Here is a 55,514-nt window from a genome sequence, read left to right on the forward strand (position 1 = left end):
GCCTCCACGGTTGTCGGGTGGATGTCGTGCATGAGCACGATGTCGCCCGGTTTGGCCGCGACGCTGCGCTGCGCGATCACCTTGGGGTTGCGGTTGAGCCAGTCGAGGGTGTCGACTGCCCACAGGATCTGCGCGAGCCCGCTCTGCTTGGTCTCGTGGTCCACCGCCTGGCTCGTCGCGCCGTACGGCGGGCGCATGAGCCGCATCGTCACGCCGGTCGCCTTCCGCACGGCCTCCTGCGTACGGTCGAGCTCCCGGCGCAGGGCGTCGGACGACAATCCGGGCAGTGAGGCGTGGTCCCAGGAGTGGTTGCCGATCTCGTGGCCCTCGGCGGCCATCCGCCGCACGAGGTCCCGCGTCTTATCGGTGATCATCTGCCCGAGCAGGAAGAACGTGGCCCGGGCGTGGTGGGCCGCGAGCAGGTCGAGGACGTGCCCGGTCTGTTCGCCCGGCCCGTCGTCGAACGTCAGCGCCACGCACTTGTGCCGCTTGCAGTCGACGTGCCGGGGCGGCGGCACCGCGGGCAGGCGCGGCCCCGGTGCTCCCCGTTGTGTCCCCGCGAGCCGGAAGCGCAGCAGATCGGGGTCGAGATGCCGCTGTGTGCCGAAGCGCGGATGCGGTGCCGCGGCCCCGTGCCGTTCCCCCGAGACCGGCACGGTCCTGACCTGCCCACACCCGCCGAGCAACAGCAACGACAGCAGCACGGATCCGATCCGCATACGACCCCCCGGAGCAGGCGGGGGGCCACGAACGCTACGGATAGCCTCCGGCCGCTCCCCCCCGCAGAACCTTTTCCAGCTCCTCCCACCAGGGCGGCACATCCGCCTTGAGCTCGGCATATCTGCGAGCCACCCGGATGGCGCATCCTGCTGGGTCCGTACCCAGGTGCCGGCACTTCACGGCACCCTCGCGCCAACGGTAAAAGCCCTCACGGAAGGTCACGACCAGGCCTATCCAGACGGAGAGAGTAGCCTCGTCGCCGATCTCGTAGGCGTCGGCCACCCCGAGCGCGGCGAGTTCCGCGCGAAGTTTTTCCACCGCGACTCGCGACTCACTCACCGGCCACCGCCCCCTGCACAGCAGACACGCACAAAAAGGGATGTACCCAACCTTGGAGCGGCGCTTGCGGATTCATTCTGTAATCATCGGCTACTAAGCGTCACCACGCAGCCCTTACTCGTCAGTCATGTACGGGTTCTCCGAGATCAGGAGGGCTCACGGGCGTCCTCGGCGACCCCGGCCCCGTCCGGAGGTGCTGCGCCGTCCGGAGGTACGGGTGGCTCGGTGACCACCATCACGAACCGCAGCGGTTCGCCGTGCTCGTTGGCGTAGCGGTGCGGCCGGTCGGCGCTGAACACGACGGCGTCGCCGGGGCCCATGACGTGGCTCCTGCCGTACACGGTCAGCGTGAGCCGTCCCTCAAGCACGGTGAGCATCTCGCGGGTGCCGGCGGGGTGCGCGTCGCCGTCGTGATGCTCGCCCGGCTCCAGCCGCCAGTCCCACAGCTCCAGGATCGCGGGCGCGTCCGTCCCCACGAGCAGGCGCGCCGATCCTCCCCCGGGATGCCGGAAGGTCACCACCTCCGACTCGTGCACGACCCGGACGACCGGGGTGTCGGCGACCTCCACCAGCCGCGCGAGGGTCACGCCCAGCGCGTCGGCGATCCGGGTGAGCGTGTTGACGCTCGGGTTGGTGCGGCCCTGCTCGATCTGGATGAGCATGCCGCGGCTCACGTTCGACCTGGCCGCGAGCTCGTCGAGGGTCAGCCCCCGATGGGCCCGCTGGCCGCGTACGTTCGCGGCGATGGCCGCGGTGATGGTCGCAGGATCAGCCATGAGTACAGCCTAGTGATCTGCTACTACAATCCATTGCACTATCAAGGCAAACTCTTGGGGGATCTGTGACGGCGGTGGCCCTCGCGACGGCATGCGCGGTGATCTTCGGCACGGCAGACTTCTTCGGAGGGCTCGCCACCAGGCGGTCGAAGGTGCTGGCCGTCGTCGTGCTCTCCCAGCTCGGCGGCCTGCTGCTGGTCGCCGCCCTCCTGCCGGCGCTGCCGGGCCACCCGAGCACGGCCGCGCTGGCCTGGGGAATGGCCTCCGGAGTCGCCGGTGCCTTCGGCATCGTGCTGTTCTACCGCGGCCTGGCCACCGGCATGATGTCCGTGATCGCCCCGACCACGGCCACGACCGCGATGGCGGTCCCCGTGGTGTTCGGGCTTCTCACCGGCGACCGGCCCTCCCCTCTGGCGCTCGTGGGCGTCGTGCTCGGACTGTTCGCCGTCCTGCTGGTCAGCCGCGAGCCGGACAACGGCGGGGCCCGCGGCCCGAAGGCCGGGCCGATCCTCGCCGCCCTGGTGTCGGGGGCGGGTTTCGGCGGGTTCTTCGTGCTGCTCAAGCTGGCCCCGGCCGACTCCGGCACGTGGCCGCTGCTCGGCGCGAGGATCGCGTCGATCGCGCTGGTCGCGCTGCTGGCCCTCGTGACGCGCAGGAGCCTGCGCCCGGTGCCCGGCAGTCTCACGGTGACGATCGCGGCCGGGGTGCTCGACATGGCCGCCAACGTGCTCTATCTCTTCGCGGCGCAGCGGGGGATGCTCACCCTGGTGGCCGTTCTGGTGTCGCTCTATCCGGCGAGCACGCTGCTGCTCGCGCGGTACGTCCTCGGCGAGCGGCTGAGTGCCGTACAGATCACCGGGGTCGGGTTCGCGCTCGGCGCGATCGCGCTGATCGCCGCCGCCTGAACCCCCGCCGCCTTGGCCCCCCGCCTTAACCGCCGTCTGAACCCTGGGGGCCGATGACGCGGGCGAGGGACCATGTTCCCGCGCCCGGTCAGGGGCCCGTCAGGTGCCTCAGGCAGGGGTCAGGCCGCGCACGCCTGCTCGGGGACGCGTACGACGCCCTCCTCGCGGGCGTAGTCCTCCAGCATCCCCCGGAGCTGGCGGCGGCCCCGGTGCAGCCTGGACATGACGGTGCCGATCGGGGTGCCCATCCGGTCGGCGATCTCCTTGTATGCGAAGCCCTCGACGTCGGCCAGATAGACGGCCACCCGGAAGTCCTCCGGAAGGGCCCGCAGGGCGTTCATCACGACGTTGTCCGGAATCTGGTCGAGCGCCTCGCTCTCGGCCGAGCGCAGCCCGGTCGACATGTGCGACTCGGCCGCGGCGAGCTGCCAGTCCTCGATCTCCTCGGCGGCCGACAGCTTGGGCGAGCGCTGCTTCTTCCGGTAGTCGTTGATGAAGTTGTTGGTGAGGATGCGGTGCAGCCAGGCCTTGAGGTTCGTGCCCTCACGGAACTGGTGATATGACGTGTACGCCTTCGCGACGGTCTCCTGGACCAGGTCCTCGGCGTCGGCGGGGTTGCGCGTCAGACGCATGGCGGACGCGTAGAGCTGGCTCGTGACCGGCACGACCTCACGCTCGAACCATGCCTGCCGCTGCTCGTCGGTCGAGATCATCTCTTCCCCCTACGGAACTTCTCCCCCGTTACCCGTCCGGCCGGAACACATGCGAGGTCACTCGTTCATCGTTGTGCCAAGGAACATCGTGCCGCTTGGGGCCTAAGCACGGTGTTAATGTCGTTCCGCCTGATCAGCGTCATCGCTGTGGAGACCAGGCCCGCGCGGCCAGGTCACGCGCAAGCCGAACAAGTCTCATTAGCGTAACATCGCAGCTTCAATCCAGAGTAAAATGTGGCAGATCTCACTGGCCACCCCGGGATGCGGACCAGTGGAGCCCGATAGGCGTCTTTGGTGTTCATGCCACGCGACATGTCAGAGTTGCGGGCATGAACCACCTGGATCGGCACGATCCGGTCACGAGGGCATGGGTGGCCGACGCCATCCAGGCCGTCGAGGCCGACGCCAACCGAAGCTGCGACACGCATTTGCATGTGTTCCCGCTCCCCTCGCACTGGGGTGTCGACCTCTATCTGAAAGACGAGTCGGTGCACCCCACCGGTTCACTGAAGCATCGTCTCGCCCGATCCCTTTTCCTGTACGGCCTGGCGAACGGCTGGATCGGGCCCACCACCACGATCATCGAGGCGTCGAGCGGGTCCACGGCCGTGAGCGAGGCGTACTTCGCCCGGCTGCTCGGCCTGCCGTTCATCGCGGTGATCCCGGCGAGCACCTCGCCGGAGAAGCGGGAGATCATCGAGTTCTACGGCGGCAAGTGCCACCTGGTGGACGACCCGAGAGCGATCTACGACGAGTCGCACCGGCTCGCCGCCGAGACCGGCGGGCACTACATGGACCAGTTCACCTACGCCGAACGGGCGACGGACTGGCGGGGCAACAACAACATCGCCGAGAGCATCTTCCAGCAGATGGAGCTCGAACGGCACCCGGAGCCCGCGTGGATCGTGGTCGGCGCGGGCACCGGCGGCACCTCCGCCACGATCGGCCGCTACATCCGCTACCGCCGCCACCAGACGCGGCTGTGCGTGGCCGACCCGGAGGGCTCGGCGTTCTATCCGTCCTGGGTCTCGGGTGAGGAGCACGGCGGCGCCGGTTCGCGCATCGAGGGCATCGGCCGGCCGCGGGTCGAGCCGTCGTTCCTGCCGACGGTCATCGACCGGATGACCCAGGTGCCGGACGCCCTGTCGATCGCGGCCATGCACTGGGTCAGGGAGGTCACCCGCAGGGAGGTCGGCGGCTCGACCGGCACCAACATCGCGGCGGCGGTGCAGATCATCAGGGAGATGCGGGAACGGGGCGAGCGCGGCAGCGTGGTCACGCTGATCTGCGACGGCGCCGAGCGTTACCGCGACACGTACGGCGACCCGCACTGGCTGTCGGAGCGGGGCATCGACATCACCCCCCACATCGAAGAACTACGCGCCTTCCTGCGGAGCTGACCGAGCCGACATGAGTGCGGGCCGGGGGATCCCCGGCCCGCGCTTCTCCTCGTGTGTCAGTCGCCGCCTCGCGTGCGTCGGTCGCCGCCTCCGTGTCAGTCGCCGAGCAGGGCGTCGACGAAGACCTCGGGGTCGAACGGCGCGAGGTCGTCCGGCCCCTCGCCGAGGCCCACCAGCTTCACCGGCACGCCCAGCTCACGCTGGACCGAGATCACGATGCCGCCCTTGGCCGTGCCGTCCAGCTTGGTCAGCGCGATGCCGGTGACGTTGACCACCTCGGCGAAGACCTGCGCCTGGCGCATGCCGTTCTGCCCGGTGGTCGCGTCGAGGACGAGGAGCACCTCGTCCACCGCCGCCTTCTTCTCGATGACCCGCTTGACCTTGCCCAGCTCGTCCATGAGGCCGGTCTTGGTGTGCAGCCGTCCCGCCGTGTCGATGATGACGGTGTCCGCCTTGTCCTCGATGCCCTTGGCCACGGCGTCGAACGCCACGGACGCCGGGTCGCCGCCCTCCGGGCCGCGCACCACGCCCGCGCCGACGCGGTCGCCCCACGTCTGGAGCTGGTCGGTGGCCGCCGCGCGGAAGGTGTCGGCGGCGCCGAGCACGACCTTCCTGCCGTCGCCGACCAGGACCCGGGCGAGCTTGCCCGAGGTCGTGGTCTTGCCGGTGCCGTTGACCCCGACGACGAGGACGACGGCCGGCCGCTCGCCGTGCGGCTGGGTGTGCAGGGTGCGGTCGAGGTCCGGCGCGATCTGCGTGAGCAGTTCCTCCCGCAGCAGCTTGCGCACCTCCTCGGGGGTGCGCGTGCCGAGCACCTTCACCTTCGTCCGCAGTTCCTCCACCATCGCGCGGGTGGGGGCCACGCCGACGTCGGCGGTGATCAGAGTCTCCTCGATCTCGTCCCAGACCTCGTCGTCGAGCCGGTCACGCGACAGCAGTTCGAGCAGGCCCCGGCCGAGGACGTTCTGGGAACGGGCGAGCCTGCCGCGCAGCCGCACCATCCGGCCGGCCGACGGCGGCGGGACCTCGATCTCGGGAGCCTTGATCAGCTCTTCGATCGGGGGCGCGGGCGGCGGCAGCGTGGTCGTCGTGCCGCCGTCCTCTTCGCCCAGCCCCGTCTTCGCGGGCTCCTCCGCGACGGGAGCCTTCGGCTCGGGCGGGGCCGGCGGCGCGGGCGGCAGGTCCTTCGCCTTCGGCCGGAACAGCAGCCACAGGCCACCCACCGCCAATATGGCGACGATGGCCACGATCACGATGATGCCGAGGTAACCGTCCACACCATGCAGTTTCCCAGATCGCCCGCATTACTCCGGACAGGGCGACTCGATCGGGCGATATAGAGGGGCGCGCCGTCGCGCCACGGACCGGCCGCGAGCGAGGCAGCCCTCCCCGGCGCGCCTCCGGCACGACCGCACTCCCCGCGCGCGCCTCCAGCACGACCGCACTCCCCGCGCGCGCCTCCAGCACGACCGCACTCCCCGCGCGCGCCTCCAGCACGACCAGAGCGGATGCGAGCGGCGGGGGTGGTGAAGTGCTAGACCTTCTCGCGGAGGCGCTGGCTGACGACCTGGGTGACGCCGTCGCCACGCATCGACACGCCGTACAGCGCGTCGGCGATCTCCATCGTGCGCTTCTGGTGCGTGATCACGATGAGCTGTGAGGTCTGTCTCAGTTCCTCGAACAGCGTGAGCAGCCGCTGCGTGTTGGTGTCGTCGAGGGCCGCCTCGACCTCGTCCATGACGTAGAACGGCGACGGGCGGGCCTTGAAGATCGAGATGAGGAACGCGACCGCGGTCAGCGACCGCTCGCCGCCGGACAGCAGCGACAGGCGCTTGACCTTCTTGCCGGGCGGCCGGGCCTCGACCTCGACCCCGGTCGTCAGCATGTCCTCCGGGTCGGTCAGCAGCAGGCGGCCCTCGCCACCGGGGAAGACCCGCTGGAAGATCCCCTGGAACTCGCGGGCCACGTCCTCGTACGCCGCCGCGAAGACCTGCTCGACCCGGTCGTCGACCTCCTTGACCACGAGCAGCAGGTCGCGCCGGGTCTTCTTGAGGTCTTCGAGCTGGGAGGTGAGGAAGGCGTGCCGCTCCTCAAGGGCGGCGAACTCCTCCAGCGCCAGCGGGTTGACCTTGCCGAGCTGGGTCATCTGCCGTTCGGCCGTCCTGGCCCGCTTCTCCTGCTCCTCCCTGACGTACGGCACGGGCGGGTCGCCCGGCACCGGCACGCTCGGCCCGTACTCCGCGATCAGCGGTTCGAGCTCGATGCCGTACTCCTCCAGGGCACGTTGCTCCATCTGCTCCAGGCGCAGCCGCCGCTCGGTCCTGGCCATCTCGCTGCCGTGGACCCGGTTGACCAGGGCGTCCAGCTCGGAGCTGAGCTCCCGCACACGCAGGCGCACCTGCTTGAGCTCGGCGTCGATCTGCCCGCGGGCCCGCTCGGCCTCGTCGCGCTCCTCTGCGGCCCGCGCGAGCGAGCCCTCCAGGGCGTTCAGGGCGGCACGCGCACCTTCGGCCACGGCCGCGGCGATCTCCGCCTGCCTGCGGCGACGTTCGCGGTCGGCCGCGGCCCTGGCCCGGTCCTGCCGCTCGCGCTGCGCCGCGCGCAGCAGCGCGTCGGCCCGGCCCGCGATGCCCCGCACCCGCTCCTCGGCCGTACGGACGGTCAGCCGGGCCTCCATCTCGGCCTGCCGGGTGACGCCGCAGGCGGCGGCCAGCTCGTCTCGGGTGTCGGTGGTCGGCTCCGCCTCCAGCTCGGCGGCGTACTCCGCCTCGGCGAGCTGCTCCTCCAGCTCCACGACCGCGGCCTGGGCCTGCTCGCGCGCCTCCTGGGCGTCCACCACCGACCGGCTCAGCCGGGCCGCCTCGTCCTGGGCGGCCTTGACGGCGGCCTCCAGCCGGGCGAGCTGCTTGGCCGCCGCCGCGGCCCGCTGGTCGGCCTCCCGCTGCCTGCCGCGCAGGCGGTCGAGCCCGGCCTGCGCCGCGTTCAGCCCGTTCTGTGCCGCGTTGACGCCGCTCTGGGCGGCGCTCACGCCGTTCTGCGCCTCCGCGACCCGCGCCTGCGCCGCCTCCAGCGCGAGCTGGCACTCCCGCTCGGCGGCCACGGCCTCGGCCAGCGCCTCCGCGTGCCGTTCGGCCTCGGCCCCGGCGGTGGCGAGATCGGCGGCGGCCTCGTCGAGCGCCGTACGCATCTGCAGCAGCGAGGAGCCGCCGCCCGAGCCGCCGTGCGCGGCGTTGACGCCGAGCAGGTCGCCGGACATCGTGACGGCCCGCAGCTCCGGATGGGCGTCCACGACCTTGCGCGCGGTGAGCAGGTCGGGCACCACGACCACGTCGGACAGCAGCGCCTCCACGGCGGGGCGCAGCTCGTCGGGCACGGTCACCAGGTCGGCGGCCCACTCGGCGCCCGCGACCGGTGTCTCCGGCCGCGCGCTCTGGTCGCCGTCACTCTGACGGTCGCCCGCGATCAGCAGGGCGGCGCGTCCGGCACCGGCCTCACGAAGGTGTTCCACGGCCGCGACGGCGGCGGTGAGCGAGGCCACGGCGACGCCGTCCACGGCCAGCACGGCCGCGATGGCGGCCTCAGCCCCCGGGCGTACGGCGAGCAGCGTGGCGATCGGGCCGAGCAGGCCGGGCAGCCCGGCGCCGAGCAGCGCGGCGGCCCCGTCCGCGCCCCCGGCCAGGCTCATCTCCAGGGCCTCGCACCGCGCCTGGAGAGCGGCGACCGCACGCTGCGACTCGGCGTCGGCGGCCCTGGCCGTGCTCACCGCGGCCTTGGCGGCGGCCAGCGCGTCCCTGGGCGCGGCCAGGTCGGCCCGCACCCGCTCCACGACGGCCTCGGCCTCCTCGGCCACGGCCCTGGCCTCCTCCACCGCGGCGCGAGCGAGATCGACGCTCTCCTGCGCGGCCTCCAGCTCGGCCGCGAGCCCGGGGTCGGCCGGCGCCTCGTCGACCGCCTGCGCGTCGAGCTCGTCCTGGGCCTGCTCCGCGCGCCGGGTGGCGTCCTCGACGGCCTTGGTGAGCCTGCCGATCTCGTCTCCGGCGGCCCTGGCCCGGCTTCTGGCCGACTCGACCTGGCCGCGGAGGCGGGCGAGGGCCTCCCGGCGGTCGGCCGCGGCACGGGAGGCGGCGGTCAGGCGCCGCTCCTCGGCGGCCAGCGCCTCCTCGGCCTCGGCGCGGGCCTCGACGGCGGCGTCGAGCCGCTCACGCGCCTCGTCCAGCTCCTCCGCCAGCACCCGTTCCTGCTCGCGCACCTCGGCGGCCTCGCGTTCCAGGTCCTCCGGGTCGCGCCCGCGCCGCTCGATGGAGGCGGCGTCCGCGGCGTGCCGCCGTCGTTCGGCCGCGAGGCTCTCCACGCCGCGCAGCCGCTCCCTCAGGCCGGAAAGACGGTAGTAGGTCTCCTGGGCGGCCTTGAGGCGGGGCTGGGCCTCGTTCTCGGCCGCCTCCAGCTCGGCCTCCCGCCGCTGGCCCTCGGCCAGCTCGGCCTCCACGTGGGCGCGCCGCGCCTGTACGGCCGCCTCGTCGGCCTCCTCACGCTGCAGCGTGTCGCGGAGGGTGATCACGTCGTCGGCGAGCAGGCGCAGCCGGGCGTCGCGCAGGTCGGCCTGGATGACTGCCGCCTTGCGGGCGATCTCGGCCTGCCGGCCCAGCGGTTTGAGCTGGCGGCGCAGCTCGGCCACGAGGTCCTGGACGCGGGTCAGGTTGGCCTGCATCGCGTCGAGCTTGCGGAGGGCCTTCTCCTTGCGCTTGCGGTGCTTGAGTACGCCCGCGGCCTCCTCGATGAACGCCCGGCGCTCCTCCGGCCCCGCGTGCAGCACCTGGTCGAGCTGGCCCTGGCCGACGATCACGTGCATCTCCCGGCCGATGCCGGAGTCGGACAGCAGTTCCTGGATGTCGAGCAGGCGGCAGGTGTCGCCGTTGATGGCGTACTCGCTCTGGCCGGAACGGAACATCAGCCGGCTGATCGTCACCTCGGTGTAGTCGATCGGGAGCGCGCCGTCGCTGTTGTCGATCGTGAGGGTGACCTCGGCGCGGCCGAGCGGCGGGCGGCTCGAGGTGCCCGCGAAGATGACGTCCTCCATCTTGCCGCCGCGCAGCGACTTGGCGCTGTGCTCGCCCATCACCCACGCGAGGGCGTCCACGACGTTGGACTTGCCGGAGCCGTTGGGGCCCACCACGGCGGTGATGCCCGGCTCGAAGCGGAGGGTGGTGGCCGAGGCGAAGGACTTGAAGCCGCGTAAGGTGAGCGTCTTCAGATACACGTCCGCCCCCCTCGGTGCCGCCTGGCGTTTGGGGGGAAGACTACAGCGCCCGGCGGCCGGGGATGTGGTGATAGGCGCCCGTGGCCGATTGGGAAATGAATTCGGGTAAGGCAAGACGGGCGGTTCGCCCATCCCGCCCGTGGCCCGTTACTTATGATCAGTCAACCGTTTTTATGATCAGTTAACCGTCGAATCAAATTGCCGGGGAACGACGGCGCAAATGGCAAGGGACGCCTTTGCGGGGCGTCCCTACAATCCTTTCCCGTTCCCGCCGGGCCTCAGGTGAGAGCCGGCTCGCGATCCTGCAGCCGGACCAGGGCCTCGTCACGAGTTTGCGCCGCGAGCGCGTCGTTCTGGGCCTGGAGCCGGGTGAGTTCTGCCTCGAGGTCGCGGATGCGCTGCTGGAGACGGCGCATTTCCGAGATCATCCGAGGATCAGGACCGCCGACGTGGCCGAGTAGAGCCTTCGCCATAGTAAAGGGTCCTCCACGCTGAGTGACCAGACTGGTTCGCGCACTTCATGCCGCGGGAGGGGTGCGCGTGGTTCCTCTCAAGAGTCGCACCGGCGATGGAGGCGGTCAAGTTGAACGCTCCGCACAGACGCACCGGTGGGCACTCTCGCTAGATAAATATACCGGATTTAGGAGGTTTGAGGGAAGCCCTACCTCTCGACAAACCCGGCGATACCTCTCTTCGCATCGCTCCAGCGCTCGACCACCCCCTCGACGTGGCCGGGCGTGTCTCCGGTGCGTAACAACGACAGGAGTTTCTCGCATGACTCCCTCGGGCCCTCGGCGACGACCTCGACCCTCCCGTCGGCCAGGTTCGAGGCCCACCCGACGAGCCCGAGCTCCAGTGCGCGGGCGCGGGTCCACCAGCGGAACCCCACACCCTGCACCCGTCCACGGACCCATGCCGTCAACCGAACCACGCCTACAAGTATCCAGATCGACTCCGGCCGACGCAGCGGGGGGTGGTCTAAGGGCGGGCGCTCCTCGGGCGGGGCTGGCACTTCGGGCAGCTGTAGGAGGACCTGTTCATGAACGCCTCCCGCCTGATGGGCGTTCCGCAGCGGCGGCACGGCTCGTCCCGCCTGCCGTACACCGCGAGCGAGCGGTCGAAGTAGCCGCTCTCGCCGTTCACGTTGACGTAGAGGCTGTCGAAGGAGGTGCCGCCCTGCCCCAGCGCCTCGGTCATGACCTCGCGGACCGCCGCGAGCAGTTCGGCGATCTTCGGCCGGGTCAGCGTCTCCGTCGGCCGCGCCCAGTGCAGGCGCGCGCGCCACAGCGCCTCGTCCGCGTAGATGTTGCCGACCCCGCTGATCAGCGACTGGTCGAGCAGCGCCCGCTTGATCCCCGTACGGCGCAGCCGCAGCCGTACGGCGAACTCGGCGTCGTCGAAGGCGTCCTCGAGCGGGTCGGCGGCGATGTGCGCGATCGGCTCCGGCACCGGCCGGCCGAGACCGGAGGTCATGGGCGCCACCAGCAGGTGCCCGAAAGTGCGCTGGTCGACGAAGCGTAACTCCAGGCCGCCGTCGGCGAAGCCCATGCGCACGCGCAGGTGCTTCTCTATCGGCGACAGCGGGTCCACGACGAGAAGCTGACCGCTCATGCCGAGATGGGCGATCAGCGCCTCGCCGGGCTCCTCCTCGCCGGTGGCGTCGTCGCGCAGGGGCAGCCACAGGTATTTGCCGCGCCGCTCGGCCGACGCCAGCGTGCGGCCCTTGAGCTGGGCGGGCAGATCGCCGACGTTGCGCCGGACCGCCCGGGGGTGCAGGACCTCGGCCGCGGCCACCGTCCGGCCCGCGACCCAGCTCTCCAGGCCCCTGCGGACGACCTCGACCTCGGGCAGTTCGGGCATGCGCCGTCTCCCGTGCTCAGGCGTGTACGGGACCGGCGCCCTCGCGGGCGTCGCGCACCGCGCGGATCGCGGTCCAGGCCGCCTCGGCCGCCTGCTGCTCGGCCTCCTTCTTGCTGCGGCCCGAGCCCTTGCCGTACTCCTTGCCGCCCACGCGCACGACCGCGGAGAACGACTTGGCGTGGTCGGGCCCGCTCTCGTCCACGTGATACTCCGGCACGCCGAGCATCTCGGCGGCGGTGAGCTCCTGCAGGGACGTCTTCCAGTCGAGCCCGGCGCCGAGCGACGCCGACCGCGTGATGAGCGGGTCGAACAGCAGGTGGACGACGCGGAACGCCTCGTCGAGGCCCTTGTCGACGTAGACCGTGCCGATCAGGGCCTCCAGCGTGTCGGCCAGGATCGACGACTTGTCGCGGCCGCCGGTGCCCTCCTCGCCACGGCCGAGCCGCAGGTATTTGCCGAGGTCGAGCGTCCTGGCGACGTCGGCTAGCGCGCGCATGTTGACCACGGCGGCGCGCAGCTTGGCGAGCTGGCCCTCCGGCAGGTCCGGGTGGTTGCGGAACAGCGTGTCCGTCACCACGAGACCCAGCACCGAGTCGCCCAGGAACTCCAGGCGCTCGTTCGTCGGCAGTCCGCCGTTCTCGTACGCGTACGAGCGGTGCGTCAGCGCCCGCTCGAGGATGCCGGTGCTGAGCCGGACATCCAGGATCTGGAACAGCTCGTCTCTCGCGACCTCGACGGGCACGGGCTTTACAGACGGCGCGGCCATGAAATCCTCCCAACTCCTAGGTGCAGGCAGGGCCGTGCACGGGAGGCAGGCGGGCCGGCCGAAGGCCCGAAGGCGTGGTGGACGCCGGTCCGCCGGGAGCCGATGGCCCCGGCGTCCACCACGGCCGCGGGCGTACATGTCGGTGCGTACCGTCCAACCGCCACCGCACGTTCCTATGGAGCACGGTAACTCTTTGAAGCACGGTAACGCCGACCGGCTCGCTTTGACGATCCGGCCGGCGTCCCGACGTCCCTTACCGCACGCGCGATCAGGCCGACGGCTCGACGACCTGACGACGGTTGTAGGTGCCGCAGCTCGGGCACGCCACGTGCGGGCGCTTGGGCGAGCGGCACTGCGGGCAGCTCACGAGTGCGACCGCCGCCGCCTTCCACTGGGACCTGCGGGCGCGGGTGTTGCTCCGCGACATCTTCCGCTTGGGGACGGCCACGTCAACCCTCCTGATCGTCTTCCTGTTCCACAACCAAACCCTGCAGCGCCGCCCAGCGGGCGTCGATCGCTTCGTGCCGGTGGTCAGGGCCGGCCTCCGCCAGCCTGATCCCGCACTCCGCACAGAGACCGGGGCAGTCATCACCGCACACCGGGCTCAGCGGCAGTGCGAGCACCACCGCGTCACGGAATACCGGCTCGAGATCGAGCAGTTCGCCGTCGAGGAGCAGATCGTCCTCTCCGGCGTCCTCCGCCGAGTAGAAGTAGAGCTCCTGGAAGTCGACCTCGATCTCCGAGGTCAACGGGTCCAGGCAGCGCGAGCACTCCCCCGTCAGGGGAGCCTGCGCCGTGCCCGTCACGAGCACGCCCTCCATCACCGCCTCGAGCCGGATGTCCAGCTCGACGTCGGCGTCCTTGGGAACGCCGATCATTCCGACGGCGAGATCCACCGGTGCCGGGAGAACCGGGCTGAGTGTGCGCATCGATCCCGGTCGGCGCCCCAGGTCATGGGTGGAGATCACCCAGGGGGCTCGGGGATCGAGGCTGTGCAGACTCATCCTGCTCTCGTTAGGCATGGCGAATCACCGCCGTCGTGCAAGGCTGAAAGGCAAGAATACCAGCCCCGGTTCAGCCTCTGAGCCGCTCCACCAGCAGCTGGTGGACGAGGTCGGGGACCAGGCCGGACACGTCCCCTCCGTACCGGGCGATCTCCTTGAGCCTGCTCGACGACAGGAAGGAGTATTCCGGGTTGGTGGACATGAACAGCGTCTCGACGCCCGACATCCGATAGTTGAGCTGCGCCATCTGCAGCTCGTAGTCGAAGTCGCTGACCGCGCGCAGGCCCTTCACGATGGACGGGATGCCCTGCTGCCTGCAGAAGTCGACCAGCAGGCCGTGGAACTTCTCCACGCGGACGTTGCCGTACTCCTTCGTCACCGCCTGGAGCATCTCGATGCGCTCGTCGACGGTGAACAGGCTGCGCTTCTCGATGTTGATGAGCACGGCCACGACGACCTCGTCATACAGCCGTGACGTCCGGCCGATGATGTCCAGATGACCGTTGGTCACGGGATCGAACGACCCCGGGCAGACGACACGACGCAAGGCGCACCCCCATAGATTCACGGGTTCCCGGCTGCGTGACCGTACCAAACGGCCGCTTCGCCGTATCGACGGACCCTGTCTTCCGTGAAGCCCGCGGGCCACACCAGGTCCTTACCCCTCGACTCCCGTTCCACGGCCACGAGCGCGCCCTCGGCCAGCCAGCCGTTGTCGCGCAGCGCCGTCAGCACCCGCGTGACCGCCTCGTCGGAGACGGCGTAGGGCGGATCGGCGAAGACGAAGTCGTACGGCTCCTCGCACGGCCGGGCCACCACCCGCTCGACCTTCTCGGCCCGCAGCGCCGCGCCCGGCAGCCCGAGGGACGCGATGTTCTCCCTGATCGTGCGCGCGGCCCTGGCGTCCGACTCCACCAGCAGCGCGTGGGCGGCCCCCCGGCTCAGCGCCTCCAGCCCGACGGCGCCCGACCCGGCGTACAGGTCGAGCACCCGGACCCCGTCCAGCGGGCCGAGCGCGGAGCCGACGGTGGCGAACAGGCCCTCCCGGGTGCGGTCGCTCGTCGGCCTGGTCGATCTCCCCGGTGGGACGGCCAGCCTGCGTCCCCCCGCCGTCCCTGCGATCACCCGCGTCACACCTTCATTGTCCCGCCCCCGGCGGCCGTCCCGGCACAGCGGAGGGGCACGGAGTCAAGAGTGGGCAAGCCGCGGCGACGAATGAGTAAGAGCCGTATCGCGGGGTCGGTCACTTGCGCATCATGAGTTCTGCGGCCTTCGCGGTGACCCAGGGGGAGGCCGGCCGGCGTGGTCGTGAGCCCTTCCGCACGCCGGCGCCCTCGGCACCTGACCCGAGGGCGGGCCCAGCCGGGGACGGCATTCGGGGGGAGGCCGTCCCAAGGCTGGGCCCTGGGTCGTTTAACGGGCGTCGTGTTCACACGGCGCCCGTTTCATTTCCCCCCTCACGCCTTCTCGAGGTATTCGGCGCGTTCGCCGGCGACCATGGTGTCGATCTCGGCGCGCAGGGCCGGGTGGGCCGACAGCTCGGAATCGGCGGACAGCAGGGCGGTCGCCTCGGCCCGGGCGGTCTCGATCACGTCCTCGTCGCGCAGCAGTTGCAGCAGCTTGAGCGAGGACTTGCGGCCCGACTGGGCGGCGCCGAGCACGTCGCCCTCTCTGCGCTGCTCCAGGTCGACACGGGACAGCTCGAACCCGTCCAGGGTCGCCGCCACCGCGTCGAGCCTGCGGCGCGCCTGGGTGCCCTCCGGGGCCTCGCTCACGAGCAGGCACAGCCCGGGCAGCCCGCCCCGGCCCACCCGGCCGCGCAACTGGTGGAGCTGGGAGACCCCGAAGCGGTCGGCGTCCATGATGACCATCACCGACGAGTTGGGGACGTCGACGCCGACCTCGATGACCGTGGTCGCGACCAGCACGTCGATCTCGCCCCGGGCGAAGGCCCGCATCGTGGCGTCCTTGTCCTCGGGCGCGAGCTTGCCGTGCAGCGCCTCGATCCGCAGGCCCGACAGGGGGCCCTCGGCGAGCATGCGCGCGACGTCGAGCACCGCCAGGGGCGGCCTGCGCTCCTCGTCGTCCTTCGCCAGGTCGCCCTCGTCGCCCTCCTGGTCGCCGATGCGCGGGCACACCACGTAGGCCTGGCGGCCCAGGCCGACCTCCTCGCGCACCCGCTGCCAGGCGCGGTCGAGGTAGTGAGGCTTCTCCGCGGCGGGCACCACATGGGTGGTGATCGGGGCCCGCCCCGAGGGGAGCTGGGACAGCGTGGAGACCTCCAGGTCGCCGAACACGGTCATCGCGACCGTGCGCGGGATCGGCGTCGCCGTCATGACCAGCACGTGGGGGCGTCCGCCGCCGCCCTTCTCGCGCAGCGCGTCGCGCTGTTCGACGCCGAACCTGTGCTGCTCGTCCACCACGACCAGGCCGAGGTCGGCGAACTGCACGTGCTCCTGCAGCACGGCATGAGTGCCGATCACGATGCCGGCCGCGCCGGAGGCCGCGTCGAGCAGCGCGCTCCGCCGCGCGGCGGCCCCCATCGAGCCGGTGAGCAGCGCGACCGCCGTCCCGCCGAACATGCCGCCCGCCGCGAGGTCGCCCAGCATGTTCACGATCGACCGGTGGTGCTGCTGGGCGAGGACCTCGGTGGGGGCGAGCAGCACGGCCTGCCCGCCGGAGTCGACCACCTGAAGCATCGCGCGCAGCGCGACCACGGTCTTGCCCGCGCCGACCTCGCCCTGCAGGAGCCGGTGCATGGGGTGTTCGCGGGCGAGGTCGGCGGCGATCTCCTCGCCGACCTGCCGCTGCCCCTCGGTGAGCTGGAACGGCAGCCGCTTGTCGAACTCGCGCAGCAGCCCGTCGTCGCGCCCGGGACGGGCCCGGGCGAGCCAGGCGGACGCGGCCATGCGCCGCCGCACCAGCACGGCCTGCAACACGAACGCCTCGTCGAACTTCAGCCGGTCGTGCGACCGGGCGACGTCCGCCTGGCTGCGGGGCCGGTGGACCCGCCGCAGCGCATCCTCGATCGGCAGCAGCCCCAGCCGCTCCCGGATCTCGGCGGGCACCGGGTCGTCCAGGCTGAGCACGTCGAGCACCGTGCGCACGGCCCGCCGGATCTTCCAGCTCGGCAGCCCCTGGGCGGAGGGATAGATCGGCACCAGTGCGGAGGCGAACTCCTCGGCCGTCTCCTCCGTCTCGTCGAACGACTCGTATTCGGGATGAGTGAGCGAGACGCGCCTGGTCCTCCCGCCGACGAAGACGCCGACCTTGCCGGAGAACATCGCCTCGGTGCCCGGCGTGAGCCGCTGCTCGGCCACGTAGGCGCCCTTGCCGAAGAACGCCAGGTGGAGCTTCTCCTTGCCGTCGGTCACCTCGATGTCGAGCCAGGTGCCCTGCCGGTTCTTCATCGGCCTGCGCACGGCCGACGACACCTTCGCGACCACGGTGACGTGCTCGTCGTGCTCCAGCGACGCGATGGGCGTCAGCTCCCCGCGCTGCGCGTATCGCCGCGGATAGTGGCGCAGCAGCTCACCGACCGTGCTGATGCCCAGGGCGCTCTCCAGCGAGGCGGCCGACCTGCCGACCACCTTCTTGAGCGGCTCGTCGAAGCTCGTCACGACACCAATTACTACCCGTACGGGCCGACAATCCGGCTACTCGACGCCGATCAGGAGGGGATAACCGCCCTGTCCGCCCTCGTACACGACGATCTCCAGGTCGGGGCGGACCCGCTCCAGATGGACGCGTACGGCGGGCAGGAGCGGCTCGGGCGCGCACGCGCCGGCGACGAGCGTGACCATTTCGCTGCCGCCGGAGACCAGGCGCCGGACGACCTCGACCGCGGTCTCGGTCAGGTCCGCGCCGATCAGCGCGACGTCGCCGTCCACCACCCCGAGCACGTCGCCGGGGCGGCAGGTCCCGGCGCTGGTCATCGCCTCGCGGTCGGCCACCCACACGTGCCCGTGGCGGGTGTGCCCTGCCGCGTCGGTCATCGCCACGATGTCGTCGTCGAAGCGGCGCAGCGGGTCGTGCACGGCCAGCGCGGCCAGGCCCTGCACCGACGCCCGGGTGGGCAGGACGCTGACCGTCACGCCCTCCTCCCTGGCGATCTCCGCGGCGGCCACGGCGACGTCATGTGTGGCGGCGTCGTTGGGCAGCACCGCGACCTCGGTGCCGGCCTCCCGGACGGCCCGCAGCAGGGCCGCCGCCGTCGGAGCGGAGCCCGGCTCGCGCCGCACGACCACCGCCCCCGCCTCCCGGAACAGGGCCGCCAGGCCGTCCCCCGCGGCGACCGCGACGACGCCCCGCGCCGGGCCCGGCTCGTGCGGCCGTCCCCCGAGGTAGGTCACCTTGATCCGGTGGGGCCGTCCCGCGCGCAGCCCTGCCTCGATCGCCGCGCCCGCGTCGTCCACGTGGACGTGGACGTTCCACAGGTCCTCCCCGCCGACGATCACCAGGCTGTCCCCCAGCGCGTCGAGCTCGCCCCGCAGCCGGTCCACCTCCTGCGCGCCCGCGTCGAGGAGGTACATGACCTCGTAACCGGGGCCGCCCGTGTCCTGCGCCTGCTCGGGCGCGATCCGCGCGGCCGGGGCGGGCACCTCGTGGCGCTCGCTGTACGCCTCGGTCACCACCTCGGCCAGGCTCTCCAGCATGATCACCAGCCCGGCCGCGCCCGCGTCCACCACGCCGTTGCGGGACAGCACGCCGAGCTGACCGGTCGTACGGCGCAGGGCCCGCCGCGCCTCGTCGGCCGCCCGGCGGGCCACCTCGGCCAGGTCGTCGGGCGCGTCGCGCACGGCCTGCGCCGCCGCCGACAACACGCTCAGCACCGTGCCCTCCACCGGGCGGACCACCGCCGCCCTGGCCATCTCGGCCGCCCTCGTCAGGCCGTCGCGCAGGTCGGCGCCGCCTCCCGGCGCGCGCCCGAGCACCTCACCCAGGCCCCTGACGGCCTGGCTGACGATCACCCCGGAGTTGCCCCGCGCGCCGAGCAGGGCCCCGCGCGTCAGGGCCTGCCAGGTGGCGTCCGCGTCCGCGCCGCCGGGCAGCGCGTCCACCGCCTCGGCCGCCGACAGGATCGTGAGGTGCAGGTTCGTGCCGGTGTCCCCGTCGGGCACGGGGAACACGTTGAGCGCGTCGATCTCCGCCCTGGCCCGGCCGAGGGCCGCCGCGCAGTGGCGCGACCAGCGGCGCACGGCGGGGGGATCGAGCACCTTGAGCATCCGGCAGACCTTCCTTCCGCGCGATCCGGCCCCCCGATGCGCTACCGTTGGCGGGTACGAGACTATCCCCCGTTCGCCGGAGTCCCGTTTGGCGTGCAACGGTGAACATCGGATATCCTCGTGTGGCCAGCCGGTTGTCCCGGCATTGCTCGGACGAGCCGCTGCACCGGCGCCGGGCCGATCGACTGATTCAAAGGAGCGATTACCGTGGCTTCCGTCTGCGACGTCTGCGCCAAGAAGCCGATTTTCGGCAACAACATCTCCCACTCGCACCGCCGCACCCGCCGCCGCTGGAACCCCAACATCCAGACCGTGCGCGCGGTGGTCAACGGGACGCCGAAGCGGATGAACGTCTGCACCTCCTGCATCAAGGCGGGCAAGGTCACGCGCTGACCGTCTGACATCCGCGAGAGCCCGCCACCTGAACCGGTGGCGGGCTCTCGCGCTGTCTCGACAGAGACGACCTCGACCAGAGACGGCCTCGACAGAGACGGCCTCGACAGAGACGACCTCGGCAGAGACGACCTCGACCGGAGATGGTCTCGGCCCGGGACGACCTGGACCGGGACAACCTTGACTGGAGACGACCTCGACCGCCCTGGAAAGGGCGCTGAGCGGGATCACGACGGTGTTCCTGGTCTGGCCCTTCCTCACGTCCGAGGGCGCGCAGGACGTCCTCGCCACGATCGCGGGCTCCGCCCGCCGCCTCGTCTACCTGTCGTCGTCAGGCGTGAACGAGGACGCCGGGTGGCGGACCGACCCGATCTACCGGCTCCACGCCGAGATGGAGAGCCTCATCAAGGCGTCGGGCCTGGAGTGGACCATCCTGCGCGCCGACACGATCGCCTCCAACGCGCTGGGATGGGCCGGGCAGATCCGGCAGGACGGTGTCGTACGCGGCCCCGGCATCGCCCCCACGGCGGTGGTGCACCAGGCCGACGTCGCGGCCGTGGCGGCCCGCGTGCCGACCGGCGACGGGCACGCGGGGGCCACGCACGTGCTGACCGGACCGCACGTGGTGAGCAGGGCCGACCAGGTCCGCCTGATCGGCGAGGTGATCGGCCGTCCGCTGCGCTTCGAGGAGGTTCCCGTGGAGGCGGCACGCGAGCGGATGCTCGCGGACGGAAGGCCGCCCGCGCTGGTCGAGGCACTGCTGGCGAGCACCCGGCGTCCCCGCTCCGACCTGGTGACCTCGACGGTGGAACAGATCACCGGCAGACCCGCGCGGACGTTCCGCCAGTGGGCCGCCGACCACGCCGACGCCTTCCGCTGAGGCATCGCGCCAGGGCATCGCGCCGGGGCCTCCCGCGACCCGGACGCCCCGGCTCAGGCGTCCGTCCGCATCCGCCAGGCGTGGTCCACGGGCCCGATGCCCGCGCCCAGGGGGAACCCGTGCGCGATGGCGCCCGTGACGTACTCCTTGGCCCGCCGTACGGCGCCGGGCACGTCCTCGCCGAGGGCGAGGTACGACGCGATCGCGGAGGCGAGCGTGCAGCCGGTGCCGTGGGTGTGCCGGTTGTCGTGCCGCTCGGCGGTGAAGCGGTGCTCGCTCGACCCGTCGGTGAGCAGGTCCACCGGCTCCCCGGGAAGGTGGCCGCCCTTGATCAGCGCCCATTTCGGGCCGAGCGCCAGCACCGCCTCGGCGGCGCGGGGCATGTCGCCGGTGTCCTCGACCTTGACGCCCGTGAGCTGCTCGACCTCCCACAGGTTGGGGGTGACCACGGTCGCGGTCGGCAGCAGCACGCTCTTGACGGTCTCCACGGCCTCCGGCGCGAGCAGGCTGTCGCCGTGCTTGGACACGCCGACCGGGTCCACCACGACGGGCACGGTCACGCCCGCGAGGACCTCCGCGACGGTCTTCACCAGCACGGACGACGCCAGCATGCCCGTCTTGATCGCCTGGGCTCCGATGTCGCCGAGGACCGAGTCGAGCTGTGCCCGCACCGCCTCGGGGGGCAGTTCCCAGTAGCCCTGCACACCCAGTGAGTTCTGCGCCGTCACGGCCGCGATGACGCTCATGCCGTGGACGCCGAGGGCCAGCATGGTCTTCAGGTCGGCCTGGATGCCGGCGCCGCCGCCGGAGTCCGAGCCCGCGATGGTCAGGACACGTGGTGGGGTGGTCATGCGACCATCCAACCAAAACCCCCGCCGTTCCCTGGAAAACGCCCCGTCTCCGGCTGTGGCCGGGAGCCGGGAGCCGGGGGCTGGAGGCTGGGGGGCTGGGGGGCTGGGGGCTGGGGGACCGGGTCAGCGGGTCGCGGCCGCGCCGAGACTCATGCCGCACACCCGTGAAGCGTTGGCGTACGCGGCGCCCGGCCGTCCCGAGGCGTTCCGCCGAGCCGCCGACGCCGCCGACGCCGCCGGGCCGCCGGGGACGCCTCAGCCGCGCTGGGACGCGCCGGTGACCTCACAACGTCCCTCGGAGAGCACGCAGTCGGCGGGTGCGGCCGACGCGCCCTCGGCGTGGATGGTCAGCGTCAGCGTGCCGCCCTGGTCCAGCGCGGCCTGCGAGGTCAGGGTCAGGGTGTCCCCCTGCTGCCGCCAGCCTGCCCCCTCGACCGAGGTCACCCGCCCGCCGACGGCCAGCCGGATGGTCCATGCGGGCAGGTCCGGGCCCTCGTTCCGTACGGCGAGCCGGGCCGTGTAGCCGCCCGCGTGACGGTTCGTCACCGTGAACCCCACCCGCACCGCCGGGCCTCCGGCGACGAGAGCGGACGTGGTCCGCACCGGGTGCGCGCCGGTCCTGCGGTTCGCATCGGCGTCGGACTCGTCAGCGGAGTCGTCCGCGTCACCGGCGTCTTCGCCGCTCCCGGAGTCGTTCAGCGGGGTCTCACCGGGCGTCGCGCCGTCGGTGGACCCGGCGCCCGTCGTGTCGTCCGGGTCGGCCGTGACGGCGGCGGGAGCATCGTCCACCTGCCCGGTCGGGTGGGCCGACGCACGCGGGGCAGCGGTGGACGAGGCACGCGTACGGGCGGACGTGTGGTCGTGGTCCCGGCCCTTCGAGGTCGCCGTCGCGACCGGTGTGGCGCGGGGAGCCGCGGGGGTGCCCTCCCCGGCGTCGTTCTGCGCGGCGTCCTCCTGTGCGGTGTCCTTCTGTGCGGTGTCCTCCTGGCCGGAACCGGACGCGCCGGAGTCCTTCTTGCCCTGTTGGTCCTGACCGTTCCCGGCCGGGTCGCCGGACGCGGGGGTCGCGTCGAGGGACTGGCCGGACCCGGCTCCGTACGGCCCGCCGTCGGCTGCGCAGTTCTCCGACGTCGGGCAGGCCGTCGTCGGCTGATCCAGGGCCAGGGAGGTCCGCCCGGCGAGCAGCCGAGCGCCGCCGGCCGTGACGCCCACGGCCAGCAGCACCGACAGCCCCGACACGAGCGCCAGCCGCCGCATGCGTCTCGGCGGCTTCGCATGGTCGTCCCCGTCCTGCCCGGGGTCCCCGGCGCCCAAGGACGCCGTCAGGAGGGCGGACGAGGCCGTCCGTTCCGAAGGCGATGACGACATCGACGGCGACGACGGACTCTCGGACTCCAGCCGCTCGGGCGACAGGGCCGCGAACATCCGGCTCGTCGACTCCGAGGGCGGCACCGGCCACGGCACGGCACCGCTGTTTGTCGCCAGGCCACTGCTCGTCACAGGGCCGGTCGCGGGGCCACCGGCGGCCTCCGAGGGCGGCGCGGGCCACGGCATGGCACCGCTGTTTGTCGCCGGGCCACTGCTCGTCACCGGACCCGTCACAGGGCCGGTCATCGGGCCGGTCGCGGGGCCACCGGCGGCCTCCGAAGGCGGCACCGGCCACGGCACGGCACCGCCGCCCGGCCACTGCGCGGACTGGCCGGGCCCGGCGAGGGACTGCTCGTCCGGCGTCACCGGCGGACGGTAGGCCAGGTGGTCCTGAACGCCACCCCTCTCTGCGAGGTCGTCCTGACCCGGGGAGGGCTGACCCTCTCGTGCCTTGCGTCCTGCCGTGTGGCGGCCCATGACGGTCCTTCCTGTTGCCTGACCGCCATACTTAATAACAGATCTAATACGCCTATGTCACAAATTTCACATCACGCACGGAAGTGATCCCATCCCCCTTTGGTCCAGGTCTGTCCGTTGACCTGCACTCCGTGTCCCTCCGTGACGGCTCCCACACGCGTCCATTCGGGCGGCAGCCGTACGCCGGGAGGGAACGTCGCGGCCAGCGCGTGGTCGTCACCTCCCGTGAGCACCCACTCCAGGGGGTCCGCGCCGAGCTCGCGTGCCGCCGCGGACAGTGACTCCGGCACGGGTAAGGCGGCGGCGTCCAGTCCCACGGCCACGCCGCTCGCGTCGGCGACGTGACCGAGGTCCTGCAGCAGGCCGTCGCTGACGTCGAGCATCGCCGTCGCGCCGAGCAGCGCCGCCGCAGGACCGCAGGCGTACGGCGGCCGGGGACGGCGGTGCGCCTCCAGCAGGGTCACGAGGTCCGGGGAGCCGCCGGTCACCCCCGCTTCGAACAGGGCCAGGCCGGCCGCGGCGTGGCCGAGACGGCCCGCCACCGCGACCACGTCGCCCGGACGCGCGCCCGACCGGGTCACCGGGGCCCTGCCGCCGAGATCGCCCAGCGCGGTCACGCCGAGCACGACGGTCTCCGAGCGGGCGATGTCGCCCCCCGCCACCGTCGCCCCCACCAGGTCGCACTCGTCGCGGAAGCCGTCGGTCAGGGCGTCCACCCAGTCGGTGCCGACGTCGGCGGGCAGCCCCAGGCCGACCACGAGAGCGGTCGGATCGGCCCCCATGGCAACAATGTCGGAAAGGTTCTGTGCCGCCGCCTTCCGGCCTATGTCGTAGCCACTCGACCAGTCGCGGCGGAAGTGCCTACCCTCGATCAGGAGGTCCGTGCTGACGACGACCCGCCCATCGGGCGCCTTCAGGACCGCGGCGTCGTCGCCGGGGCCCAGCAGTACGGCCGCAGTCCGCGGAAGGCGTCCCGATATCCGCTGGATTACTCCGAATTCGCCGAGATCTCCGACTGTGATGGCACACCCCTTGTGCATTCGAGGTACGGTTACGCTCCGGCACTGATCTCTACCCGGAGGGCGTCATGGTGCAGGCCTACATCCTTATCCAGACCGAGGTCGGCAGGGCCGCCAACGTGGCCGAGGAGATCTCCTCCATTCCCGGGGTGACGCAGGCCGAGGATGTCACCGGGCCCTACGACGTGATCGTCCGCGCCCAGGCCAACAACGTGGACGAGCTCGGCAAGCTCGTGGTGGCCCAGATCCAGGCCGTCCACGGCATCACCCGTACACTGACGTGTCCGATCGTCCACATCTGAGCGGAGCGCGAGCCGAGGAGACGATGCGAGAGGCGAGGAGGCCCCTGCGCGCCACACCGGCAGGCCTGGTCCTGGCGGCGCTCGCCCTGCTCGCCGCCTGCTCGTCCACCGTCCACGTAGAGCCGCCCACGCCGACCGGCGAGGCGGCCGCGGCCTGCCGCAAGCTCGAAGCCGCGCTGCCGAAGACGCTCGAAGGGCTCGACCGGACCCCCTCCGAGCCGCCCTCGCCGTACGTCGCCGTCTGGGGTGACGGCCAGATCGCGCTGCGCTGCGGCGTGCCCCGGCCCGCCGCGATGGAGCCCACGGCCGAGGTCGCCGACATCAACGGCGTCGGCTGGTTCCAGGACCCGCGGCGGCCGACGCTGTTCACGTCCACCAACCGGGTGGCGTACGTCGAGGTGACGATCGGGCAGGGGATCCAGGCCGGGGCCGTGCTGGTCGACCTCGCCGAGCCGATCAAGTCGAGCATCCCGGAGTGACTACCGCAGGCCCGCGGGCCGGCGCAGCGCGAGCTGGATCAGCCGCTCGACCAGGTCGGCGTACGGCAGGCCGGTGGCGGCCCACAGCTGCGGCGCGACCGACAGCGACGTGAAGCCCGGCATCGTGTTGATCTCGTTGACGATCAGCTCGCCGGACGGCGTGTAGAAGAAGTCGACCCGCGACAGGCCCTCGCAGCCGAGCGCCTCGAACGCGCGCACGGCCAGGGACCGCAGCGTCTCGGCCACCTCGCCGGGGATGTCGGCCGGCGCCCGGAGCTCCATCTGGTCGGGGTAGTACTTGGCCTCGAAGTCGAAGAACTCGCGCTCGCCCCGCACGAGCACCTCGCCGGGGACGCTCGCCTCGGGGGCGGCGTCGCCGAGCGACTCCAGCACCGCGCACTCGACCTCCCGGCCGACGATCGCGGCCTCGACCAGCACCTTCGGGTCGTGCTCCCGGGCGAGCTCGATCGCCGCCTCCAGCGACTCGGGGTCGTGCGCCTTGGTGATGCCTTGCGACGACCCGGCCCTGGACGGCTTCACGAACACCGGCCAGCCCAGTTCCTCGATCTCCTTGAGCACCCGGCCGCGGTCGAGCCGCCAGTCGCGGTCGCGTACGACCACGAACGGGCCGACCGGCAGCCCGGCGGCGCGCAGCACGAGCTTCATGTACGCCTTGTCCATGCCGACCGCGCTGGCCAGCACGCCCGAGCCCACGTAGCGGACCCCGGCCATCTCCAGCAGGCCCTGGATCGTCCCGTCCTCCCCGAACGGCCCGTGCAGCATGGGGAACACGACGTCCACGCGGCCGAGCGCACGCGGGATGTCGCCCGAATCGAGAGCCACAAGGGTGCCGGAGTCGCCGGGGAGTGCGAGCGCGGTGCCGGAGTCGTCCACGACGGGCAGGCGACCGGACTCGATCGCGTAGGACTGGCCGTCCGACGCCAGCACCCAGCGCCCGTCCTGGGCGATGCCGATGGGGATGACCTCGTACTTCGTCCGGTCGATGGCCTCCAGCACACTGCCCGCGCCCATCAGGGAGACGGCGTGCTCGGAGTTGCGGCCACCGAAGACGACTGCCACGCGTACGCGTGACGGGGACTCGCGCTCCTCATTCATGATGCCCGAATCTACCGTGTTCGAGACGCAAAACGGCTTGTCAGCCACGCCCGTCGTGGGAGTCCGTTATCCCCGCTGAGACCGTGATCAGAACCCGGCGAGATCCCGATCGGACGGTGATCAGACGCCGTAGCGCTCCGGCTTCGGCGTGCGCGACATCAGCAGGACGGCGGCCTCACCGGGGGTCATGCCGTCGTGGACGACGCCGACGACCACCTCGGTGATGGGCATCTCCACGTCGTGCTTCTTGGCGAGTTCGAGCACCGACTCGCACGACTTGACCCCCTCGGCCGTCTGCTTCGTGGCGGCGACGACCTCGGCCATCGTCATGCCCCGGCCCAGGTTCTCGCCGAAGGTGCGGTTGCGCGACAGCGGCGAGGTGCAGGTGGCGACGAGGTCGCCCATCCCGGCGAGGCCGGCGAAGGTGTGCTGGTCCGCCCCGAGCACCGCGCCCAGGCGGGCGATCTCGGCCAGCCCCCGCGTCATGAGCGTCGCCCGCACGTTGTCGCCCAGGCCCATGCCGGCCGCGACGCCGACGGCCAGCGCGATGACGTTCTTGACCGCGCCGCCGAGCTCGACGCCCACCACGTCCGGATTGGTGTAGGTCCGGAACCACGGCAGATGGCACGCCTCCTGGAGCCGGGCGGCCACCTCCTCGTCGGAGCAGGCGACGACGGCCGCGGCGGGCTGCCGCCGGGCCAGCTCGGGCACCAGGTTGGGCCCGGAGACCACGGCCACCCGGCGCTCCGGCACCTCGGCCACCTCGCAGATGACCTCGCTCATCCGCTTGCAGGTGCCGAGCTCGACACCCTTCATCAGGCTGACGAGCACGGCGTCCGGCGGGATGTGCGGCTTCCATGTCCGGAGGTTGGCGCGCAGCGTCTGGGACGGCACCGCGAGGACCACGAAGTCGGCGCCCGCCATGGCCTCGGCGGGGTCGGTCGTGGCGCGGATCGTGTCGGGCAGCCGCGTCCCCGGCAGATACTCGGGGTTCTCCCGGGTCTCGTTGATCGCGTCGACGATCTCCGCCCGCCTGCCCCACAGGGTCGTGGAGGTGCCGGCCTCGGCGAGGATCATCGCGAACGTGGTGCCCCACGAGCCCGTTCCGAAAACAGCCGCCCTGCTCACTGGCCGCACCACTCCTCTTGCTCCGCGCGCTCCCCCCTCACCGTACGCTCCGCTCAGCCCTCGGCCGCATTCTTGGGGTCATAGGGGACCTCTGGCGCCTTCTCGTCCCGGATCTCGGCCAGCAGCTCGGTGATGGCGGCGGTGATGTCGGCGGTCGCGTCGCGCAGCACCGAGCCGCGCATGGGCTTCCCGGCGTACTTGGACAGGTCGACCGGCGGCCCGGCGAGCACGTGGAAGGTCTTGCGCGGCAGCAGGCGCGGCTTCGTCGCCCCGTACGGCAGCAGCTCCTGGGCGCCCCAGTGGGCGATCGGGATGACCGGCACGCCGGTAGCGAGGGCCAGCCGGGCGACACCGGTCTTGCCGACCATGGGCCACAGGTCGGGATCGCGGGTGATCGTACCCTCGGGATAGAACAGGATGCAGGCGCCGTTCCGCAGCCGCTCCTCGGCGATCTTCAGCGACTTGGTGGCCTCGGTGCTGTTGCGTTCGACCGGGATGGCCTGGAGCTGGGCGATGGCGTGACCGAGCCCGCGGATCCGGAAGAGACCCGCCTTGGCCAGGATCGTGGGCCACCGCCCGTTGTTGTAGAGGTAGTGCGAGAGCAGCACGGGGTCGGACCACGACAGGTGGTTGGCGGCGATGATCAGCCCGCCGGTGCGGGGGATGTTCTCCCCGCCCCGCCACCTCCGCCGTACGAACAGCCGTGAGATCGGCTTGACGACGACGACCGCGAGCGTCTCCCAGAAGCGCGGCGGACGGCCCGCGCGGCGGTTCACCGTGGCGGCGGCGGGCGCCGCGGGTGTGGGCGCGGGTGTGGTCGGGTCGGACGAGGGTTCGCTGGGGTGGCTCACAGGGTCTCCAAAATCACCGGGATCCGGGACAAGTCTCCCGGTTGGCCATGGGCGATGTCGAGGCGGGATGCTACAGGCATGCACCTCGCGCGATGGTCAATAGTGGTCCCGGTGAAGACCCTGATCCGGGCCAAGACACGGCTGGCGGCGGCCGCCGGGCCGCACCGGGCCGATCTGGCCGTCGCGGTGGCCTCCGACACCGTGGCGGCGGCGCTGCGGTGCCCGCTGGTGGCGCGCGTGGTGGTCGTGACGGCCGACCCGCTGCCCGCGCGGCGGCTGGCCGCGCTCGGTGCCCACGTGGTGGCCGATCCCGACCGGGGGCTGAACACCGCCCTTCGCACCGGGGCGGAGGAGGCCGTACGGCTCGCGCCCGGCGACGCCGTCGGCGCGCTGCAGGCCGACCTGCCCGCCCTGCGGCCCGCGGAGCTGGAGACGGTGCTCGCGGCGGCACTGGAGTTCGACCAGGCGTTCGTCCCCGACGCCGCCGAGGTGGGGACGACCTTCTACGGCGTGCGGCCGGGCGTGACCTTCCGGCCGGGGTTCGGCGGCGAGTCGCGGGCCAGGCACCTGTCGCGGGGGGCCAAGGAGCTGACCCCGCCGGGGATCACGTCCGTACGCAGGGACGTGGACACCGTGGAGGACCTGCGCGACGCCCTCGCCCTTGGCGTCGGCCCCGCGACCGCCGAGGTCGCGGCCCTGATGCTCGGCACGACTCCGGAACCCTGACCCTTCGGACACCACGCCCCTGACGGCCGTACGGCCCGGATGGCCCTGATGGCCGTGCGGCCCGGACGTCCCGGCGGTTCTAATGGCCGTGCGGCCCTGACGTCAGAAGGGCGGCCGCGCCGAGCCCCCGCTCCGGCGTGGCCGCCCGTGACGTCGTGTCAGTGGGCCGCCTCCGCGTTCTCGCGAGCCTGCTTGGGCAGGAGGAAGGCCACGACGAAGGTGAGCAGGAGCATTCCGGCCACCACCCACAGGGTGATCTTCATGGCCTGGTCGAAGCTCCCGGCGGTGGGGACGTCGCCGAGCAGGTCGAAGAAGACCGTGCCGAGCAGGGCCACGCCGAACGCGTTGCCGAGCTGCTGCACCGCCGTCAGCGTGCCGGACGCCGAGCCCGTCTCGTGCTCCTCCACGCCGGCGAGCACGATGTCGAAGAAGGGCGACATCAGCAGGCCCATGCCGATGCCGCTGACGATCAGCGCGGGGGCGAGCTGCCAGGGGCTGACGTGCATGCCCGCGAGGTTCAGCGTGAGCACGACGCCGAGCACGCCCAGCGTCATGAGCAGGGTGCCGCCCTGGAGCAGCTTGCGCCCGAACTTCTGCAGCCCCTGCGCGAGCCCGAACCCGAGGATCATGCCGCCCGACCAGGGCACCATCGCGAGCCCCGCCTTGAGCGGCGAGTAGCCGAGCCCCAGCTGGCAGTAGAGGTTGAAGGCCAGCATGAACCCGGCCATGCCGGAGAAGAACACCATGCCGGTGAACAGGCCCCCGGTGAACGCGCGCTTGCGGAACAGGCTCGGCACGATCAGGGGGTCGCCGCCCGCGCGGCTGCGGCGGGACTGGAACCAGCCGAAGACGGCGAACACGAGCACCGACGCGGCGAGCATGACGAACGCCCACGCGGGCCAGTCGTTCTCGCGGCCCTGCACCAGCGGGTAGATCACCAGGAAGGCGCCCACGGACGCGAGCGCGACCCCGGCCAGGTCGAGCCGCGGCGGCTGCGGCGATCGCGACTCGGGCAGGAAGCGCATTCCGGCGAGCAGCGCGGCCAGGCCGAGCGGCAGGTTGATCAGGAAGATCATCCGCCAGCTCGTGCCCCAGAAGTCGGCCGTCACGAGCCAGCCGGCAAGGATCGGGCCGCCGACGGCCGACAACCCCATGACCGGCCCGAACATCCCGAACGCCTTGCCCATCTCGGCGGGCGGGAACATCTCCTTGATCATTCCGAGGCCCTGGGGCAGCATGATCGAGCCGAACAGGCCCTGGATCACCCGGGCGCCGATCAGCACCTCGGGCGACTGCGCGACGGCGCACAGCAGGGATCCCACGGTGAACCCGGCGGCTCCGATCAAGAACATGCGCCTGCGGCCGAAGATGTCACCGAGCCGCCCGCCGGTGATCAGCCCCACGGCCATCGAAAGCGTGTAGGCGGCGCCGAGCCACTGGATGACGGCCTCGGAGCCGCCCAGGTCGGCGCGCATCTCGGGCGCCGCGATGTTGGTGACCATCGCGTCGAGAAGGTCCATGACCTCTCCGGCGAGGATCACGAAGAGCGCCGCCCAGCGCCAGCGGTACGGCGCCCCCGCCACCGGCGACGCCGGCGCGGTCGCCGTGATGGGTTCCGACATCATCCCTCCCTGAAACTGAACAGTGTTCATAGTAAAGTGAGCGCTGTTCTATCACCGATCAGTGTTCAGCGCCAAGTTCGATGTTCACCACGATATATCTCGTTTCGGCGCCACACAAGATATATCTCGTTGAGAGAGCGGTGTTCGTGGAAGCGGAGCGGTGTTCATTAGCATGGGCGGAACAGCGGGAGGTCCTTCATGACACAGCCGGACATGCCCACACCGCCGTGGGAGCGTCCGCCCAGGCGACGTACGCCCGCCAGGGTGCCACTCACCCGCGAGCGGATCGTCGACGCCGCCTACACGGTTCTCGACCGTGATGGATACGACCGGCTGAGCATGCGGCAGGTCGCCGCCGAACTCGGGGTCGCCGTCTCGGCGCTGTACGTCCACGTACACGACAAGGACGAACTGTTGCAGCTCATGTACACCCGCATGTTCGAGGGCTACGACGTTCCCGAGCCCGACCCCGAGCACTGGCGGGAGCAGGTCAAGGACTTCGCCCGCCAGGCGCGTGAGCGGATGCTGAGCCATCGCGACCTGCCGAAGCTCGCCATGGGCCACGTGCCGTTCACCCCGGAGCTGCTCCCCTACGTCGAGCGGCTGCTGGCGGTCTTCGCCGCCGCCGGGATTCCGCGGCACGTGCTGGCCATCTCCGGCGACCTGCTGTCCACCTACATCAACGGGTTCGCGCTGGAGGAGACCGTCTGGCAGGAGCGTTACCGCGAGTCGCAGGGCTCGTGGGACAAGCTGCGCGAGGAGATCAACGGCTACTTCGCCTCGCTGCCGCCCGACCGGTTCCCGAACCTGGTGGCGCTCGCCGACATCATGATGGACGAGTCGAACGACTACCGGTTCGAGCTCGGCCTGGAGATCATCCTGCGCGGGCTCGCCTCCTACATCGGTGAGCCGGAGCCCGGCGAGGAGCGCGAGGAGGGTTAGGAGACCGCGCGGATCCGCGGCGCGAGCAGGACCGGCAGATGGGCGAGCGTGTAGGCCCCGCAGGCGGTCCAGAACGCGACGCGCACCCCGGCGAGCTGCCCCAGCGTGCCCGCCAGCAGGCCGCCGAGCGGCATCGGACCCCACATCAGGAACCGCATCGTGGCGCTCAGCCTGCCGAGCAGGTGCGGCGGGCAGATCGACTGGCGGTAGGCCCCCTGCGCCACGCTGAACACGGTGGTCGCCACCCCACTGGCCGCCAGGGCCGCCGGCAGGATCAGCAGGCGCGGGCCCGCCGCCGTCAGCGCGAGCGGGGCTATGCAGACCGTGGCCGCCCAGGCCGAGCCGTACATGGCCCGGCCCGTGCCGACGCGGGCCGTGATCCGCGGGGCGAGCCAGGCCCCGGCCACCCCGCCCACCGCTCCGGCCGACAGCAGCATGCCGTACGTGCCGGGGCTGACGCCGACCTCGCGGACCATGTAGAGCGGCACCGTGGCCGACCACAGGCCGAACGTCAGCATCATCAACGCCCCGACGGCGGCCACCCGGCGCAGGACGGGCTGCCCGGCGACGAACAGCAGGCCCTCGGCGATCTCCGGCCACAGCCGGGCGCCGCCCCTGACGCCTCTGTCTCTCAGGGCTTTCTCACCGGGCTGCTCGTCCGCGCGTACGCCGAGGAGCAGCAGCGCGGACCCCGCGTAGCTGAGGGCGTCGGCGACCACCGCGATCGGGGCGGTGAGCGCCTGCACCAGCCAGCCGCCGATCCCCGGGCCGGAGAGCTGGGCGAGCGACTGGTTCGCGGCGAGCGTGCCGTGCCCGCGGGCGAGGTCCTCCCGGCCGACGATGGACGGGAGATAGCTCTGGTGGGCGACATCGAAGAAGACCGTGCACAGCCCGTTCACCAAGGCCACGGCGTACATCTGCGGCAGGCCGAGCACTCCGAGCAGGGCCGCGGCCGGGATCGACAGCAGCGCCAGGGCGCGGACCACGTCGGCGGCGACCAGCACCGGACGGCGCCGCATGCGGTCCACCCACGCTCCGGCGGGCAGGCCGACGAGCAGGAACGCCACCATCTCTGCGGCGGTGAGCAGCCCCACCTCGAACGGGCTCGCGTGCAGGGTGAGCGCCGCCGTGAGCGGCAGGGCGACCAGGGATACCTCGCTGCCGAGCTTGCTGATCGCGTCGGCCCCGGCGTATCGCCGGAAGTCACGCACGCGCCACAGGCTCCTCGCCACTGCCTCGGTCATGGCGGGCCATGCTGGCAGCCGGAGGATTCGCTGGTCAAAGGATTTTCCACGCACAGCGGTAGGCTTGCGGCGTGCAGGCGACGGTGCAGAGCTTCGACCCCGCGACCCGCTCGGGCTGGGTCTTCCTCGACGACGGCACCCGGATCCCGTTCGACGGCGAGGCGTTCGACGCCGGGCCGCTGCGCCACCTGCGCCCCGGCCAGCGGGTCGCCCTCGTCATGGCGGACGACCGCGTCACCTACGTGACGCTCTCCACGTTCCCGACGCCCTGAGCCTCCGGCGCTCCGTCTCCTGTCCTCCGGGTCTCCGGCGCACTGGGTCTCCCGCCCCCTCAGTCCCGGCGCTCAGTCCCGGCGCGCCACGTGTCCGGCGCCGCGTCTCGGGCCCCCGGAGTCTCCCGCGTTTCGGGCGTTGGCGCGTCAGACGGTCTTGAGCGCTCCTCCGTCGATCACCAGGTCGGCGCCGTTGACGCTCGCCGCGCGCGGTGAGGCGAGGTAGGTCACGAGGGCCGCCACCTCCGCCGGTTCGACCAGCCGTCCCGTGGTCATGCCCGCCCGGGCCGGCAGCCCGGCCAGAAACTGCTCGTGCGACACTCCGAGCGCCGCAGCCAGCTCGGCGCCGTAGCCGTCGGGCGCCTCCCACATTGCGGTGCGGACCGCGCCGGGCGAGACCGTGTTCACCCGCACCCCCTGCGGCCCGAACTCCTCCGCCAGGGCCTTACCGAACGCCGTGAGCGCCGCCTTCGCCGTGGTGTACGGCAGCGGGCCCACGTGCGGCATGCGGGCGCCGTTCGAGGAGATGTTCACGATCACACCGCGGCGGCGCACGACGGCGGGCAGCGCGGCGCGAGTCGTCCGTACGGCGGCGAAGAAGTTGAGGTCGAACCACGAGAGCCACTCGTCATCCGCGAAGCCGAGGAATCCCCGCACGCCGTTCACCCCGGGGTCCCCGCCGCCCACATTGTTGACGAGCAGATCGAGACCCTCCTCCAGCTCTGCCACCGCAAGCTCGACCAGGTGCGCCGGGCCCTCGGGCGTCGAGAGGTCCACCGGAACGGCGATCGCGCCGGTCTCCTTCAGCTCCGCGCTGACGTTCCGCGCCGCCGCCACCACGCGGACGCCCTCCGCGGCGAGCGCCGCGACGACCGCCAGCCCGATGCCCCGGCTGGCACCGGTGACCAGCGCCGTACGTCCCTTGAGTCCCATGTCCATGGCGCACCCCTCCGCGCTTTTCGCAACTTGAGTGACGCAATGAAGCTATAACTTGCCACATAAATGTTGCAAGTCATGAGCGAGCTGAATCCTGCCGGTAGCATGTGACGGTGCCGAAAGCCCAGCAGCCTTCGCAGCTCGGAAAGCGCCCGCTCCGGGCCGACTCCGAGCGGACCGTGCGGACGATCCTGGAGGCGGCCGAGCGGGTGTTCGCCGCCAATCCGGCGGCGACCATGGAGCAGGTCGCCCAGGCGGCCGGGGTCGCCCGCACGACCGTCCACCGCCGTTTCGCCACCCGCGAGGCCCTGGTGGAGGAGCTCACCGGCTGGGCCGCCCGCCGGTTCGCCGAGGCCGTCGAGTCGGCCCACGCGGACAGCACGCCGCCCCTCGTCGCGCTCTACCAGGTGACCGCCAACGTCCTGCGGGTGAAGACGGACTGGTGGTTCGCCATGAACCGTACGGCCGACGACGTCCACCCCGAGGCCGCCCGCGTGCACGCGAAGGTCCGCGACGATTGCGAGCGGCTGCTCCGCCGGGCCCGTGAAGCGGGTGTGCTGCGTCCCGACGCCGACATCGACTGGACCCGCCGCGTCTACTACGCCCTCATCCACGAGGCCGCCGCCGAGAGCGCGGCCAGAGGCACGTCCAGAGACACGTCCGGAGGCGTGTCCGAGGGCGGGTCTCAGGGCGGGGCCGGGAGCACATCCGGAGGCATGTCCGAGGGCGGGTCTCAGGGCGGGGCCGGGAGCACATCCGGAGGCATGTCCGAGGGCGGGTCTCAGGGCGGGGCCGAGGGCACGTCCGAAAACGGGTCCGGGGACGGGGCCTGGGGCACATCCGGAGGCGTGTCCGAGGACGGGTCTGAGAGCGGGGTTCAGGGCAGGGCCGGGGACAGGTCTGGAGGCACGTCCGGGAGCACATCCGACGGCGACTCCCAAAGCCGGGACGCCGAGGCCCTCGCGACCCGGGTCGTGGACACCCTGCTGCGCGGGTTCGGCTCCCCCAGCGCGCCGGTCATCGCCTGATGGGAGCTTCCGAGTCGGTCTGATCAGGCAGACCCGGTCTCCGGTGGCCGCCGATGAGCGAGCACCCCCGACGCCTGGGCCGCGGACCTGTCGCCCGCGAGACGCTCTCCCCGCTTTCACCCTCCTGAACTGAGCCCTGACCCTGACCTGGGCCCTGACCTGGGCCCTGACCTGGGCCCTGACCTGGGGCGGGTTTGACCCGATCACCCGGCCGGGGTTCTACTGGAGAGGCTCTACGCGCCGCCGTACGACACCGAGGAGGTGATCGGGATGACATCCGGCAGTAGCCCAGAACCATCCCATCCCGTCGCCTTCCCCGCGACGCGAAGCCCCGGCGTCGTCGAGGCGGTCGCCGCCCGCTGTCACGCGAGGTGACGGGTTCTCATCCGTGCCGCACTCCCGGCACGGGACAGGAGGTCCGTCATGACGATCACGATTTCCGTTCCGTTCACGCTGCCGCAGATCCTGCACCGGACGGCTCGTGTCCTGTTCCCCGTCCTGATGCCTCTCGCCCTCGCCCTGGCGGGCTCCGCCGAGGCCGGCGTCGGCATGCACCTGGGGCTGGAGATCGGGCTGCTGGTCCTCCGGCACCTCCTGGGGGTCTGAGCGGGCGGGGCGGCGGCTACGGCCGCACCCGCCTGGCCCGGGACTCCAGGTAGCGCTGCTCGGCCATGCTGGCCGTGGCCTTCGCGGCGCGCCGGTAGTGCTCGTACGCCCCGGCCGTGTCGCCGGTCTTCTCCAGCAGATGCGCGCGCACGGACAGCAGCCGGTGGTGCCCGGCCATCCGCTCGTCCCCGTCCAGCGTGGACAGCAGGGCCAGCCCGGCCTTCGGGCCCTCGATCTCGGCGAGCGCGATCGCCCGGTTGAGGGTGACCATCGGGTTGGGTGCGATCCGCTCCAGGATCAGATAGAGGGCGTGCACCTGCGGCCAGTCGGTCTCCTCGGCCGTGGCCGCGTCGGCGTGCGTGGCGGCGATGGCGGCCTGCAGTTTGTAGGGCCCCAGCTCGGGGCCGGCCAGCGCAGCCTTGATCAGCTCGATGCCCTCGTCGATCAGCCCGCGATCCCATTTCGCGCGGTCCTGCTCGTCCAGCGGCACCAGGTCGCCGGACGGGGTCGTACGGGCCTCCCGGCGGGCGTGGGTCAGCAGCATCAGCGCGAGCAGCCCGGTCACCTCGCCGTCCTCGGGCAATTGGGCGTGCACCATCCGGGTCAGCCGGATCGCCTCGTGCGCGAGGTCGGCGCGGTGCAGTTCACTGCCCGATGAGGCGGTGTAGCCCTCGTTGAAGATCAGATAGAGCACGTGCAGGACGACGCGGAGCCGCTCGTGGAGCTCCGCGCCGCCCGGCATGGCGAACGTGCTGCCGGCGGCCTTGATGCGCTGCTTGGCCCGGCTGATCCTGGCCGCCATCGTGGCCTCCGGCACCAGGAACGCGCGGGCGATCTCGGCCGTGGTCAGGCCGCCGACCGCCCGCAGCGTCAGGGCGACCTGGGAGGCCGCGGTCAGCGTGGGATGGCAGCACAGGAAGAGCAGGACGAGCGTGTCGTCGGTGTCCGGCACGTCCTCCGGTGTCACCTCGACGGCCGCCGTCGCCGACTCCCGCTCACGGCGCGCGTGGTCGCTGCGCATCTGGTCGATCAGCCGCCGGGACGCGACGGTCGACAGCCAGCCGCGGGGGTTGTCCGGCACCCCCTCGGCCGGCCACTGCACGGCGGCGGCGAGAACGGCCTCCTGCACGGCGTCCTCGCACCCCTCGAACCGGCCGTACCGCCGTACCAGCGCGCCGAGGACCTGCGGCGTGAGCTCACGTAACAGGTCCTCGATGACCGGTGCTGTCATGCCTCCAATTGTCCGTCGGCGAACATGACCTGCCGCACCTCGACGCCGAGACCCTCGATCGCGGTGTCCGGGATCTGCGCGGCCAGCTCGATCGCCCGCTCCTTGCTCTCGCAGTCGATCAGGTAGAAGCCGCCCAGATATTCCTTGGCCTCCAGGAAGGGGCCGTCGGTGACCACCGGCTGGCCGTCGCGTACGGACACCACCGCGGCCTGCGACGGGTCGACCAGCGCCTGCGTGGTGATCAGCTCCCCGGACCGCTTCAGTCCCTCGATGAACCTGCCGTGCCCCTCGCCGATCGCCGCCCGCTCCTCGTCGGTCAGCGCGTCGAGCACGGCCGGGTTGATGTGCAGGCTGATCAGGAACTTCATCTCGTTCTCCTCGTGGTTCGCGAGCCCCCTCGGGGCCCTTCCACCGGGTGGTCGGAGCCGGCTCCGCCGTCTTGACATGTACTCGCGTCAAAAAACTCCCGGCCGCTCCGACCGATCGGCGAGACGTCGAGAGAACAGGGAGTTTCGACATGCGAGTCAACCGGGCGTGGCTGGGACTGGTCGTCCTGGCGCTGCCGGCGCTGCTCGTCGCGATCGACGCGACGGCGCTGCTCCTCGCGCTGCCGCAGCTAAGCGCCGACCTGGGAGCCACCAGCGTCGAGCAGTTGTGGATCAGCGACAGCTACGGGTTCATGGTGGCCGGTCTGGTCATCACGATGGGCACGCTCGGCGACCGGATCGGCCGCCGGCGGCTGCTGCTGATCGGCGGAGCGGCGTTCCTGGTGCTGTCGGTCGCGGCGGCCTTCGCGGCCGATCCGCTGATGCTGATCGTCGCGCGTGCCCTGCTGGGCGTCGCCGGGGCGACCCTGGCACCGTCCACGCTCGCCCTGATCACCAGCATGTTCCGCGACGAACGGCAGCGGGGCAAGGCCATCGCGATCTGGGCGGCCTGCCAGTTCACCGGCGGCGCGCTCGGGCCCGTGCTCGCCGGGTTCCTGCTCCAGCACTTCTGGTGGGGATCGGTGTTCCTGGTCGCCGTGCCGGCGATGGCGTTGCTGCTGCTCGCCGGGCCGGTGCTGCTGCCGGAGTTCCGCAGCGACCAGGCCGGACGGCTCGACCCGGCCGGCGTCGTGCTGTCGCTCGCGGCGGTGCTCCTGACGGTCTTCGGGATCAAGCAACTGACCGTCGCGAGCGGCCCGGCCGTCCCGGCGGGCGCCCTCGTCGCGGGCGCGGGCTTGGGCTTCCTGTTCGTACGGCGGCAGTTGCGGGTGGAGGCGCCGCTGCTCGATCTGCGGCTGCTCCGCAACCGCCCCTTCACGGCCGTGCTCGTCGCGCTGGTCTTCGCCGGCGTGGCCATGGCCGGCACGGGCCTGATGGTGACCCAGTATCTGCAGGGCGTGCTGGGCCTCTCCCCGGCCGTGTCGGCGTTGCTGTTCGCGCCGATGGGCCTGGGCACGGCGGCCGGCACCATGGCGGCGCCGGCGCTGGCCCGCCGGGTGAGGCGGACGACCGCCATCGCCGGCGGACTGGCGGTGTCGGCGGTGGGCGGCCTGCTGCTGATCGGCGCCGGTGTCGGCGGCGCGGGTGCCCTGCCGCCGGTGGTGATCGGCATCACCGTGCTGGCGCTGGGCACGGGCCCGCTGTTCGCGCTGGGCACCGGGCTGGTCGTCGGGTCCGTGCCGCCGGAGCGCGCCGGCTCGGCGGCGTCGATGTCGGAGACCGGCAACTACTTCGGCGGTTCGCTCGGCCTCGCGCTGCTCGGCGTGGTGGCCTCGGTGGTCTACCGCGGCAGGATGGACGGCACGTCCGACTCGCTGGCCGGCGCGGTCGCCGCGAGCCGGCACCTTCCCGCCGCCGAGGGCGCGCACCTGCTGCACACCGCACGGGAGGCGTTCACGGCCGGCCTGCACGTCACCGGCCTGACAGCCGCGGTCGTCTTCGCCGGGCTGGCCATGCTGGTCCTGGCGATGCGTCCGGCGACCCGGACCGCCACGGCTCCGGTCCCCGGTCATAAGGCCGGTCACGAGGCCGGTCACGAGGCCGGTCACGAGGCCGGTCGTGAGGCCAATCGTGAGCCCGGTCGTGAGGCCGGTTATGAGGTGACTCCCTCGTAGCCGCCTTCCATCGGCACCCGTAACGCGATCATGGCGACGTCGTCCTCCCCCGTCACCGGCATCCCGGTGAGCACCTGGTCGCAGAACCGGTCCAGCGGTTCGCGGGCGAGCGGCTCCGCGCACCGCCGCAGCCGTTCGAGCCCGTCGCCGATGTCCTCACCGCGCCGCTCGACGAGGCCGTCGGTGTAGAGCAGCAGCGTGCTGCGCGGTGGCAACGGTTCGACGGCGCTGATCCACGGCTGCTCGTAGCAGAGGCCGAGAAGCGGGTTGCCCGCTTCCCGGAGGAAGCGGGCCTCCCCCTCGCCGGTCACCAGCAACGGCGGCGGGTGGCCGGCCGCGGAGTAGGCCAGCCCCCAGAGGCCCTCCGCATCCCGTTCCACGCGGGTCAGGGCGCAGGTGACCGTGGTCTCGCCGTTCAGGGCCTCCATGGCGCTGTTCAGCCGCTGCAGGACCTCACCGGGGCACTCGTCACGATCGACGGCGAGCGCCCGCAGCATGTTGCGCACCTGGCTCATGCAGACTGCGGCGGCGAGGTCGTGCCCGGCCACGTCGCCGATCACCAGCTTGACCGCGCCACCGGGCAGCACGAACGCGTCGTACCAGTCTCCGCCGATCTCGGCGGCGGTCGGGCTCGGCTGGTAGCGCGCGGCGAGCTCCAGACCGGGGATATGCGGCGGCTCGGCCAGCAGACTGTGCTGCAGGGCCAGCGCCACCCGCTGGGTGCGCCGGAAGCGCAGAGCATTGCTGATGGCGTCGTGCGTGTGATCGAGGATCTGCCCCATCAGGTCGATGTCGGTCTGGCCGATCGGAGGCCGGTCCCCGCGGACGCAGGCCGTGACCACGGCCGCGACCTCGCCTTCGACCACGATCGGGAGGATGACAACGTTGTGCGCCTCGATCTCGGCGAGCCACCTGCTGATCGCCTCCGGGTAGAGGAACGGAGGACGTCCACGGGGGAAGGACATCTGGGCGGGGCGGCGCTGCCTCACCGCTCGCCGCAGCACCTCGGCGGAGTAGTGCTCCTGCAGCATCGGCAGCGTCGGTATTCCCTCACTTACGGCGCAGCCGAGGCGCTCGGCGACGATGACGTCCGTGTACGGAAGACCGCCGTTCGGCTCGCGAAGCAGATGGACGTCGCAGGTGTCGGCGAGCTCGGGCACGACCACGTCGGCGAGCGCCTGGCACATCTCCTCCAGGTTGGTGATGTCGCTCGCGGCGGCCGCGGCGCGCTCCAGCAGCCGGCGGCGGCGCTCCTCCTGCCACTCCTGCTCGACGTCGGTTGAGGTGCCCACCCACTCCACCACCGCGCCGTTCTCGCGCACCGGAACGGCCCGGAACCGGATGTGCCGGTAGACGCCGTCGCGGGTGCGGACGCGGTAGGTCGCCTCTTGGAGCGGGACCTCCTGCTCGGAGGCCTTGCCCCACCACTCCTCGGCGTACACGCGGTCTTCGGGGTGCAGGGCCTCCATCCAGCCGTGGCCGAAACTCTCCTCCGGTCTCTGTCCTGTCAGCCGCTGCCAGCCATGGCTCTCTCTGGACTCGCCGTGCGGGCCGGTCACCCACACCCCGTGCGCGCCCGCCCAGATGATGCTCTGGTAGCGGCGCCGGAGGCGGCGCAACTCCTTCTCCATGGCGTGCAGCCGCCGCGCGGTGGCGGCCTGTGCCGTGACCTCCTGGACCAGCGCCAGAAGTCCCCACCCGCCATGCTGGAGGGGCACTCGGGAGAGGCTCACCCGGAAGAGACGCTCGTGCCGTCCGTCGCCGCCGTCCGCGGTCGTGGAGACGTCGTCGAGGCGCACCGTACGCCCCGTCGCCAGCGCCTTGTCGAACGCGGCGAGGGTGTCATGCCCCACGAGGTCGTCGAGAGCCTCCGACACCGGCGCCCCGATCGGCCGGTGCCCGAACATCGCCCGGAAGGCGTTGTTCGTATAGCGCAGCCGATGCTCGACCCCACCGGTCACCAGCACCGCGACCGGCGCCCGGTCGAACACGTCCAGCGGCACCCAGTTTGACTGGCGTTTTCGCGCTGCCGCCGTCTCAGACTTTTGACCGACTTGCACTGCTTCTTCCCCCGGTCTGACCGTGTGCACGCGATCGAGGGCACCCCCGCGTACCCGCCCTACGACTCGCCTACCTGAGATTACACACGTTTGCCCAGGTCAGAGAGGGAAGAAGGAAGGGTCCTCGTGCCACCGGCGCCACAGGGCCCTCATGCGGCGGCGGCATCGTCGGCGGGCCCCGGAAACGACGAACGGCGCCCGGGGGCTCCGAGCGCCGTCCACTGGTGCGGGGTGGGGCCGGCTACTTCTTCTTCGCAGCCTTGCCGCCCGCGTTGACCTGCTCCTTGAAATCTGCTCCGGGCCGGAACCTGGGTGCCCAGCTCTCCTCCACCTTGATCGGATCCCCGGTGGAGGGGTTGCGGGCGGTACGAGCCGGCTTGTGCACCATCTCGAAGGCGCCGAAGCCGGTGATCGAGACCTTGTCCCCGCTCGCGACAGCGCTCTGGATGGCGTCGAGGACGGCGTTGACGGCCTCGGTAGCCGTCTTCTTGTCGCCGACACGATCCGTGATCGCGTCGACGAGTTCTTTCTTGTTCATTTCGGTTTCCTCCCCCTTACGCGCTTGAAATTAGGGGACGAGGTCGCGGGACTTCAATCACCGGGGGGCATGTTTCGCCTGCTCGGCGTGTCGAATGTGCCGTCCAGATAGGCGATGAAGGCGTCCAGCCGGGCGGCCGCATGGGCTATGTCCCGCTTTGCCACGTCACAGATAGCAAGCAGCCGTCGCGCCAGGCGGGCCTGCTCCTCCTGTGGTAAGGCTAACGCTCTGACGCGGCGATGCGCATCACGCAGTCGCCGCGCCAGCAGCTCATCTACGGTCTGAGGATCGTTCAGACGGTCGTCGGCAGCCATGGCTGCCGTCCATTCTCGTACTCCTCGATGGCGTCCGCGTGACGCAGGGTCAGCCCGATGTCGTCGAGGCCCTCCATCAGCCGCCAGCGGGTGTAGTCGTCGATCTCGAACGAGGCCACGATGTCGCCCGAGCGCACCTGGCGTTCCACCAGGTCGACGGTGATCTCCGTCTTCGGGTCGGCCTCGGCCGCGTCCTGCAGCCGCTTGACGACGTCCTCGGGCAGGACGACCGGCAGCAGGCCCATCTTCGTGGAGTTGTTGCGGAAGATGTCGCCGAACCGCGAGGCGATCACGACGCGGAAGCCGTACTGCTGGAGGGCCCAGACGGCGTGCTCGCGCGAGGAACCGGTGCCGAAGTCGGGCCCGGACACCAGGATCGACGCGCCCTCGTACGCCGGGTCGTTCAGCACGAAGGACGGGTCCTCGCGCCAGGCGGCGAACAGGCCCTTCTCGAAGCCCGTACGGCTGACCTGCTTCAGCCAGACCGCCGGGATGATCTGGTCGGTGTCCACGTTGCTGCGGCGCAGCGGCACGGCCCGGCCGGTGTGGGTGGTGAAGGCATCCATGATGATCTCTTCCTGGGACTGTGGGCGGGCGGGCTAGAGGTCGGCGGGGGCGGTCAGCCGGCCGGTCACCGCGGTCGCGGCCGCGACCTGCGGCGAGACCAGGTGGGTGCGCCCGCCCTTGCCCTGGCGGCCCTCGAAGTTGCGGTTGGAGGTCGAGGCGCTGCGCTCGCCCGGCTTCAGGGTGTCGGGGTTCATGCCCAGGCACATCGAGCAGCCGGCCTCGCGCCACTCGGCCCCGGCCGCCTTGAAGACCTCGTGGAGGCCCTCCTCCTCGGCGGCCTTCTTGACGCCCATGGAGCCCGGGACGATCAGCGTGCGGGTGACGACCTTGCGGCCCCGCAGGATCTCGGCGGCGGCGCGCAGGTCCTCGATGCGGCCGTTGGTGCAGGAGCCGACGAAGACGGTGTCCACCTGGATGTCGCGCAGCGGCGTGCCCGCGGTCAGGCCCATGTACTCCAGCGCCCGCTCGGCGGCGGACCGCTCGACCGGGTCGGCGAACTGCTCGGGCGACGGCACCGTGGAGCCGAGCGGCGCGCCCTGGCCCGGGTTGGTGCCCCACGTGACGAACGGCGTGAGGGTCGCGGCGTCGATCTCCACGACCTTGTCGAACTCGGCGTCGTCGTCGGTGCGCAGCGTCTTCCAGTATTCGACGGCCCGGTCCCAGTCCTCGCCGGAGGGCGCGTGCGGACGGCCGCGCAGGTATTCGAACGTGGTCTCGTCGGGGGCGATCAGGCCCGCCCGCGCGCCTGCCTCGATCGACATGTTGCAGACGGTCATGCGGCCCTCCATGGAGAGCTTGCGCACGGCCTCGCCGCGATACTCGACGATGTGGCCCTGGCCGCCGCCGGTGCCGATCTTCGCGATGATCGCGAGGATCAGGTCCTTGGCGGTCACGCCGACCGGCAGCTCGCCCTTGACCTCGATGGCCATCGTCTTGGGCCGGTAGGCGGGCAGCGTCTGGGTGGCCAGCACGTGCTCGACCTCGGAGGTGCCGATGCCGAACGCGATGGCGCCGAACGCCCCGTGGGTCGAGGTGTGGGAGTCGCCGCAGACGATCGTCATGCCGGGCTGGGTCAGTCCGAACTGCGGGCCGATGATGTGCACCACGCCCTGACCTGCGTCGCCCATCGGGTGCAGGCGGATGCCGAACTCCGCGGCGTTCTTGCGCAGCGTCTCGACCTGCGTGCGCGACACCGGGTCGGAGATCGGCCCGAGCACGGTCGGCACGTTGTGGTCCTCGGTGGCGATCGTGAGCTCGGGGCGACGCACGGTGCGGCCGGCCATGCGGAGGCCGTCGAACGCCTGCGGGCTGGTCACCTCGTGGATGAGGTGCAGGTCGATGTAGAGCAGGTCGGGTTCGCCCTCGGCACGCCGTACGACGTGCTGCTCCCAGACTTTCTCAGCCAGTGTGCGACCCATGGTTGTGACGCCTCCTCGCGTTCAGACCCCCGCGGTCGTGTCTCTCATGATGAGACGGAAATATCGGGATATGGACACTGTATCTGTTGTTTCCCAACATTGCGTTTGCATCTCGTATGGCGAGACGGCAGTATCGGGGTATGGACAACTCTAGCGGGGTCGGAGTACTCGACAAGGCGGTTCTCGTACTCAACGCCCTGGAGGCGGGCCCGGCTTCCCTGGCACAGCTCGTCCAGGCGACCGGCCTGGCAAGGCCGACGGCCCACCGGCTGGCCGTCGCGCTGGAGCACCACCGCATCGTCTCCCGCGACACGCAGGGCCGGTTCATCCTCGGCCCCCGCCTGTCGGAACTGTCCACAGCCGCGGGCGAGGACCGGCTGCTCGCCGTCGCCGGCCCGGTGCTCACCCAGCTTCGCGACCTGACCGGGGAGAGTGCTCAACTTTACCGGCGTCAGGGCGACGAGCGGGTCTGCGTGGCCGCCGCCGAGCGCGCCAGCGGGCTGCGCGACACGGTGCCGGTCGGCTCCGCCCTGCCCATGACCGCGGGTTCCGCCGCGCAGATCCTGCTCGCCTGGGAGGAGCCCGACCGGCTGCACCGCGGCCTTCGAGGGGCCAAGTTCACCGCCGCCACGCTCGCGAGCGTACGCAGGAGGGGCTGGGCCCACAGCGTCGGCGAGCGCGAGCAGGGCGTGGCGAGCGTCTCCGCGCCCATCCGCGGCGCCGGCGGCAAGGTGATCGCCGCGGTTTCCGTGTCCGGCCCCATCGAGCGGCTGACCCGTACGCCCGGCCGGATGCACGCCGCCCCCGTCGTCGCGGCCGCCGAGCGGATCACCGAAGCCATGCGCCGCGCGAACTGATCGGAGAGCGGTCCGGGCAGCCCCCGGCGCCCCCTCCCGCCGCTCTTGACCCCGTCGCGTCACCCGGAGCGGCGCCTCGCCGCATTGGTCGCCCCACCCGCCCTGGACACCGCTCCTTCCGGGCAAATCCTGGCGGTCGCGGCACTAGGCTGGCGGGGTGACAGACCGCATCGAGGCAGCCGCCGCTGAACTGCGTCCCCTGCTCCAAGAATTCATCCTCTGGGCGCCGGACAACGCACCCGGCAGCGACCCCGATCTCGTGGGCCCCGTCGCCCTGTGGCATCGGCTGATCGCCCGCAACGACGTCGGGCTGTGGAAGCGTGGAGACCTGCGCACGGTCCTGCTGGAGCGCATGCCCCAGGTCGTCGAGGACCCCGACGCCGCCGCGGACGGCATGATCACCGCCGTCCGGTCCTATCTGACGTTCCTGTCGTCCACCGGACGGCTCTCGCCGGGCTCGGCGACCCTGGAGACCCTGCTCGCGGAGCTGGACGAGGTCGAGGACGACTTCGTGGACGCGATGGAGGACACCATCGCCGAGCGCGACTGGGACGAGGAGGAGGACGAGCTCGACGAGGACGAGGCCGACGAGGGCCTCGGCGACTTCGAGCCGTTCGCCGACGAGATCGGCGCCCTGCCCACGATCAGGCTGCGTCCCGACACCGAGCTGGCCGAGGCGGCCCGCGGGGTGACGCTCATCGCACAGGCCCGCGACCTGGCGCTGTGGGTCGGCACCGGGCGCAAGGTGGGCGAGGAGACGCTGCTCACCGAGTCCGAGGTGGACGAGGCGGTGCGCACGCTCGGCCTGCCCGACGCGCGCAACATCTGGAACCTGTGGAACCTCGCGATCGACCTGGAGTTCCTCGCCCCCGACGGCGACGACACGGTCAGCGTCGACTCCGACACCGCCGCCTGGCCCTTCGAGGACGACGACGACGTCCTGGACGCCTGGATGCTCGGCCTCCACTCTCTCGACTACGGCGACCCCGAGCTGGACGACGACGATCTCACGCTGGCCCTGTCGGGCCTGACCCGCGCGCTGCTGATCCGCGTGCTGCTGGCCGACGGCACGCGGCCGGTGTCCTCGCTGCGCGAGGAGCTGGCCGAGGCCGCGGCGGAGTACGACGACCTGGGCGCCGACGCCTGGGCCGCGGCCGGCGACCCGCTCGCCTCCGTGCTCGCCTGGCTGACCGGCTACGGCATGGTCACCGTCGAAGGCGACGCGGTGACCCTCACGCCGCTCGGCACCGAGGGCCTCGTCCACATGCTGGACGACGAGGACATCGAGATCGACGCCCGGCCCGCCATCGACGCCATGACCGCGCTCGACCTGCTGTCGTTCAGCGCCGACATGTCCGAGGAGGAGGCCGACGAGGAGTTCGCCGCCTGGCTCGCCCTGCGCGACCCGGAGCGGGCCGCCTCCGAGCTGCTCCAGGCCGCCGCCGAGGAGGAGGCCGACGCCCTCGTGCGGGTCCAGGCCGCCAGCCTGGTGGGCTCCCTGGGCGAGGCCGCCATCCCCGCCTGGCAGGAGGCGCTCAAGGAGCCCTCGCTGCGGCCGTACGCCGCGACGCACCTGACCCAGATGGACGTCGAGGACGCCCCGGAGCCGACCCAGGCGGACACCCACTGGCTGATCCTCGACATGTGGACGATCTCCGCCGGGCTCGGCAGGCCGGAGTTCGTGTCCAGCCTGCACGACATCGGCCCCGCGCAGACGCTCATCGGGCTGCTCGACGTGATCTGGAAGGTCCACCACCCTCACGTCGAGGAGCTGCTGGACCTCATCGGCGAGACCCACCCGGACAAGCAGGTGGTCAAGGCCGCCAAGCGGGCGCTGTTCAAGGCGCGGTCGGGAAGATAGCGCAGGTCGTCGTGCCGTGGGCGTACAGCTTGCCGTCGCCCACGGCCGTCAGCCGCGCCTCCGCGGTCGCGACCGTCCTGCCGACGTGCAGGGCGGTCGCCTCGCACCTCAGCGTTCCCGTGTGCACGAAGGCGGGACGCACCATGTGGACGTTGAGCTGGGTGGTGGTGTAGCCCCGCCCGGCGGGCAGGCGGCTCATGACCGCGCAGCCCAGCGCCGAGTCGAGCAGCGTCGCGAAGTAGCCGCCGTGAATCGAGCCCAGCGGGTTGTACTGGTGCTCGCCCGTCTCCCCCTCGAAGACCGCGACCCCCGGCTCCACACGGACGAGGGTGAAGCCCAGCGTGCCGGCGATCGGGGGCGGCGGGAACCGCCCGGCGAGCAGCGCCCGCAGGAAGTCGATCCCGCTCATGTCGGCCGGAGGCGTGGTCGTCGGAGCCCACGTATGCGTACGCGTGTTCGCTGTCGTCGTCATGAGTCTAATTTTCAAACTCAGGGTTCCCGTAACGCAAATCGCGCACATCCCGAGGCGAGGAAACCTAGTCTTGTCGTGTGATAACGGCATCACTGAGCGCGGGTGGCGCCCCCGGCTGGCAACAGGGCGTCGATCTCGCCCTCGCGCTCGTGTTGTCGGCGGCGATCGGGCTGGAGCGGGAGATCCGGCAGAAGAGCGCCGGGTTGCGCACGCACACGCTCGTGGGGTTCGGCGCCGCGCTGTTCATGCTCGTGTCGAAGTACGGCTTCTCCGACATCCTCGGCGAGTCGGTGGTGCTCGATCCGTCCCGGGTCGCGGCCCAGATCGTCTCCGGCATCGGCTTCATCGGCGGCGGGCTGATCTTCGTACGCCGCGACGTGGTCAAGGGACTGACCACCGCCGCCGCCGTGTGGCTCACCGCCGCGGTCGGCATGGCCGCGGGGGCCGGCCTCTGGTGGCTCGCCGTCCTCGCCACGGTGGGGAACTTCGTCGTGATGCTGGGGCTCACCCCGCTGGCCGCCCGGCTCCCCCGCTCCAAGCACGCCCAGTCGCGGCTGCGCCTGTCGTACGCGGACGGACGGGGCGTGCTGCGCCAGGCCCTCGCCGAGTGCACGGGCCTGCGTTTCGTGGTCGACGAGCTGTCGCTGGAGCAGCCCGGCAGGAGCCACGACGCCGGCACGGTAACGGTCACCCTGCTGATCCGCGGCCCGGGCTCGATCGCGGACCTCACGAGCAAACTGGCCGAGATAGAGGGCGTGGTCGCCGTCGCCTGTGAGGACGCCAACGCCCAGCACTTCTAGCTCGCTTCCAGCCAGGTGGCCGGTCCGGTGGCTAGTCCGGTGGCGGCGGATAGAGCCCGAGCTGTGCGAGCAGCTCCAGTTGGTCGCAGTAGAACTGGTAGCCGATCACCAGCCCGTCCTCGACCGTGGCGATCTGGCAGGCACGCAGGTGGAATCGCCGCTCCGTCGCCTCGATCTCCTCACCGGTCGGCAACAGCAGCGGACCCTTGTGCGTGCCGGTCAGCGTCGACTCGTTGACCGCGCAGTCGCCGACGTCCAGCTGACGCCAGATCAGGTGGTGACAATCCGGAAAGGCGACGAAGAACCTCTCCAGGTATGACGCGACCTCCATGCGCCCGTCCGCCGTGCCCTCCGGGCCCACGATGGCGCCCCGTGGATGAAACAGCAGGGCCGCGCCTTCGACGTCATGAGCGTCCAAGGCGCGCACCAGCCGGTCCAAGATCTCCCGCGCCGATGTCACCGTCCATCACCCCCCGCCCCGTCGCTTCCAGCGTAAGCGGCGGGTCTCGGAGGGTAACCCGGCGCAGCGGGCCATGAGCGGGGCGCGGCGTCCGTAACGGCGAAAACCCCGGCACGGGCAAGTGCCGAGGTTCTCGGTGGATGTAGCCCCCACCGGATTCGCGCCCGCGCAGCGGGCCATGAGCGGAGCGCGGCGTCCGTAACGGCGAAAACCCCGGCACGGGCAAGTGCCGAGGTTCCCGGTGGATGTAGCCCCGACCGGATTCGAACCGGCGCTACCGCCTTGAGAGGGCGGCGTCCTAGGCCACTAGACGACGGAGCCGAGTGCAGTGAAGTAGTCCCGAGCGGATTCGAACCGCCGTTACCGCCTTGAGAGGGCGGCGTCCTAGGCCACTAGACGACGGGACCTTGCACACTGCGCTGTTTCCAGCAGAATCCCTTGGGGGGATCCAGCTGGGGTACCAGGACTCGAACCTAGACTAACGGAGCCAGAATCCGTCGGGCTGCCAATTACCCCATACCCCATCTGCTCGCGGGGGCCTCGCGGCTCTCGCTTGCGACTCCGAAAGAATAGCCCAGCTTGCGACCCACTACCAAAACGATTGCGGCGCGCCTCGCGATCTCGTGATCCGATGCCCCGTACGCAGGGCCGATCCCCTGGAGGAAGGCCGGATCTTCGCTGGTGGAGAACGGCGGTCCTCCTGCGCGCGGGGCCGGATCCTCCTGTGCGAGGCTGGGGGAAACCGTCAGCACCACGTGAGGAGCCGCCAGCCATGACCTCGGCCGCGAACCCCTTCCTCAGCCCGAGCACCCTGCCCTATGGGCTGCCCCCCTTCCAGGAGATCAGGGAGGAGCACTACGCGCCGGCGTTCGAGCAGGGCATGGCCGAGCAGCTCGCGGAGGTCGAGGCGATCGCCGAGAACCCGGAGCCGCCTACCTTCGAGAACACGATCGAGGCGCTGGAGAGGTCCGGCGCCCTGCTCGAACGGGTCTCCGCGGTGTTCTTCAACCAGGCGTCCTCCGACACGACGCCGGGCGTCCAGGAGATCCAGAAGGACGTCACGCCGAAGCTCTCCAAGCACGCCGACGCGATCCACCTCAACGCCGGGCTCTTCGCCCGCATCCAGGCGGTCGAGGCGGCCGACGAGGAGCAGCGGTGGCTGCTGAAGCGCTACGTCACCGACTTCACCCGGGCGGGCGCCACGCTGGGCCCGCAGGACCAGGCCAGGCTCCGGGAGATCAACGAGCGGTTGTCGGCCCTGGGCACGACGTTCGAGCAGAACCTGCTCGCCGACACCAACGAGCGGGCGGTGGTGGTCGAGGACGTGGCCGAGCTCGACGGGCTGTCGCAGGACGCGATCCAGGCGCTCGCCGACCAGGCCAGGGAGCGCGGGCTGGACGGCAAGTATCTGATCACGCTGGTCCTGCCCACCGGGCAGCCCGCCCTGGCCGAGCTGACCAACCGGTCCCTGCGTGAGCGGATCCACCGCGCCTCGGTCGGGCGGGGCGCGGCGAACGCCGAGCTGATCAAGGAGATGGCGGTCCTGCGCCGGGAGCGCGCCCGGCTGCTGGGCTACGAGAACCACGCGGAGTACGTCCTGGCCGACCAGACGGCGGGCTCGACCCGTGCGGTCACCGAGATGCTCGACCGGCTCGTGCCGCCCGCCGTCGCCAACGCGCGCAAGGAGCAGGCCGACCTGGAGGAGATCGCCGGTCACCCGATCCAGCCGTGGGACTGGGCGTTCTACTCCGAGAAGGTGCGCAAGGCCCGCTACGACATCGACAGCCGGCTCATGCGGCCGTACTTCGAGCTGAACACCGTGCTGGAGAAGGGCGTCTTCAACGCGGCGTCGCGCCTGTACGGCGTCACCTTCCACGAGCGCACCGACCTGTACGGCTACCACCCCGACGTACGGGTCTTCGAGGTGCGCAACGAGGACGGCTCCCCGCTGGGCCTGTTCCTCGGCGACTTCCACGCCAGGGCCTCCAAGCGGGGCGGGGCGTGGATGAACAGTCTGGTGCGGCAGTCGGGCCTGGAGGGCACGAGGCCGGTCGTGGTCAACAACCTCAACATCGTCAAGGGCGAGCCGACCCTGATGACGTTCGACGAGGTCAACACGATGTTCCACGAGTTCGGGCACGCGCTGCACGGGTTGTTCTCCGACGTGCGCCACCCCCGGTTCTCGGGCACGGCGGTGCCGCGCGACTTCGTCGAGTACCCCTCCCAGGTGAACGAGATGTGGGCGACCCATCCGGAGATCCTGGCCGAGTACGCCCGGCACCACGAGACGGGCGAGCCGATGCCGCAGGACCTCGTCGACCGGATGCTGGAGACGCAGAAGTTCAACCAGGGCTTCGCCACGCTGGAGTACCTGGCCGCCACCCTGCTCGACTGGGCCTGGCACACGGCGTACGACGGCGAGGAGGACGTGGAGGAGTTCGAGCGGCGGGCGCTGCGGGAGGCCGGGGTGGACCTGCCGGCCGTCCCGCCGCGCTACCGCAGCACCTACTTCGCCCACATCTGGGCGGGCGGCTACAGCGCCGGCTACTACTCCTACATCTGGAGCGAGGTCCTCGACGCCGACACCGTCGAGTGGTTCAACGAGAACGGCGGGCTGCGCCGGGAGAACGGCGACACGTTCCGCCGGGCCCTGCTGTCCCGGGGCGGCAGCATCGACTCGATGACGGCGTTCCGCGACTTCCGGGGCCGCGCCCCGGAGATCACTCCCCTGCTCGACCGCCGCGGGCTGCTGTAAGGGCTCCGGTAGCGGTCACGTCCGGGTGAGGTCCGATATCGCCTGCCGGAGCCAGTCCTTCTCCGCGGCGGTCACGGCCCGGGCGACGAGCATCATGCCGCGGCGGAAGGGATCGGGCGTCTCCTCGGCCCTGAGGGGCTTTCCGCCGCGGTAGAAGAAGCTCGCCGGCGTCTCCAGGAAGGCGAGGCGCCGGCGCAGCACCCGCGCCTGATCCTCGGGATCGGGCAGCCGGGACAGGAACGCCAGCACGGTGAAGAACCTCGCCTGGTCGCTGATCTCGAGATCGGACGGCTCCCGCAGCCGCCTGAACAGCTCCTCCCGGCCCCGCTCGGTGATCGTGAGCACCTGACGCCGGGCGGCGCCCGAGCCCTCCTCCTCGTGCCGCTCAAGGAGCCCCGCGGCCTCCATGCGGGCGATCGCCGGATAGAGCGCGCCGTCGCTGACCGGCCGGACATGCCCGCTCAGCTCGGCGATCCGCTGCTTGAGCTCATATCCGTGCATTGGCTCCTCGTCGAGGAATCCGAGGATCGTCAGCGCCAGGTCACCGCTTGCCACGGCGGCATCGTATCGTTATACCTCTATTCGATGTATCTCGATTCGATGTTCTCAGGATGCCGAGGTGAACGTATGCGCCTGATCAGGCTCGCCCTGCCCGTCTACGTCGAGCTGCTGACGGCCGTCGTGGCCGTCGGGCTGATCGACACGCTGTGGGTCTCCGGCCTCGGCAGCGAAGCCGTCGCGGCGGTCACGGTCGCCACCACGACCGAGAACCTGGCCCTGGGCGTGATCCTGTGCGTCGGGACCGGCACGACGGTCCTGGTCGGACGGCGCGACGGCCGTGCCCCGCTGGCCCCGGTCATCCGTACGGCCTGGCTGCTGCTGGGCGGCTTCGCCCTGGCCGTGGCGGTGCCCGGCGTGCTGCTGCGCGAGCCGATCGCCCGCCTGTTCACCGACGATCCTTTGACGGTGGGGCTGGCCGCGGGCTACTACGCGGTGGCGTTCGCCGGTATCCCGGTCTTCTACGCGCAGAACCTCGTCGACGGCGTCTTCAAGGGACTCGGCGACACCCGGACGCCGATGCGGACCGCCCTGCTCTGCAACGTGCTCGTGATCGGCCTCGACCCGCTGCTGATCTACGGGCTCGGCCTGGGCGTGCGCGGAGCCGCGCTGGCCACCGTGGCGGCCCGTCTGGCCACTTTGGCCGTGTCCGCCCTCCTGCTCGTACGGCGGCTGCGCGCGCGGACGGGGGCGGAGAAGGGCACGGTCAGCCGGTCGGACGCGGCGGCGATCCTGCGCACCGGGCTGCCCATGTCGGGCGACTTCCTCGCCCGCGCGCTCGTGGGCATGGCGCTGACCGGCATCGTCGGCCGGCACGGCGTGGCCGCGCTCGCCGGGTACGGCATCGGCCTGAAGATCATGATGGCCGGGGTGATGTCCTTCTACGCCCTCCGGCAGGCGGCGATGATCCACACCTCGCGGGCCGGCGAGGCGGACGGCCCGCCTCGTGGGCACGCCGCTCCCGTGGTGCGTTATGGCCTGGCCGCGGGGCTGGCCGCCTCGCTCGTGCTGAACGCGCTCGCCCCCGCGGCCGTGGGCCTGTTCACGGCCGACCCCGCGGTGGCCGCGGAGGCCGTGTGGTTCCTGCGCTGCATGCCGCTCTATCTCGTGCCCTTCGGCGGGCTGATCGCCGTCGGCGGCGTGCTGCAGGCCGGCGGGCGGGGCGCCGGCCTGCTCGCGGCCACGCTGGCGGGCTTCGCCGTCCAGTTGCCGCTGGCCTTCCTGCTCGGCGCCCGGATGGGCACCACGGGAGTCTGGCTGGCCATGGCCGCCGGCGCCGCGCTGTCGCTCGGCCTGGTCAGCCCAGCCTGGCGAGGGCCGCGCGCACCCGGGCGAGCGAGCGCTCGCGGCCGAGCACCTCGATCGACTCGAACAGCGGCAGGCCCACGGTCCGGCCGGTGATCGCCACGCGGACGGGGGCCTGCGCCTTGCCGAGCTTGAGCCCGTGCGCGAGGCCGACCTCCTCCAGGGCGGTCTTGAGCGACTCGGGGTTCCAGTCGACCGTCTCCAGCCGCTCGGCGTACCCTGCCAGGATCTCGGCCGCGCCCGGCTTCATCGCCTTGTCCCAGGACGCCTGGTCGAAGACGGGCTCGTCGAGGAACAGGAAGTCGACGTTGGCGGTGACCTCCGACAGCACGGCGACCCGGGTCTGCACCAGGTCGGCCACGCGCTCGAACACCGAGCGGTCCCACGACGGGTCGAGCCACGGCTCGCAGCGGGCGACGAACACCTCGCGTGGCAGCGCCCGGATGTACTCGCCGTTGAAGGCCCGCAGCTTCTTCTCGTCGAAGAACGCCGGCGCCTGGTTCACGTCCTCCAGCCGGAACAGCGGCATCATCTCCGACCACGGCATGATCTCGCGGTCGTCGCCGGGCCCCCAGCCGAGCAGCATCAGGTAGTTGACCATCGCCTCGGGGAGGTAGCCCTCGTCGCGGTAGGACTCCAGGGCGACCTTGTCGCGGCGCTTGGACAGCTTCTGCCGCTTCTCGTTGACGATCACCGGCACGTGCGCCCAGATCGGCGGCTCGTGGCCGAGCGCCTCCCACAGGAGCTGCTGCTTGGGCGTGTTCGACAGGTGCTCCTCGGCCCGTACGACATGGCTGATGCGCATCTCCATGTCGTCCACGACGTTGGCGAGGATGAACAGCGGCGAGCCGTCCCCGCGGACGATGACGAAGTCCTCCATCGCCGAGTTGGGGAACTCCACCCGGCCGCGGACCTTGTCCTCCACCACGGTCACGCCCTCGTCGGGCGTACGGAACCGCACGGCGCCCTCGGTGAGACCACGGTCGCGGCAGTAGCCGTCGTAGCCCTGGTGTTCCGAGCCGGTCCTGGCCTTCACGTCGTCACGCGTACAGGTGCAGTGGTAGGCCTTGCCCTCCTTGAGCAGCTTGGCCGCGGCGTCGCGGTGCTGCTGCTCGTAGGCGGACTGGAAGTAGGGCCCCTCGAAGTGCGGCGAGTCGCCGCTGATGCCGATCCAGGCGAGGGCCGAGATGATGCCCTCGGTCCATTCCGGCCGGTTGCGTGCCGCGTCCGTGTCCTCGATGCGCAGCACGAACGTGCCGCCGGACTGCTCGGCGATCGCCCAGTTGAACAGCGCCGAACGGGCGCCGCCGACGTGGAACATGCCGGTGGGCGAAGGGGCGAAGCGCACCCTAGTCACGTGAGATCACCCGGTTAGTGAGAGTTCCGATTCCTTCGATGGTCACGCCGACCTCGTCGCCCACGGACATCGGCCCCACCCCGGCGGGCGTGCCGGTCAGGATGACGTCGCCGGGCAGCAGGGTCATGACCGCGCTCACGTACGCGATGAGCGCGGGGATGTCGTGCAGCAGGAGGGAGGTGCGGGCGCTCTGCCTGACCTCGCCGTTGAGCGTCGTGGTGATCGCCAGGTCGGCCGGGTCGAGCTCGGTCTCGATCCAGGGACCGAGCGGGCAGAACGTGTCGAAGCCCTTGGCCCTGGTCCACTGGCCGTCCCTGGCCTGCAGGTCGCGTGCGGTCACGTCGTTGGCGCAGGTGTACCCGAAGATCACCTCGCTCGCGCGCTCGGCGGGGACGTCACGGCACAGCCGGCCGATCACCACGGCCAGCTCGCCCTCGTAGTCGACCCGCTCCGTCAGCTTCCCGGGGTAGGCGATCGCCTCCGACGGCCCGATCACGGTCGTGTTGGGCTTGAGGAACATCACCGGCTCGGCCGGAGGCTCGCCACCCATCTCCCTGGCATGGTCGGCGTAGTTCTTGCCGATAGCGATGATCTTGCTGGGCAGCATGGGGGCGATCAGGCGGACCTCGGCGACCGGGAACCGCTCGCCGGTGAACTCCACCCCGTGGAAGGGGTGCCCGCCGATGCGGGCGATGACCTGCCCGCCCTCTTCCACCACGCCGAAGGCGACCTGGTCGCCCATCGAGAACCTCGCAATACGCACGTCACGAGCCTAGTGCCGCGACCGCCAAGGTTTGCCAGAAGGAGCGGTGTCCGGAGTGGTGCATCGCAAGGCGGAGGAGGAGGCCACAGCGGAGCCGTGGGCGTCCGCACAACGCAGCGAGGTGCCGTTCTGGGCGGCGCGACGGGCGGCGCGACGAGCGACTCGACGGGCGAACACAGACGGGAGGGGCACGAAGTGGGGGACGCCGGGTGGGCGTACGTAAGGTGGTCACGTACGTTGTCGAGCGCTACGGGGAGTCGATGTGCCTTCGGTCGTGAAGATCAATGTGCTGACGGTGCCCGAGGAGATGCGGCGCGAGCTGGAGAAGCGGTTCGCCAACCGGGCCGGGATGGTGGAGTCGGCCGACGGGTTCGAGTGGTTCGAGCTGCTGCGGCCGGTGGAGGGCAGCGACCGCTACCTCGTCTACACCCGCTGGCGCAGCGAGGAGGACTTCCGGCGCTGGCAGGAGAGCCGGGCGTTCCAGGCGGGGCACGCGCAGGCCGCCGCCGAGGCCGGGGCGCAGGGCCACGGACACGGCCAGGCCCAGGCCCAGGCTCAGGGGCAGGGGCAGGCTCAGGGACATGGTCATGGTCACGGGCAGGGCCCGGCCGCGACCGGCTCCGAGCTGTGGACGTTCGAGGTCGTGGAGAGCACCGGTCCCAAGCAGGACGGCTGAGTCAGACCCGTCGGCGTCGCTGTCCGCGGCCCGGCCTGTCCGCGACGAGGACAGGCCGTGTGGGATGCGTGAATTCCTTGCCCCGGAACGCGGGGCCGCCGCTCGCGTGTCTCCATGCCGACCCTGCGGCCGACCCTGCGGATGGCGTCCTGACCGAGACGGACCCGGACGCCCCGCCGGGCCGTCGTACGTACGGGTTCAGGCGTCGAGCGGGTG

At 71.5% G+C, this 55,514-nt stretch carries 57 protein-coding genes and 3 tRNA genes (2 of these 60 cut by a window edge); 19 read left to right on the forward strand and 41 right to left on the reverse strand.

Features of this window, described 5'->3' with window-relative positions; genetic code table 11:
• The 3 genes from HCK04_RS06805 to HCK04_RS06815 all read right to left on the reverse strand — a co-directional run.
• On the reverse strand, positions 1–719 hold the 5' portion of the coding sequence (locus HCK04_RS06805) for a polysaccharide deacetylase family protein (protein WP_142646023.1). The gene continues 106 nt to the left of window position 1, outside the view; 719 of the gene's 825 nt are visible here — the first part of the coding sequence; its start codon is at positions 717–719; its stop codon lies beyond the left edge, outside the window.
• A gap of 34 nt (positions 720–753) precedes the next feature.
• Positions 754–1,059, reverse strand: a complete 306-nt coding sequence (locus HCK04_RS06810; protein WP_079312678.1) for a hypothetical protein — start codon at positions 1,057–1,059, stop codon at positions 754–756.
• Positions 1,060–1,205: 146 nt separating this feature from the next.
• Positions 1,206–1,835 (reverse strand): XRE family transcriptional regulator, encoded by a 630-nt coding sequence (locus tag HCK04_RS06815; protein WP_142646025.1) that lies wholly within the window; start codon positions 1,833–1,835, stop codon positions 1,206–1,208.
• A gap of 65 nt (positions 1,836–1,900) precedes the next feature.
• On the opposite strand from HCK04_RS06815, the gene HCK04_RS06820 reads away from it, so the two are divergent.
• Positions 1,901–2,740 carry a DMT family transporter gene (locus HCK04_RS06820; protein ID WP_142646027.1) on the forward strand — a complete coding sequence of 280 codons (840 nt, stop codon included), beginning with the start codon at positions 1,901–1,903 and terminating at the stop codon, positions 2,738–2,740.
• A 119-nt stretch (positions 2,741–2,859) separates the two neighbouring features.
• Here the strand turns inward: HCK04_RS06820 and HCK04_RS06825 are convergent, their stop codons facing one another.
• The gene (locus HCK04_RS06825; RefSeq protein WP_142646029.1) at positions 2,860–3,453 is read right to left on the reverse strand and encodes a sigma-70 family RNA polymerase sigma factor; all 594 of its coding nucleotides are present in this window, start codon (positions 3,451–3,453) and stop codon (positions 2,860–2,862) included.
• A 329-nt stretch (positions 3,454–3,782) separates the two neighbouring features.
• On the opposite strand from HCK04_RS06825, the gene HCK04_RS06830 reads away from it, so the two are divergent.
• Positions 3,783–4,853, forward strand: coding sequence for a PLP-dependent cysteine synthase family protein (locus tag HCK04_RS06830; protein ID WP_142646031.1), 1,071 nt, complete (start codon positions 3,783–3,785; stop codon positions 4,851–4,853).
• A gap of 95 nt (positions 4,854–4,948) precedes the next feature.
• Here HCK04_RS06830 and ftsY read toward each other — a convergent pair whose 3' ends face one another.
• The 12 genes from ftsY to HCK04_RS06890 form a co-directional block, all read right to left on the reverse strand.
• Positions 4,949–6,130 (reverse strand): signal recognition particle-docking protein FtsY, encoded by a 1,182-nt coding sequence (ftsY, locus tag HCK04_RS06835; protein WP_142646033.1) that lies wholly within the window; start codon positions 6,128–6,130, stop codon positions 4,949–4,951.
• Positions 6,131–6,387: 257 nt separating this feature from the next.
• Positions 6,388–10,110 (reverse strand): AAA family ATPase, encoded by a 3,723-nt coding sequence (locus HCK04_RS06840; protein ID WP_142646035.1) that lies wholly within the window; start codon positions 10,108–10,110, stop codon positions 6,388–6,390.
• Between the two features lie 278 nt (positions 10,111–10,388).
• Complete coding sequence (locus HCK04_RS06845; RefSeq protein WP_036331364.1) at positions 10,389–10,583, reverse strand: hypothetical protein; 195 nt, start codon at positions 10,581–10,583, stop codon at positions 10,389–10,391.
• A 188-nt stretch (positions 10,584–10,771) separates the two neighbouring features.
• A complete protein-coding gene (locus tag HCK04_RS06850) occupies positions 10,772–11,053 on the reverse strand; it encodes an acylphosphatase (RefSeq protein ID WP_221889882.1) in 282 nt (93 codons plus the stop codon).
• Between the two features lie 35 nt (positions 11,054–11,088).
• Positions 11,089–11,970: a bifunctional DNA-formamidopyrimidine glycosylase/DNA-(apurinic or apyrimidinic site) lyase gene (mutM, locus tag HCK04_RS06855; protein WP_142646037.1), complete on the reverse strand. Its 882-nt coding sequence runs from the start codon at positions 11,968–11,970 to the stop codon at positions 11,089–11,091.
• Positions 11,971–11,986: 16 nt separating this feature from the next.
• Positions 11,987–12,736, reverse strand: coding sequence for a ribonuclease III (gene rnc / locus HCK04_RS06860; RefSeq protein WP_142646039.1), 750 nt, complete (start codon positions 12,734–12,736; stop codon positions 11,987–11,989).
• Positions 12,737–13,004: 268 nt separating this feature from the next.
• Complete coding sequence (rpmF, locus tag HCK04_RS06865; protein ID WP_142646040.1) at positions 13,005–13,184, reverse strand: 50S ribosomal protein L32; 180 nt, start codon at positions 13,182–13,184, stop codon at positions 13,005–13,007.
• Position 13,185: 1 nt separating this feature from the next.
• Positions 13,186–13,740 (reverse strand): YceD family protein, encoded by a 555-nt coding sequence (locus HCK04_RS06870; protein WP_142646042.1) that lies wholly within the window; start codon positions 13,738–13,740, stop codon positions 13,186–13,188.
• Positions 13,741–13,810: 70 nt separating this feature from the next.
• Positions 13,811–14,287, reverse strand: a complete 477-nt coding sequence (coaD, locus tag HCK04_RS06875; protein WP_142617375.1) for a pantetheine-phosphate adenylyltransferase — start codon at positions 14,285–14,287, stop codon at positions 13,811–13,813.
• Between the two features lie 17 nt (positions 14,288–14,304).
• The gene (gene rsmD, locus HCK04_RS06880; RefSeq protein WP_142646044.1) at positions 14,305–14,874 is read right to left on the reverse strand and encodes a 16S rRNA (guanine(966)-N(2))-methyltransferase RsmD; all 570 of its coding nucleotides are present in this window, start codon (positions 14,872–14,874) and stop codon (positions 14,305–14,307) included.
• A gap of 323 nt (positions 14,875–15,197) precedes the next feature.
• Positions 15,198–17,360: an ATP-dependent DNA helicase RecG gene (gene recG / locus HCK04_RS06885; RefSeq protein ID WP_142646046.1), complete on the reverse strand. Its 2,163-nt coding sequence runs from the start codon at positions 17,358–17,360 to the stop codon at positions 15,198–15,200.
• A gap of 36 nt (positions 17,361–17,396) precedes the next feature.
• Entirely contained in the window at positions 17,397–18,965 is a 1,569-nt protein-coding gene (locus HCK04_RS06890; RefSeq protein ID WP_142646048.1) for a DAK2 domain-containing protein, read from the reverse strand.
• Positions 18,966–19,172: 207 nt separating this feature from the next.
• Between HCK04_RS06890 and rpmB the strand changes: the two genes are divergently transcribed.
• Positions 19,173–19,358: a 50S ribosomal protein L28 gene (gene rpmB / locus HCK04_RS06895; RefSeq protein ID WP_030506042.1), complete on the forward strand. Its 186-nt coding sequence runs from the start codon at positions 19,173–19,175 to the stop codon at positions 19,356–19,358.
• A 205-nt stretch (positions 19,359–19,563) separates the two neighbouring features.
• Positions 19,564–20,238 (forward strand): NAD(P)H-binding protein, encoded by a 675-nt coding sequence (locus HCK04_RS06900; RefSeq protein WP_260617158.1) that lies wholly within the window; start codon positions 19,564–19,566, stop codon positions 20,236–20,238.
• A 53-nt stretch (positions 20,239–20,291) separates the two neighbouring features.
• Here the strand turns inward: HCK04_RS06900 and thiD are convergent, their stop codons facing one another.
• Positions 20,292–21,089 (reverse strand): bifunctional hydroxymethylpyrimidine kinase/phosphomethylpyrimidine kinase, encoded by a 798-nt coding sequence (gene thiD, locus HCK04_RS06905; RefSeq protein WP_142646052.1) that lies wholly within the window; start codon positions 21,087–21,089, stop codon positions 20,292–20,294.
• Between the two features lie 255 nt (positions 21,090–21,344).
• Positions 21,345–22,346 (reverse strand): cellulose binding domain-containing protein, encoded by a 1,002-nt coding sequence (locus HCK04_RS06910; RefSeq protein ID WP_142646054.1) that lies wholly within the window; start codon positions 22,344–22,346, stop codon positions 21,345–21,347.
• Here HCK04_RS06910 and HCK04_RS06915 point away from each other — a divergent pair.
• Positions 22,345–22,836, forward strand: a complete 492-nt coding sequence (locus tag HCK04_RS06915) for a hypothetical protein (protein ID WP_142646056.1) — start codon at positions 22,345–22,347, stop codon at positions 22,834–22,836. The genes HCK04_RS06910 and HCK04_RS06915 overlap by 2 nt on opposite strands.
• A 169-nt stretch (positions 22,837–23,005) precedes the next feature.
• Here the strand turns inward: HCK04_RS06915 and HCK04_RS06920 are convergent, their stop codons facing one another.
• The gene (locus HCK04_RS06920; RefSeq protein ID WP_142646058.1) at positions 23,006–23,974 is read right to left on the reverse strand and encodes a thiamine-phosphate kinase; all 969 of its coding nucleotides are present in this window, start codon (positions 23,972–23,974) and stop codon (positions 23,006–23,008) included.
• 47 nt (positions 23,975–24,021) lie between these two features.
• On the opposite strand from HCK04_RS06920, the gene HCK04_RS06925 reads away from it, so the two are divergent.
• Entirely contained in the window at positions 24,022–24,255 is a 234-nt protein-coding gene (locus HCK04_RS06925; RefSeq protein ID WP_030506047.1) for an Lrp/AsnC ligand binding domain-containing protein, read from the forward strand.
• A gap of 23 nt (positions 24,256–24,278) precedes the next feature.
• Complete coding sequence (locus HCK04_RS06930; protein ID WP_142646060.1) at positions 24,279–24,734, forward strand: DUF3515 domain-containing protein; 456 nt, start codon at positions 24,279–24,281, stop codon at positions 24,732–24,734.
• Here the strand turns inward: HCK04_RS06930 and HCK04_RS06935 are convergent, their stop codons facing one another.
• The 3 genes from HCK04_RS06935 to HCK04_RS06945 form a co-directional block, all read right to left on the reverse strand.
• The gene (locus tag HCK04_RS06935; RefSeq protein WP_142646062.1) at positions 24,735–25,850 is read right to left on the reverse strand and encodes a D-alanine--D-alanine ligase family protein; all 1,116 of its coding nucleotides are present in this window, start codon (positions 25,848–25,850) and stop codon (positions 24,735–24,737) included. It abuts the gene before it with no gap.
• Positions 25,851–25,970: 120 nt separating this feature from the next.
• Positions 25,971–26,978: an NAD(P)H-dependent glycerol-3-phosphate dehydrogenase gene (locus tag HCK04_RS06940; protein ID WP_142646063.1), complete on the reverse strand. Its 1,008-nt coding sequence runs from the start codon at positions 26,976–26,978 to the stop codon at positions 25,971–25,973.
• A 53-nt stretch (positions 26,979–27,031) separates the two neighbouring features.
• Positions 27,032–27,829 carry a lysophospholipid acyltransferase family protein gene (locus HCK04_RS06945; RefSeq protein ID WP_260617146.1) on the reverse strand — a complete coding sequence of 266 codons (798 nt, stop codon included), beginning with the start codon at positions 27,827–27,829 and terminating at the stop codon, positions 27,032–27,034.
• A 78-nt stretch (positions 27,830–27,907) separates the two neighbouring features.
• Between HCK04_RS06945 and cofC the strand changes: the two genes are divergently transcribed.
• Positions 27,908–28,555 carry a 2-phospho-L-lactate guanylyltransferase gene (gene cofC, locus HCK04_RS06950; RefSeq protein ID WP_142646064.1) on the forward strand — a complete coding sequence of 216 codons (648 nt, stop codon included), beginning with the start codon at positions 27,908–27,910 and terminating at the stop codon, positions 28,553–28,555.
• A 158-nt stretch (positions 28,556–28,713) separates the two neighbouring features.
• On the opposite strand, the gene HCK04_RS06955 is transcribed toward cofC, so the two are convergent.
• Entirely contained in the window at positions 28,714–30,177 is a 1,464-nt protein-coding gene (locus tag HCK04_RS06955; RefSeq protein WP_142646065.1) for an MFS transporter, read from the reverse strand.
• A gap of 198 nt (positions 30,178–30,375) precedes the next feature.
• On the opposite strand from HCK04_RS06955, the gene HCK04_RS06960 reads away from it, so the two are divergent.
• The gene (locus HCK04_RS06960) at positions 30,376–31,119 is read left to right on the forward strand and encodes a TetR/AcrR family transcriptional regulator (RefSeq protein WP_142646066.1); all 744 of its coding nucleotides are present in this window, start codon (positions 30,376–30,378) and stop codon (positions 31,117–31,119) included.
• Here HCK04_RS06960 and HCK04_RS06965 read toward each other — a convergent pair.
• Entirely contained in the window at positions 31,116–32,363 is a 1,248-nt protein-coding gene (locus tag HCK04_RS06965) for an MFS transporter (RefSeq protein ID WP_142646067.1), read from the reverse strand. The two genes, HCK04_RS06960 and HCK04_RS06965, sit on opposite strands and share 4 nt — an antisense overlap.
• Before the next feature lie 71 nt (positions 32,364–32,434).
• Here HCK04_RS06965 and HCK04_RS06970 point away from each other — a divergent pair, with 71 nt between their 5' ends.
• Entirely contained in the window at positions 32,435–32,635 is a 201-nt protein-coding gene (locus HCK04_RS06970; protein WP_142617359.1) for a hypothetical protein, read from the forward strand.
• Positions 32,636–32,782: 147 nt separating this feature from the next.
• On the opposite strand, the gene HCK04_RS06975 is transcribed toward HCK04_RS06970, so the two are convergent.
• On the reverse strand, positions 32,783–33,574 hold the full coding sequence (locus tag HCK04_RS06975) for an SDR family oxidoreductase (RefSeq protein ID WP_142646068.1): 792 nt from the start codon (positions 33,572–33,574) through the stop codon (positions 32,783–32,785).
• A 110-nt stretch (positions 33,575–33,684) separates the two neighbouring features.
• On the opposite strand from HCK04_RS06975, the gene HCK04_RS42065 reads away from it, so the two are divergent.
• Together HCK04_RS42065 and HCK04_RS06985 are read left to right on the forward strand one after the other, a co-directional pair.
• Positions 33,685–34,599: a TetR family transcriptional regulator gene (locus HCK04_RS42065; RefSeq protein ID WP_260617147.1), complete on the forward strand. Its 915-nt coding sequence runs from the start codon at positions 33,685–33,687 to the stop codon at positions 34,597–34,599.
• Between the two features lie 423 nt (positions 34,600–35,022).
• On the forward strand, positions 35,023–35,205 hold the full coding sequence (locus HCK04_RS06985) for a hypothetical protein (RefSeq protein ID WP_142646069.1): 183 nt from the start codon (positions 35,023–35,025) through the stop codon (positions 35,203–35,205).
• A 16-nt stretch (positions 35,206–35,221) separates the two neighbouring features.
• On the opposite strand, the gene HCK04_RS06990 is transcribed toward HCK04_RS06985, so the two are convergent.
• Entirely contained in the window at positions 35,222–36,436 is a 1,215-nt protein-coding gene (locus HCK04_RS06990; RefSeq protein ID WP_142646070.1) for a DUF6596 domain-containing protein, read from the reverse strand.
• Complete coding sequence (locus HCK04_RS06995; protein ID WP_142646071.1) at positions 36,433–36,804, reverse strand: YciI family protein; 372 nt, start codon at positions 36,802–36,804, stop codon at positions 36,433–36,435. Before HCK04_RS06995 ends, HCK04_RS06990 begins: the two co-directional genes overlap by 4 nt.
• A gap of 149 nt (positions 36,805–36,953) precedes the next feature.
• On the opposite strand from HCK04_RS06995, the gene HCK04_RS07000 reads away from it, so the two are divergent.
• Entirely contained in the window at positions 36,954–38,537 is a 1,584-nt protein-coding gene (locus tag HCK04_RS07000; protein WP_142646072.1) for an MFS transporter, read from the forward strand.
• On the opposite strand, the gene HCK04_RS07005 is transcribed toward HCK04_RS07000, so the two are convergent.
• The 5 genes from HCK04_RS07005 to leuC all read right to left on the reverse strand — a co-directional run bounded on the left by HCK04_RS07005 (position 38,516) and on the right by leuC (position 43,434).
• Positions 38,516–40,540, reverse strand: a complete 2,025-nt coding sequence (locus HCK04_RS07005; protein WP_260617148.1) for a SpoIIE family protein phosphatase — start codon at positions 40,538–40,540, stop codon at positions 38,516–38,518. The two genes, HCK04_RS07000 and HCK04_RS07005, sit on opposite strands and share 22 nt — an antisense overlap.
• A gap of 298 nt (positions 40,541–40,838) precedes the next feature.
• Positions 40,839–41,135 (reverse strand): HU family DNA-binding protein, encoded by a 297-nt coding sequence (locus tag HCK04_RS07010; protein ID WP_142562214.1) that lies wholly within the window; start codon positions 41,133–41,135, stop codon positions 40,839–40,841.
• 53 nt (positions 41,136–41,188) lie between these two features.
• Positions 41,189–41,449 (reverse strand): hypothetical protein, encoded by a 261-nt coding sequence (locus HCK04_RS07015; RefSeq protein WP_142617353.1) that lies wholly within the window; start codon positions 41,447–41,449, stop codon positions 41,189–41,191.
• Positions 41,428–42,015 (reverse strand): 3-isopropylmalate dehydratase small subunit, encoded by a 588-nt coding sequence (leuD, locus tag HCK04_RS07020; protein WP_142646074.1) that lies wholly within the window; start codon positions 42,013–42,015, stop codon positions 41,428–41,430. Before leuD ends, HCK04_RS07015 begins: the two co-directional genes overlap by 22 nt.
• Before the next feature lie 33 nt (positions 42,016–42,048).
• Entirely contained in the window at positions 42,049–43,434 is a 1,386-nt protein-coding gene (gene leuC, locus HCK04_RS07025) for a 3-isopropylmalate dehydratase large subunit (protein WP_142646077.1), read from the reverse strand.
• A gap of 140 nt (positions 43,435–43,574) precedes the next feature.
• Between leuC and HCK04_RS07030 the strand changes: the two genes are divergently transcribed.
• A complete protein-coding gene (locus HCK04_RS07030; protein WP_079312748.1) occupies positions 43,575–44,291 on the forward strand; it encodes an IclR family transcriptional regulator in 717 nt (238 codons plus the stop codon).
• Between the two features lie 157 nt (positions 44,292–44,448).
• Entirely contained in the window at positions 44,449–46,152 is a 1,704-nt protein-coding gene (locus HCK04_RS07035) for a hypothetical protein (protein WP_142646079.1), read from the forward strand.
• Here the strand turns inward: HCK04_RS07035 and HCK04_RS07040 are convergent.
• Positions 46,130–46,624 carry a PaaI family thioesterase gene (locus HCK04_RS07040; protein ID WP_142646081.1) on the reverse strand — a complete coding sequence of 165 codons (495 nt, stop codon included), beginning with the start codon at positions 46,622–46,624 and terminating at the stop codon, positions 46,130–46,132. The genes HCK04_RS07035 and HCK04_RS07040 overlap by 23 nt on opposite strands.
• A gap of 77 nt (positions 46,625–46,701) precedes the next feature.
• Here HCK04_RS07040 and HCK04_RS07045 point away from each other — a divergent pair, with 77 nt between their 5' ends.
• On the forward strand, positions 46,702–47,424 hold the full coding sequence (locus tag HCK04_RS07045) for an MgtC/SapB family protein (RefSeq protein WP_142646083.1): 723 nt from the start codon (positions 46,702–46,704) through the stop codon (positions 47,422–47,424).
• Positions 47,425–47,455: 31 nt separating this feature from the next.
• Here the strand turns inward: HCK04_RS07045 and HCK04_RS07050 are convergent, their stop codons facing one another.
• The 4 genes from HCK04_RS07050 to HCK04_RS07065 form a co-directional block, all read right to left on the reverse strand.
• A complete protein-coding gene (locus tag HCK04_RS07050; RefSeq protein ID WP_142646085.1) occupies positions 47,456–47,884 on the reverse strand; it encodes an ester cyclase in 429 nt (142 codons plus the stop codon).
• A 248-nt stretch (positions 47,885–48,132) separates the two neighbouring features.
• Positions 48,133–48,205 (reverse strand) — tRNA-Glu (locus tag HCK04_RS07055).
• A gap of 13 nt (positions 48,206–48,218) precedes the next feature.
• Positions 48,219–48,291, reverse strand: a tRNA-Glu gene (locus HCK04_RS07060).
• A 45-nt stretch (positions 48,292–48,336) separates the two neighbouring features.
• Positions 48,337–48,408: transfer RNA gene (locus tag HCK04_RS07065), tRNA-Gln, on the reverse strand.
• Between the two features lie 248 nt (positions 48,409–48,656).
• Here HCK04_RS07065 and HCK04_RS07070 point away from each other — a divergent pair.
• Positions 48,657–50,639, forward strand: a complete 1,983-nt coding sequence (locus tag HCK04_RS07070; RefSeq protein WP_142646086.1) for a M3 family metallopeptidase — start codon at positions 48,657–48,659, stop codon at positions 50,637–50,639.
• A gap of 15 nt (positions 50,640–50,654) precedes the next feature.
• Here the strand turns inward: HCK04_RS07070 and HCK04_RS07075 are convergent, their stop codons facing one another.
• Positions 50,655–51,194, reverse strand: a complete 540-nt coding sequence (locus HCK04_RS07075; RefSeq protein WP_142646088.1) for a PadR family transcriptional regulator — start codon at positions 51,192–51,194, stop codon at positions 50,655–50,657.
• Between the two features lie 72 nt (positions 51,195–51,266).
• On the opposite strand from HCK04_RS07075, the gene HCK04_RS07080 reads away from it, so the two are divergent.
• On the forward strand, positions 51,267–52,598 hold the full coding sequence (locus HCK04_RS07080; protein WP_205829940.1) for an MATE family efflux transporter: 1,332 nt from the start codon (positions 51,267–51,269) through the stop codon (positions 52,596–52,598).
• Here the strand turns inward: HCK04_RS07080 and gltX are convergent.
• A complete protein-coding gene (gene gltX, locus HCK04_RS07085; protein WP_205829978.1) occupies positions 52,495–53,823 on the reverse strand; it encodes a glutamate--tRNA ligase in 1,329 nt (442 codons plus the stop codon). The genes HCK04_RS07080 and gltX overlap by 104 nt on opposite strands.
• A 28-nt stretch (positions 53,824–53,851) precedes the next feature.
• A complete protein-coding gene (locus tag HCK04_RS07090) occupies positions 53,852–54,622 on the reverse strand; it encodes a fumarylacetoacetate hydrolase family protein (protein WP_142646094.1) in 771 nt (256 codons plus the stop codon).
• Between the two features lie 262 nt (positions 54,623–54,884).
• Here HCK04_RS07090 and HCK04_RS07095 point away from each other — a divergent pair, with 262 nt between their 5' ends.
• Positions 54,885–55,298, forward strand: coding sequence for an antibiotic biosynthesis monooxygenase (locus tag HCK04_RS07095; protein WP_221889877.1), 414 nt, complete (start codon positions 54,885–54,887; stop codon positions 55,296–55,298).
• 198 nt (positions 55,299–55,496) lie between these two features.
• On the opposite strand, the gene HCK04_RS07100 is transcribed toward HCK04_RS07095, so the two are convergent.
• A protein-coding gene (locus tag HCK04_RS07100) for an HD domain-containing protein (RefSeq protein ID WP_205829941.1) crosses the window boundary here: on the reverse strand, positions 55,497–55,514 show its final stretch. Its footprint extends 630 nt past the window's final position; only the last 18 of its 648 coding nucleotides appear in the window; its start codon lies beyond the right edge, outside the window — the gene reads right to left on this strand; it ends in the stop codon at positions 55,497–55,499.

The sequence above is a fragment of the Microbispora sp. CL1-1 genome (genome assembly GCF_012034195.1).
Classification (GTDB): domain Bacteria; phylum Actinomycetota; class Actinomycetes; order Streptosporangiales; family Streptosporangiaceae; genus Microbispora.

Coding starts and splice junctions, on each gene's coding strand:
- HCK04_RS06910 (WP_142646054.1), bottom strand. CDS start 22,346: ATGCGGCGGCTGGCGCTCGTGTCGGGGCTGTCGGTGCTGCTGGCCGTG.
- HCK04_RS06995 (WP_142646071.1), bottom strand. CDS start 36,804: ATGAAGTTCCTGATCAGCCTGCACATCAACCCGGCCGTGCTCGACGCG.
- leuD (WP_142646074.1), bottom strand. CDS start 42,015: ATGGATGCCTTCACCACCCACACCGGCCGGGCCGTGCCGCTGCGCCGC.
- HCK04_RS06955 (WP_142646065.1), bottom strand. CDS start 30,177: ATGTCGGAACCCATCACGGCGACCGCGCCGGCGTCGCCGGTGGCGGGG.
- HCK04_RS07070 (WP_142646086.1), top strand. CDS start 48,657: ATGACCTCGGCCGCGAACCCCTTCCTCAGCCCGAGCACCCTGCCCTAT.
- HCK04_RS07040 (WP_142646081.1), bottom strand. CDS start 46,624: ATGACGACGACAGCGAACACGCGTACGCATACGTGGGCTCCGACGACC.
- HCK04_RS06975 (WP_142646068.1), bottom strand. CDS start 33,574: ATGGACATGGGACTCAAGGGACGTACGGCGCTGGTCACCGGTGCCAGC.
- HCK04_RS07030 (WP_079312748.1), top strand. CDS start 43,575: ATGGACAACTCTAGCGGGGTCGGAGTACTCGACAAGGCGGTTCTCGTA.
- HCK04_RS07000 (WP_142646072.1), top strand. CDS start 36,954: ATGCGAGTCAACCGGGCGTGGCTGGGACTGGTCGTCCTGGCGCTGCCG.
- mutM (WP_142646037.1), bottom strand. CDS start 11,970: ATGCCCGAACTGCCCGAGGTCGAGGTCGTCCGCAGGGGCCTGGAGAGC.
- HCK04_RS07080 (WP_205829940.1), top strand. CDS start 51,267: ATGCGCCTGATCAGGCTCGCCCTGCCCGTCTACGTCGAGCTGCTGACG.
- cofC (WP_142646064.1), top strand. CDS start 27,908: ATGCACCTCGCGCGATGGTCAATAGTGGTCCCGGTGAAGACCCTGATC.
- HCK04_RS06890 (WP_142646048.1), bottom strand. CDS start 18,965: ATGCTCAAGGTGCTCGATCCCCCCGCCGTGCGCCGCTGGTCGCGCCAC.
- thiD (WP_142646052.1), bottom strand. CDS start 21,089: ATGACCACCCCACCACGTGTCCTGACCATCGCGGGCTCGGACTCCGGC.
- HCK04_RS06935 (WP_142646062.1), bottom strand. CDS start 25,850: ATGAATGAGGAGCGCGAGTCCCCGTCACGCGTACGCGTGGCAGTCGTC.
- HCK04_RS07010 (WP_142562214.1), bottom strand. CDS start 41,135: ATGAACAAGAAAGAACTCGTCGACGCGATCACGGATCGTGTCGGCGAC.
- HCK04_RS07015 (WP_142617353.1), bottom strand. CDS start 41,449: ATGGCTGCCGACGACCGTCTGAACGATCCTCAGACCGTAGATGAGCTG.
- HCK04_RS06915 (WP_142646056.1), top strand. CDS start 22,345: ATGCGTCTCGGCGGCTTCGCATGGTCGTCCCCGTCCTGCCCGGGGTCC.
- HCK04_RS06825 (WP_142646029.1), bottom strand. CDS start 3,453: ATGATCTCGACCGACGAGCAGCGGCAGGCATGGTTCGAGCGTGAGGTC.
- HCK04_RS06830 (WP_142646031.1), top strand. CDS start 3,783: ATGAACCACCTGGATCGGCACGATCCGGTCACGAGGGCATGGGTGGCC.
- HCK04_RS06815 (WP_142646025.1), bottom strand. CDS start 1,835: ATGGCTGATCCTGCGACCATCACCGCGGCCATCGCCGCGAACGTACGC.
- HCK04_RS06845 (WP_036331364.1), bottom strand. CDS start 10,583: ATGGCGAAGGCTCTACTCGGCCACGTCGGCGGTCCTGATCCTCGGATG.
- HCK04_RS06990 (WP_142646070.1), bottom strand. CDS start 36,436: ATGACAGCACCGGTCATCGAGGACCTGTTACGTGAGCTCACGCCGCAG.
- leuC (WP_142646077.1), bottom strand. CDS start 43,434: ATGGGTCGCACACTGGCTGAGAAAGTCTGGGAGCAGCACGTCGTACGG.
- HCK04_RS06960 (WP_142646066.1), top strand. CDS start 30,376: ATGACACAGCCGGACATGCCCACACCGCCGTGGGAGCGTCCGCCCAGG.
- HCK04_RS06920 (WP_142646058.1), bottom strand. CDS start 23,974: ATGCACAAGGGGTGTGCCATCACAGTCGGAGATCTCGGCGAATTCGGA.
- HCK04_RS06930 (WP_142646060.1), top strand. CDS start 24,279: ATGCGAGAGGCGAGGAGGCCCCTGCGCGCCACACCGGCAGGCCTGGTC.
- HCK04_RS06985 (WP_142646069.1), top strand. CDS start 35,023: ATGACGATCACGATTTCCGTTCCGTTCACGCTGCCGCAGATCCTGCAC.
- gltX (WP_205829978.1), bottom strand. CDS start 53,823: ATGTTCCACGTCGGCGGCGCCCGTTCGGCGCTGTTCAACTGGGCGATC.
- HCK04_RS06870 (WP_142646042.1), bottom strand. CDS start 13,740: ATGAGTCTGCACAGCCTCGATCCCCGAGCCCCCTGGGTGATCTCCACC.
- HCK04_RS06965 (WP_142646067.1), bottom strand. CDS start 32,363: ATGACCGAGGCAGTGGCGAGGAGCCTGTGGCGCGTGCGTGACTTCCGG.
- HCK04_RS06925 (WP_030506047.1), top strand. CDS start 24,022: ATGGTGCAGGCCTACATCCTTATCCAGACCGAGGTCGGCAGGGCCGCC.
- rnc (WP_142646039.1), bottom strand. CDS start 12,736: ATGGCCGCGCCGTCTGTAAAGCCCGTGCCCGTCGAGGTCGCGAGAGAC.